Below are 57,450 nucleotides of genomic sequence, written 5' to 3'. Positions count from 1 at the left end.
GATGCGTCCGCTGACCAGGTGCAGACCGCCCGCGAACCGCAGGATCGACGAGACCTCCGACTTCCGGCAGCAGGTCCGGGTGACGGGGAGCCGGGAGATTTCATCCTTCACCGCTGCCGTCATCGCCATGGGCCGATCCTTCCATGCATCCGAAAAATACGGTCGTACGCGGCTGCCAGCAGCTCCGGGTCGTGCCGGTCGGGGGCTCCCCCGGCGCTCGACCGGGCGTCGTCTCCTTGTGCGGCGACCGCCGCCAGCTCGACCTCGCTGCCGACCAGCTGCTTGGCGGCAACCGTCAGACCTTCGATGTCGGGCACGGCGGCCTTGTCGGCCAGCACCACGTCGAAGGCGAGTTTAGGGGCGTGTCGGGCCAAAACCTCCAAATGACGCTGCGGGGAGAAGCCATCGGTTTCGCCCGGTTGGGGCGCAAGGTTGAGCGAAAGGACCTTTCGGGCCTTGGTCTCCTCCAGCGCCTCGCGCAGCTCCGGCACCAGCAGATGCGGGATCACGGAGGAGAACCAGGAGCCGGGGCCGAGCACCACCCAGTCGGCGTCGCGCACAGCGGCGACCGCCTCGGGGACGGCCGGCGGGTCCTCGGGGACCACATGGACGGACTGGACCTCGCCGCGGGTGAGCGCGACGGTGGCCTGGCCGCGGACCGTCGTGATCTCGTCCGGCCGGTCCTGGTCATGGCCCCTGACCTGGGCCTGGAGCTCCAGGGGCACCGCCGACATGGGCAGCACCCGGCCGTGCGCGCCGAGCAGCTTGCCGACCAGGTCGAGTGCCTGGACATGGTCGCCGAGCTGCTCCCACAGGGCGACGATCAGCAGATTGCCCACCGCGTGGTCATGCAGCTCGCCCTCGCTCTGGAAGCGGTGCTGGATCACCCGGGACCAGGTCTGGCCCCAGTCGTCGTCACCGCACAGCGCGGCCAGTGCCTTGCGCAGATCGCCGGGCGGCAGCACGCCGAGCTCGTCGCGGAGCCGGCCGCTGGAGCCGCCGTCGTCGGCGACCGTGACGACGGCGGTCAGATCACCGGTGATACGGCGCAGCGCGGTCAGCGAGGCGGACAGGCCCATACCGCCGCCCAGTGCCACCACCTTGGGGGTGGCACCCTTCGTCATACGGCCGCTGGGGACGAATCGGCGGACCCGGCGCAGCCGTGGTGTACGCCCGGTCACTCGCGCCCCATGTCCCGGTGGACGACGACGGTTTCCACTCCTTCGGACACCAGGCGGTGGGCGAGCTTCTCGGACATCGCGACGCTGCGGTGCTTACCGCCCGTGCAGCCCACGGCGATGGTCACATAGCGCTTGCCCTCACGGCGGTAGCCCTCGGCGACGATCCGCAGCAGCTCGGCGTAGCCGTCCAGGAACTCCTTGGAGCCGGGCTGGCTGAAGACGTAGCTGGAGACCTCGTCGTTGAGACCGGTGAAGGGGCGCAGCTCGGGGACCCAGTGCGGGTTGGGGATGAAGCGGCAGTCGATGACCATGTCGGCGTCGACCGGGAGGCCGTACTTGAAGCCGAAGGACATGACCGTGGCGCGCAGCTCGGGCACCTCCTCGCCGGCGAACTGGGCGTCCATCTTGGCGCGGAGTTCGTGGACGTTGAGACTGGAGGTGTCGATGACCAGGTCGGCGTCGCCGCGCAGCTCGCGCAGCAGATCGCGTTCGGCGGCGATGCCGTCGACGATCCGGCCGTCGCCCTGGAGGGGGTGCGGTCGGCGCACCGATTCGAAGCGGCGCACCAATGCCTCGTCGGAGGACTCCAGGAAGACGATGCGGCGCTTGACGTTCTGCGCGTCGAGGGTGGCCAGCGACTCCTTGAGGTTGGCGAAGAAGCGGCGGCCGCGGACGTCGACGACGACCGCGATCCGGGCGACATTGCCCTGCGAGCGGGCGCCCAGCTCGACCATCGGGGCGATCAGCTCGGGCGGGATGTTGTCGACCACGAACCAGCCGAGGTCCTCCAGGCACTTCGCGGCCGTGCTGCGGCCGGCGCCGGACATCCCGGAGATGATCACCAACTCGGGGATCGCGGCGCTCTCGCCCTGGTCGGTCGTGCCCGTACTCACCTGTGCACCGTCTCTCTCGGTTTCCTGCGCTTCGTGCGGTGTGCTCATCGGTCCTGCCCCCGTTCTGCTGACAACGCGGCCGGTGGGGCCCCGTCATCCTCAATGATCTCTCCTGTGGCGGTGTTCACCGCGGGGGCGGACGGTGCCGCCCCGGCCAGTGCGGCGGCGACCGTCTCCGCGGTCTTGCGGCCGACGCCCGGGACCTCGCAGATCTCGTCGACCGTCGCGGCCCGCAGCTTCTTCAGCGAGCCGAAGTGCTTGAGCAGGGCCTGGCGGCGGGTGTCGCCGAGCCCGGCGACGGCGTCGAGCGGCGAGGACTTCAGCCGCTTGCCGCGCTTGCTGCGCTGGTAGGTGATCGCGAAGCGGTGTGCTTCGTCGCGGACGCGCTGGAGGAGGTAGAGGCCCTCGCTGCTGCGCGGCAGCACCACCGGGTCGTCGTCCTCGGGCAGCCAGACCTCTTCGAGGCGCTTGGCCAGGCCGCAGACCGCGACATCGTCGATGCCGAGCTCGTCCAGGGCCCGGCGGGCGGCCGCGACTTGCGGAGCACCGCCGTCGACGACCACGAGCTGGGGCGGGTAGGCAAAGCGCTTGGGGCGGCCGTCCTCGTCGGTCGGGCGGCCGGCCATGGGGTCCGGCTCCGGATCCTCCGGGCTCGCGGAGACGGTGGCGGCCGTGGCGCCGTTGTCGTCGACGCGGGCGTCGCCGGGCGGCTCCTCCGTCCACTCGCCGGCCTTCTGCTTCTCCTGGAGATAGCGCTTGAAGCGGCGGCCGATGACCTCGTGCATGGACCGGACATCGTCCTGGCCCTGAAAGGTCTTGATCTGGAAGCGGCGGTATTCGCTCTTCCGGGCGAGACCGTCCTCGAACACCACCATCGAGGCGACGACGTCGTCGCCCTGGAGGTGGGAGATGTCGAAGCACTCGATACGCAGCGGCACCGAATCCAGGCCGAGGGCCTCGGCGATCTCCTCCAGGGCACGCGAGCGGGTGGTCAGGTCGGAGGCGCGCTTGGTCTTGTGCAGCCCCAGCGCCTGCTGGGCGTTGCGGGCGACCGTGGCCATCAGGTCCTTCTTGTCGCCGCGCTGCGGGATGCGCAGCGAGACCTGCGCGCCGCGGCGCCCGGAGAGCCACTCGGCGATCGGCTCGACGGGCTCGGGGAGCGCCGGGACCAGGACCTCCTTGGGCACGGCGTCGCCCTGCTCCTCGCCGTACAGCTGCTGGAGGGCGTGCTCGACGAGATCGCCGGTGGTGACCGCCTCGACCTTGTCGGTGACCCAGCCGCGCTGGCCGCGCACCCGGCCGCCGCGGACATGGAAGATCTGGACGGCGGCTTCCAGCTCGTCCTCGGCGACGGCGATCAGATCGGCGTCGGTGGCATCGGCGAGCACCACGGCGCTCTTCTCCATGGCCCGCCGGAGCGCCCCTATGTCGTCACGCAGCCGGGCGGCGCGCTCGTACTCCATCTCCTCTGCCGCTTCCTGCATCTGACGCTCCAGGCGGCGGATGTAGGCGCCGGTACGGCCGGCCATGAAGTCGCAGAACTCCTCGGCGAGTTCATGGTGTTCCCCTGCGGAGATCCGGCCGACGCAGGGGGCCGAGCACTTGCCGATGTAGCCGAGCAGACAAGGGCGGCCGATCTGGGCGGAGCGCTTGAAGACACCGGCGGAGCACGTCCGTACGGGGAAGACACGGAGCATCAGGTCGACGGTCTCGCGGATGGCCCAGGCATGGCCGTACGGACCGAAGTAGCGCACGCCCTTCTTCTTGGCACCGCGCATGACCTGGACACGCGGGAACTCCTCGTTGAGGGTCACCGCGAGATACGGATAGCTCTTGTCGTCGCGGTACTTGACGTTGAAGCGGGGGTCGAACTCCTTGATCCAGGTGTATTCGAGCTGGAGCGCCTCGACCTCGGTGGTGACGACGGTCCACTCCACGGAGGCGGCGGTGGTGACCATCGTGCGGGTACGCGGATGGAGGCCGGCCAGGTCCTGGAAGTAGTTGGCCAGCCGCTGGCGCAGGCTCTTGGCCTTGCCGACGTAGATGACCCGGCCGTGCTCGTCGCGGAACTTATAGACCCCCGGCGAGTCGGGGATCTGTCCCGGCTTGGGTCGATAGCTGCTGGGGTCTGCCATGCACACCACCCTACTGACCGCCACCGACAATCACGGTTCCCGGACGCCCGTTCCCGGCCGGGCTGCGGGTGGGGCGTGGCCGGTACTCGTCCGTCGCCGGGCATCGGGGCGGGGGCGGCCGGGGCACGGGGTGCCTGTCGGGGGCGGGGCGCGGTCGCCGTCGGCGTCGGGGCCGGGGCCGGGGCGCAGTGTCCGTCTGCGCGGACACGGCGGGCGGTGGGCGGCAGGCGGCAGGCGGCAGGCGGCAGGCGGATCGTGCCGGGTCGTGAGGGTGGTTCGCGCGGCGGCTGCTCCCCCCCCACCCCCGAACCCACCCCCGCCCCCTCCCCCGAAGGGGGAGAGGGGGAGGGGGCGGGGGAAGACCTGCCCGCCGCACGGACGGCATGCGATGGGCAGGCGCACCGGGTCAGCCGCTGCGTCGCCGGCGCAGGGCCGCCGAGAAGGACAGCCCCAGGGCCAGCAGGGCGGCGGCGCCCGCCACGGTCGTGGCCGCGGTCACCGGCAGGCTGTCGTCCGTGAACGCGCCCGCCGTGACGGGCTGCTGGGCCGGCGCCGGCTGGGCCTGCGGCTTCTCGGCGCCGGCGGCGGCCTCCGGCCCGTAGCCGCCGGCCTCGCCGCGCCGGTCGTACGCGGAGCCCGGCAGCTTGTCCCCGTAGGCCTTCGCCACCCGCTTCTGGTAGGCGGCGACGGTGGTGCCGTGTGCCCCGACGGCCTTGCGGGCGTCGACGTCCAGCGGCTCGATCCGGTCGCCGCGCTGCACGTACCAGGCGTCGATCTGCGGCTCGTGGAAGACCGTGCCGCCCTTCGCCCGCGCGGCCCCGGCCGCGGTGTAGCGGGTCTCGTCGTCGCCGGCGGCGATGTTGACGACCTTCCAGGCGGTGCCCTGCCGCACGGTCCATACGGAGGCCGTGCGGCCGTCGGCGGCGACGGCCTTGCTGGCGAGGAACTCCAGGCGGGCGACGGGTGCCGCGGTCCTGCCGCGTACGAAGTCCGGTGACAGGGCGTAGACGGGGACGGTGCCGCCCTCGATGTGCGGAACGGCCGGCGCGGTGCCGGGAGCCACGGCCGGCGCGCCGCCGCGCTTGCGGTCCGCGGCGAAGAATCGGGCCAGGGTGTCCAGCGTCGCGGGGGCGGTGGCCGCCTCGCGGGCGGCGGCGACGCTCGCGCGGGCGGGGGCCTGAGGCGTGGGGACGGGCGCGGCCAGTGCGGCAGGCGGGGCGAGCCCGATGAGGGTGGTCGCGAACGCTCCTGTGGCGACGGCGCGAAGGGTGGTGCGGACGGCGGTGCGCTTCGTCATGGCCTCAGGCTCCTATCCGGTAGAGGGAGTGCGTCCAGGAGAAGGAGCTACCGCTCACGTAGTAGTCGAAATCGCCCCAGTTGTAGCGGGAGTTGGTCGCCCAGGGATCACCCCAGTAAATCCAGTTTCGATCTGTGTCATAGCCATAGACCACGTGCATATGGCCGCCACCGGAGGACCACTGGATGCGGGTCTCGATGGGCCGGTTGGCGTCGATCTCGCTCTGCACGGTGCCGGGGCGCAGCCAACCGTTCACATAGGAGCCGGAGTTGATGCCCATCCAGTTGAGGGCGGTCTGCACATTGCCGAGGGTGGCCTGGTTGTTGGGGCAGTCGCTGCCCTGCTGGCGGTTGAAGGCGGCGTTGCAGAACTGGTTCTGGCTGTAGTTCCTGCCGTACCAGGTCGCGATGGTGTTGCCGGAGGCGGCCCAGCACCAGTTGGTGTTCTCCTGGGCCTGCATGGAGATGTTGAGGCGGTTGGCGGCGAAGCGCGGTGCGGCGGCCGCATCCCCGGTGGTGGCGGCGGTGGTGTGCGCCGGGGGTGTGAGGGGCGCGGCCGAGGCGACCGCCGGGCCGGTGAGCAGGGTCAGTGCGGCGGTGGTGAGCGCGGCGGCCGACAGCCATCTGCGGCGGGAACGGCGTGCGTGGGGTGCACGAGTCATGGCGTTCCTCCCGAACAGGGGGGTGAGGGGTGAGAGGAGCGCATCCGGATGCTGCTGAGGAGCATCAGGTGTTGTCGCAGGCAGGTCAACACGCTTCAATGCGGAAGGACATGGGGGTGTGGACGGACGGGCCCGGATGTGAACGGCCGGTGCCCGGCGTACCGCAGCGAACAGGAACGCAGAGTGTGCAGCGCGCGATCCGGTTGTGAACGTTCACCCGCGCGCCGGAGGAATGAGGCAATGGCACAGAACACTCCGCAGTCGGCCGAGCTGGCACAGCTGCTGCAGACCGGTCCGTTCCATCTCGCGCTGCGCTCCGCGCTCACCGAGCGCGGGCTCGCGCTCACCCGCGTCCAGCACAAGCTCGCCCAGCGTGGCATCACCATCGGTGTGACCAGTCTGAGCTACTGGCAGCAGGGCGCCCGGCGGCCGCAGCGCCCCGAGTCGCTGCGCGCGGTGCGCGCCCTGGAAGAGGTCCTGGAACTGCCCGCGCACTCGCTGCACCGGCTGCTGGTGCCGGAGGGCGCCGCCCGCCCGGAGGCCGAGCGGCCGGCCGCCCGCACGTACCGCTCCCTGGTGGCGCCCGCCGCCGCGCTGCAGCAGCTGTTCGCCGAGCTGGAGACGCCCGCGGACGGCGGACTGCACACCGTGGGCCATCACGAGCGGGTCGCCATCGGGCCCGGGCGTCAGCTCCTCAGTCGCGAATCGCTCCAGGTGGTCCGGGCCCACCGGGACGGCGTGGACCGCTATATCGCCATTCACCGGGGCGAGTCGGGCTGCGAGACGTCCCAGGTGCGGGTGCGGGCCGCGGAGAACTGCCGGCTGGGCCGGGTCCGCGGGCACGCCGAGACCGGGGTGGTGGTCGCCGAGCTGCTCTTCGACGTCCGGCTGCGGGCCGGTGACACCCATGTCTTCGGTTACGTCTTCGAGGACGGCAGCGGCGGTCCGAGCAGCGAGTATCTGCGCGGCTTCAGCTTCGCCGGCGGACAGTACGTCCTTCAGGTGCGCTTCGACGACGCGGCGCTGCCGGTGCGCTGCCGCCGCTTCGCCCAGACCTCCGCGGGCGCCCCGCGCACCGGCCAGCAGGATCTGACGCTCAGCGGCCGGCACCGCGCCGTGCACCTCGTGGAGCAGGGGGTACGGCCCGGGATACTGGGCATCGCCTGGGACTGGGGGTGAGTCCCCGCGGTGCCGGCGGGCCGGCGCCTCAGCCCGCGATCAGCTTGCCGCCCTTGGCCTTGACCGGGACCTCGGGCAGCGGCTCGGACGCCGGGCCCTGGAGGACCTCGCCGGTGGTGACGTCGAAGCGGCTGCCGTGGCAGGGGCAGCTGCCCTCCTTCTTCTCGACGTCGGTCAGGATGCAGCCGGCGTGGGTGCACTTGGCGCTGAAGCACTTGTAGGTGCCCTTGGCGGGCTGTGACACCACGAGCCGGTCCTCGCGGTAGAGCTTGGCACCGCCGACCGGCACCTCGGCGGCGGCCCCGAGGTCGACCGGCTCACCGGGCACCGCCGAGGCGTTCGCGCCCGAGTCCCCCGATGAGCAGGCGGCCAGCCCGAAGCCGCCGGCCCCGGCGAGCGCGGCCCCCCGCAGCACGGTTCGACGGTCGGGGGACTGGCTCATGGCTGCTCCAGAGGTCAGGGGTCGGAGGGGGTCGAGGCCGGCGGCTCCTGACGATACCGGCACAGATCGTTCCGCTTCCGCCCGGGCCGGGCACCCCGTCGACGGCCAGGCGTAAACGCTTACGCAAGCGTTTACGTTTGGGGTCGGATGCTCGTAGTGTGGTGGCCTTCGCGGGATGAGCCCCGGAAGGCCGGGGCACCGCCGGGGTGCCGCACACGCGGGAGGCAGAGCGGATGACGACGATGGTGGATGTGGCGCGGCGGGCCGGCGTCTCGGTCGCCACGGTCTCGCATGTGCTGAACGAGACCCGGCCGGTGCGCCCCGGCACCCGTGCCGCGGTGCTCGGCGCCATCGACGAGCTCGGCTACACCCACAACACCCTGGCCCGCTCCCTGGTCACCTCCCGCACCCGCTCGATCGGCCTCGCGGTCTCCGCGATCAGCAATCCGTACTTCACCGAGATCCTCCAGGGCGTCGAGGCCGGCGCCCTGGCGGCCGGCTACAGCCTGCTGATCGCGGATCCGCACGACGACCCGCGGCATGAGTGCGAGGTCGTCCGGCTGCTGCACGAGCGACGGGTGGACGGCATGATCGTCGCGCCGTCCGCGGAGCCCGCGGAGATGGTGGAGTATCTGGGCCGGCGCAAGGTGCCGACGGTCTTCCTGGACCGGCTGGTCGGCGACGGCCATGACCAGGTGTGCGCCGAGAGCACCGGCCCGATGCGTCAACTGGTGGAGCATCTGGCCGGCTTGGGGCACACCCGGATCGGCCTGGTGGCCGGCCTCCCCGGGCTGAGCACCACCACCGAGCGGGTCGAGGGCTTCCGCGAGGGGCTGCGCGCCCGCGGTCTGCCGTTCGTGCCCGCACTCCTCGCCGGAGGTAACTCCGAGGCGGCGGGCGCCCAGGACGCCACCCGGCAGCTGCTCGCCGCGGCCGAACCGCCCACCGCGATCATCACTGCGAACAACGCGATGACCATCGGCGCGCTACGTGCGCTGCGCGAACTGGGCCGGGAGGTGCCCCGCGATACCGCGCTGGCCTGCTTCGACGACTTCTCGTGGGCGGAGCTGTTCACGCCCCGGCTGACCGCGATCGCCCAGCCCAGCAAGGACCTCGGGGCGGCGGCGGTCCGGCTGCTGCTGGAGCGCCTGGAGGAGCCGGACCGGCCCCCGCGCACCCTCCGCCTCCCCTGCACCTTTGTGCACCGCACGTCGTGCGGCTGCGCCGAACCCGCCCCGCCCACGCGCCCGGCCGCACCCCAGGCCGCCCAGGAAAGGAACCGCACCCCGTGATCGTCGTCGCCGGCGAGGCACTGATCGACCTCGTCCCCAGCCCGCAGAATCCCCTCCCGGCCGCCCACGACGGGAGTCCCTCCGCCGCCCCGGACGGCCCGCTGCCGGCGTTGCTGCCGCGGCGCGGCGGCGGCCCGTACAACACCGCGGTCGCCTTGGGGCGGCTGGGCTCGCCCGCGGCGTTCTGCTCCCGGATCTCGACCGACGCCTTCGGCCAGGCGCTGCTGGACGGGCTGCACGGCGGTGGCGTGGACACCTCTCTGGTGCAGCGCGGCAGTGAGCCGACCACCCTTGCCGTGGCGGACATCAGCCCGGACGGGTCGGCGGGCTACGGCTTCTATGCCGACGGCACCGCCGACCGGCTCTTCACCCTGCCGCCGGTGCTGCCCGCCGCGGCCCGGGCGCTCTCCCTCGGCACCTGCTCGCTCGTGCTGGAGCCGGGCGCGAGTGCGTATGAGTCGCTGCTGCGCCGCGAGGCCCGGCGCGGGGTCTTCACGGCGCTCGACCCCAACATCCGGCCCGGTCTGATCCCCGACCCGGACGCCTACCGGGCGCGCTTCCGCTCCTGGCTCCCCGACATCGCCCTGCTGAAGCTCTCCGAGGAGGACGCCCTGTGGCTGGCGGGGTCCGGCGAGGGGCCGGGCGGTGCCATGGGCGGGGGCCGGGACGCGGTGCTCGCGGCGGCGAAGGAGTGGCTGGCCGCGGGGCCCGCGGCGATCGTTCTCACCCATGGCGGGGACGGTCTGACGGTGCTGACCCCGGGCGGCGGCGCGCTGACGGTGCCCGGCGAACCGGTCACCGTCGTCGACACCATCGGCGCCGGCGACACGGTCAATGCCGCGCTGCTGCACCGCCTGGACGCCCACGACGCCCTCTCGCGCACCGCCGTCGCCGCACTCGGCACCGAGGACTGGCAGGACATCCTGCGCTTCGCCGCCCGCGCGGCCGCCGTCACCTGTTCGCGGGCGGGCGCGGAGCCGCCGTTCGCGGCGGAGCTGGCGGCGTAGCCCGGAGCGGGCGCGGCGCGCAGGAGCGCGGCGCGGGGGCGCGGAGTGGGGGCGCGGAGTGGGCCGGCGGCAGGTGCAGTGCGGCGCGTTACGGCGCGGGGCGTACGGGCCGGCCGCCTCCGGCGCACCGTCAGGCCCGCCACCCCGTCACCACGACGGGCCGCCACCGCCCCCGTCGTACGGAGAGCAGTGACGGCCCGGCGGGAACGGCCCGTTGGGGTCAGGAGACCCTGCGGGGGCGCGCCGTGGTCTTCTTGGCCGCGGTCTTCTTCGCCGCGGCCTTCTTGGCCACCGGCTTCTTGGCGGACGCCTTCACCGGCGCGGCATCGCTGACGCGGTCGCCGAGGATCTCCCGCAGGAACTTGCCGGTGTGGCTGGCCGGGATGGACGCGATGTCCTCCGGGGTGCCTTCGGCGACGACCAGACCGCCGCCGTTGCCGCCCTCGGGGCCCATGTCGATGACCCAGTCGGCCGTCTTGATCACATCGAGGTTGTGCTCGATGACGATCACCGTGTTGCCCTTGTCGACCAGGCCGGACAGCACATTGATCAGCTTGCTGATGTCATCGAAGTGCAGACCGGTGGTCGGCTCGTCGAGGACATAGACCGTGCTGCCCGTCGAGCGCTTCTGCAGCTCGCTGGCCAGCTTGACGCGCTGCGCCTCACCACCGGAGAGCGTCGGCGCGGACTGCCCCAGCCGGACATAGCCGAGGCCGACCTCGTTGAGCGTCTTGAGATGCCGGGAGATCGTCGGCACCGCCTCGAAGAAGCTCAGCGCCTCCTCGATGGGCATGTCCAGCACCTCGGCGATGGACTTGCCCTTGTAGTGGACCTCCAGCGTCTCCCGGTTGTAGCGCGCCCCGTGGCAGACCTCGCACGGCACATACACATCCGGCAGGAAGTTCATCTCGATCTTGATGGTGCCGTCGCCGGAGCAGTTCTCGCAGCGGCCGCCCTTGACGTTGAAGGAGAAGCGTCCCGGCAGATAGCCGCGGACCTTGGCCTCCATCGTCTCCGCGAAGAGCTTGCGGACATGGTCGAAGACGCCGGTGTAGGTGGCCGGGTTGGAGCGGGGGGTGCGGCCGATCGGCGACTGGTCGACATGCACGACCTTGTCCACCAGATCATCGCCGGCGACCCGGGTGTGCCGGCCGGGCACCGACTTGGCGCCGTTCAGCTCGCGCGCGAGGTGGGTGTAGAGGATGTCGTTGACCAGCGTCGACTTGCCGGAGCCGGAGACTCCGGTGACGGCGGAGAAGACCCCGAGCGGGAAGGAGACGTCGATGTCGCGGAGGTTGTTCTCCTTCGCGCCGTGCACCGTCAGCTGCCGCGCCGGGTCGGCGGGCCGCCGGATGTCCGGTGTCGCGATGGCCTTCTTGCCGGCCAGATACTGACCTGTGATCGATTCCTTGTTGGTCAGCAGCTGCTTCATCGGGCCGCTGTGCACGACCCGGCCGCCGTGCTCACCGGCGCCCGGGCCGATGTCCACGACCCAGTCGGCGACCTTGATGGTGTCCTCGTCGTGCTCGACAACGATCAGGGTGTTGCCCATGTCGCGCAGCCGCACGAGGGTCTCGATCAGCCGGTGGTTGTCGCGCTGGTGCAGACCGATCGACGGTTCGTCCAGGACGTAGAGCACGCCCACCAGGCCGGAGCCGATCTGGGTGGCGAGGCGGATGCGCTGGGCCTCACCGCCGGAGAGGGTGCCGGCCGCGCGGTTCAGCGAGAGGTAATCGAGGCCGACGTCGACCAGGAACTTCAGCCGTTCGTTGACCTCCTTGAGGACCCGCTCGGCGATCTTCTTCTCGCGCACGGTGAGCTTCATGTCCCGCAGGAAGTCGGCGCAGTCGCTGATCGACATGGCCGCGACCTCGGCGATCGACCTCTGCTGGACCGTGACGGCGAGCACGATCGGCTTGAGCCGGGTGCCCTCACAGGTCGGGCAGGGGACCTCGCGCATATAGCCCTCGAAGCGCTCCCTGCTGCTGTCGCTCTCCGCTTCGGAGTGCCGCCGCTTGACGAACGGCACGGCTCCCTCGAAGGGGGTGGTGTAGGCCCGCTGGCGGCCGTACCGATTGCGGTAGCGCACCTCGATCTGGGTCTTGTGGCCCTGCAGCAGGGCCTTCTTGGCGCGGGCCGGCAGCCCGGCCCACGGGATGTCCGTACGGAATCCGAGGGCGTCCGCCAGCGCGCCGACCAGACGGCCGAAGTACTCCTTGGTGTGCCCGTGCGACCAGGGGTGGATCGCGCCCTCGTCGAGGGAACGGTCCTCGTCGGGGACGATCAGCTCGGGGTCGACCTCCATGCGCGTACCGATACCGGTGCAGTCCGGGCAGGCACCGAAGGGCGAGTTGAAGGAGAAGGAGCGGGGCTCCAGCTCCTCGAAGGAGAGATCGTCATAGGCGCAGTACAGATGCTCCGAGTACATCCGCTCGCGCTGCGGGTCGTCCGGGTCCAGGTCGACGAAGTCGAGGATGACCATGCCTCCGGAGAGCCCGAGGGCGGTCTCGACGGAGTCGGTCAGCCGCCGCTTGGCGGTCTCCTTGACCGTGAGGCGGTCGACGACCACCTCGATGGTGTGCTTCTCCTGCTTCTTCAGCTTGGGCGGCTCGGCGAGATGGATCGTCTCCCCGTCCACCCGCGCCCGGCTGTAGCCCTTGGTCTGGAGGTCGGAGAAGAGATCGACGAACTCGCCCTTGCGCTCGCGCACCAGCGGGGAGAGCACCTGGAAGCGGCTGCCCTCGGGCAGCTCCAGCACCTTGTCGACGATGGCCTGCGGCGACTGCCGGGCGATCGGCCGCCCGCACTCGGGACAGTGCGGCTTGCCGATACGGGCGAAGAGCAGACGGAGGTAGTCGTAGACCTCGGTGATCGTGCCGACCGTCGAGCGCGGGTTGCGCGAGGTTGACTTCTGGTCGATCGACACCGCGGGGGACAGGCCCTCGATGAAGTCCACATCGGGCTTGTCCATCTGCCCGAGGAACTGCCGGGCGTAGGAGGAGAGCGACTCGACATAGCGCCGCTGCCCCTCGGCGAAGATCGTGTCGAAGGCGAGCGAGGACTTGCCCGACCCGGAGAGCCCCGTGAAGACGATGAGGGAGTCGCGGGGGAGGTCGAGCGAGACGTTGCGGAGGTTGTGCTCGCGAGCGCCACGGACGATGAGACGGTCGGCCACGCCGGTCGGCACCTTTCTTGGAGGGGGCGGGGGCCGCGGCTCTGCGTCCGCCGCTCGGTGGTGAGCAGAGGCGGCGGAGCGGAGCGGAGCCCCGCCCCAGGGTATGGGGCCCGCCGCGGCACTGTCTTTGGGATGCCACACACGAGCTTATAGCACGCGCATTCGATTTAGCGGACTCGCAAGCCCTCTTCACCCGAACGTGTGGCGGCCCCACAATCTTCCCGCCCCGCCGCACGCCCGTACGCTGCGGGAACGTGCCCGTCAGGCAAATCCGGGCAGTGCCCGCTCCAGCGCCTCGAACGTGCGCCGCAGCACCTCCGGCTGCTCAACGGCCACCTCGTCCACCGGGTCACCCCCGAGCTGCCGGGCCACGGCTTCGAGGTACGCCACCCGGATCGCCGCGACGATCAGCCCCGCACCCAGCCGGGCCTCATGGCCGGGCCGGTCCGCATCACCCCCCGCGGCCTCGGCGAGCAGCGCGGCGAGGGTGCCCTCCATCTCCTCGACCGCCTCCCGCCCCCGCGCCCGCAGCGCCGGCGAGTCCAGCACCGTGCGCCAGAAGTGCTCGAACCCCTCCCCCACCCCGGCCAGCGGATGCCGCTCCGCCAGCAGGCCGAGCACGAGCCGGCGCAGCGCGGCGAGCGGCGACTCGTCCGCCCCGCGCTCCCGGACGGCGCGGACGATCAGCTCCCGGGCCTCGGGGATCCGGTCGAGGAAGAGGTCCTCCTTGCGCGGGAAGTAGTTGAAGACCGTCATCGTCGACACCTCGGCGGCGCGGGCCACCTCGGCGACGGTGACATGGTCGAAGCCGCGCCGGATGAACAGCAGCGTGGCCTCCCCGGAGATCCGCTGCCGGGTGCGCAGCTTCTTGCGCTCGCGGAGCGTCAGCCGCCCCTCCTCCACCCCGAAACCGGTCTCCGGCCGGCGGCCCTCCGGCCCCTCACCGTCCGCCGCCTCACCACTGCGCCGCTCCTCATCCGCCATGCCGGAATTTTACGCCACCTTTTATTCGCAACAAATTTTTAGTCACTACACTTACGTCCATGACGCATGACGCAGACGTAGTGGTGGCGGGGGGCGGCCCGGTGGGGCTGATGCTCGCCTGCGAACTCGCACTGGCAGAGGTCTCGGTGATCGTCCTGGAGCGGCTCACCGAAGTGGACACGACGATCAAGGCGGGGGCGATCAACTCCCCCAGTTCGGAGGCCTTTTACCGGCGCGGGATGCTGCCCGCCCTGGCGGAGGCGCAGCGCGAGGCCTTCGAGAGGTTCAGCTCGTTCCTGCGGCAGCGGCAGGCCGCCGGCGCCTCCGCGGTGCGGCAGCCCCCGAAGTTCGCCGGGCACTTCGCGGGCATCATGCTGCGCGGCGACCTGCTGGACGAGTCCGACCCGGACTTCGACGGCCACGGACCCGCCGCCGACGTCGGCCTCGTACCGCAGGAGGTGCTGGAACGGCTGCTCGGCGCCCGCGCCGCCGAACTGGGCGTCGACCTGCGCCGCGGGGTGACCCTGACCGGCTTCGACGCGGACGACGACGGCGTACACGTCCACACCTCGGACGGGTCGCTGCGCACCGGCTGGCTGGCCGGCTGCGACGGCGGCCGCAGTACGGTCCGCCGGCTTGCCGGCTTCCCGTTCCCCGGCACGGACCCCGAGATCACCGGCCGTCAGGCCCTGGTGGAGATGACCGGCTCCGAGGGGCTGGGGGCCGGCTGGAACTGGACCGAGACCGGGACGTATGTGCACGGGCCGATGCCCGGCCGGATCCTCACCGTGGAATTCGACGGGCCGCCCGCGGACCGCGAAGCACCCGTCACCGCCGAGGAGTTGGAGGAGTCCCTGCGCAAGGTGTCCGGGGTGCCGGGCGTCGAGATCCACAAGGTGCTCTCGGCGACCCGCTTCACGGACCATGCGCGCCAGGTGCCGGACTACCGCTCCGGACGGGTACTGCTGGCCGGCGACGCGGCCCATGTGCACTCGCCGTTCGGAGGCCAGGGGCTGAACCTCGGCATCGGGGACGCGATGAACCTCGGCTGGAAACTGGCCGCCACGGTACGCGGCTGGGCGCCCGAGGGACTTCTCGACACCTATACGGCCGAGCGGCACCCCCTGGGCGCGTGGGTGCTGGAGTGGTCCCGGGCCCAAGTGGCCCTGATGCGGCCGGAGTCGCACGCCCGGGCGCTGCGCGGGGTGATCTCGGAACTGACCGGAACCACCACCGCCACCACCTTCTTCGCCAAGAAGATCTCCGGTGTCGCGCAGCGCTACGACCTGCCCGGCGACCATCCGCTGACCGGCCGCAGCGCACCGGACCTGGAACTCTCCGACGGCACCCGGCTCGCCGGCCATCTCCACGACGGGCACGGGCTGTTGCTCGATCTCGCCGATGACGCCGGGGTGCGCGAGCGCGCCGCGGGATACGGCGACCGGGTGCGGATACGCAGCGCGGCCTGCCCCGGACGGCCCGGCCTGGCCGGTCTGCTGGTGCGGCCGGACGGCTGCACCGCCTGGGCTGCGGACTCGGGCGCCGCAGACGCCCGGGACGCTCTGGACGCGGCACTCCGGAGCTGGTTCGGCACGCCGGACGGCGTGGCGGCCTGACCACCACTGCGGGTGGCGCGGACCGGCCGGACCGGCCGGCTGATATGCGCCGCCCGCCCCGCCCGCGTACGCCCCGGCCGGTGCCGGCCGACTCCCGAACCCGCCCCGACGGCGCTAGCGTCGGACCATGACCCTCACCCCGCCTGACTTCCCGCACGATGTGGCAGCCGTCCGCGAGGCCACCGACCGGCTCCTGGTCTCGGTGAGCAAGCTCGACGACGCGGCGATCGGCGAGCCGTCGCTGCTCCCCGACTGGACCCGCGGCCATGTCCTCGCCCATCTGGCGCGCAACGCGGACGCGCTGGGCAACCTCCTCACCTGGGCGCGTACGGACGTGCGGACACCGATGTACGCCAGTGCCGAGGCGCGTGAGCGCGATATCGAGCGGGGGGCCGGCCGTCCACTGGCGGCACAGCTGGAGGATCTCCGGGAGAGCGCCGCGCGGTTCGACGCGGCGATGGAGGCGCTGCCGGAGGCACGCCGGTCCTTCGAGGTCGAGATGCGCAACGGCGTCGTCGAGCGGGCCGACCGGCTGCCGCTGCGCCGGCTGGCCGAGCTCGAACTGCACCATGTCGATCTCGGCGTCGGCCACACCGTCGACCAGCTGTCGTCCGCCTTCATCGACCGCGAGCTGGACTTTCTGACCGCGATCAAGTTCGCCGGGCACCCGGATGTGCCCCCGCTGGAGCTGCGGGCCGACGACGGCCGCCGGTGGCGCACCGGCCGCACGGTGACCGGGCCGGATGCCGGGGCCGCGCCGCTGGTGGTGACGGGCTCCGCGGCCGCGCTGACCGGCTGGCTCACCGGACGCGGCGACGGCAGCGAACTGGACAGCCACGGCTCCGTCCTGCCTGCCGTACCGCCGCTCTAGAGTGGTCCCATGGGCTACAGCGGAGCAGTGAAGGTCGGCGGACCGGCCGACGTGCACGAGCTGACCGACCTGATGATTTCCAAGGTCGCGGTCGGTCCGATGAACAACAACGCCTATGTGCTGCGGTGCCGGGCGACCGATGAGCAACTGCTGATCGACGCGGCCGCCGAGCCGCACACCCTTCTCTCGCTGATCGGCGACAGCGGTATCGCCTCCGTGGTCACCACCCACCGGCACGGTGACCACTGGGGCGCGCTGCGCGAGGTCGTCGACGCGACGGGCGCGCGGACCTACGCGGGGCGGTACGACGCCGAGGGCATCCCCGTCCCCACGGACGTGCCGGTCGAGGACGGCGACACCCTCACCGTCGGCCGTGTCGAACTGACCGCGCGCCACCTGGTCGGGCACACCCCAGGCAGCATCGCGCTGGTCTACGACGACCCGCACGGGGCGCCGCATCTGTTCACCGGGGACTGCCTGTTCCCCGGCGGCGTGGGCAACACCTTCGGCAGCGCCGAGAACTTCGCCCGTCTCATCGACGACGTGGAGGGCAAGCTCTTCGGCGAACTCCCCGACGAGACCTGGGTCTATCCGGGCCACGGCAACGACACCACGCTCGGCGCGGAGCGTCCGCACCTCGCCCAGTGGCGCGAGCGCGGCTGGTAGGACGGCGGACGCGGCGGGCCCGTGCGCCTCGGCCGGTCGACGGGGTGGCGCGGCGGATCACGGTGACGCTCTGACGGGCGCTTCCCGGTACACGGCGACGGCGCCCGGCCCCGCTCCGGGAGGAGCGGGAACCGGGCGCCGTCGATGCCGTTCCGGGGCCCTGGGCGCCGGCTCAGGCGTCTATGCGTTCCTTGGCCGTGGCCTCCGCCGCGGCCTGCTTCTTCGAGGCGCGCAGGCTGGTGATCGTCGTGACGACCAGCACGGCACAGATGACGCCCAGCGAGACCGGAATGTCGATCTCCGGTACGGGCACCCCGGACTCGTGGAGGGCGTGCAGCACCAGCTTCACCCCGATGAAGCCCAGGATGACCGACAGGCCGTACGAGAGGTGGACCAGCTTCTTGAGCAGTCCGCCGATCAGGAAGTACAGCTGCCGCAGACCCATCAGGGCGAAGGCGTTGGCGGTGAAGACGATGTACGGGTCCTGGGTGAGACCGAAGATCGCCGGGATGGAGTCCAGTGCGAAGAGGACGTCGGTGGTACCGATCGCCAGCATGACGATCAGCATCGGCGTCATCAGCCGCTTGCCGTTCTCGACGATGAACAGCTTGGTGCCGTGGTACTTGTCGGTCGACGGGAAGCGCTTCTCGACCATCTTCAGGAAGCGGTTCTCCTCGAACTCCTCGTCCTCCTCCTCGGCCCGTGCCTCCTTGATGAGCTTCCACGCGGTCCAGATGAGGAACGCGCCGAAGATGTAGAAGACCCAGGAGAAGTTGGCGATGATCGCGGCGCCCGCGCCGATGAAGCCGGCCCGCAGCACCAGCGCGATCAGCACACCCACCATCAGCACCCGCTGCTGGTAGATCGTCGGGACCGCGAACTTCGCCATGATCAGCACGAAGACGAAGAGGTTGTCGACACTCAGGGACTTCTCGGTGATGAAGCCGGCGAAGAACTCACCGGCCGGTGCTGCGCCGCCGAACAGCAGCAGCCCGAGGCCGAACAGCGCGGCGAGGGCGATCCAGACACCGGTCCAGATTCCGGCCTCCTTGAGGGAGACCTCGTGGGGTTTGCGGCCGCCGATGAAGAAATCGGCGGCGATCAGGGCGCACAGACCAAGGATGGTCAGGACCCACAGGTTCAGGGAAACGTCCACTGCTCCTCCGGCAGAGTCGTACGGCACTTACAGCGTCGTCGCTGCCGGAGGTCTCTTCCGCCCCGTCCGCCCGAAGGGGACGGGACCGACGCCCCGGGATCTCGTCACACTCGCAATCCGTGATGACGGGTACGTCGTAGTGGGAATACTCCCCTCCGCACCAAGAAGCGTAAAGGAAGCCCAATGAATAGTAAAGAAATAGGTAAAGTGCCTGCTCAGGGGGCTTTTCTGGCCGCCGCGAGCCGGCCCAGCACCTGACGCACCACCTGACTGCCCTTCGGGGCGAGGGGTGGCTCGTACGTCCAGGCATGGCCGACCCAGGGGTCGGCGAGGTGCGCATCGGGCACCGGGGTGATCCGCAGCAGGGAGCGCCACAGCGGATCCAGGACCGGGCCGTATTCCCGGCTCTGGGCGCGGTCGGCGACCAGCATCAGATGCACTCCGACCGCCGGCCCCTCGTCGGCCAGATAGCGGAGCCGGGTCAGGGCACGGTCGTCGAAGCCGTGCGGGAAGTCATGCACGATCAGCAGCTGCTCGGCGGTGTCGAGATCCGCCGGCAGGGCATCCGCGGCGCGGTGGCGCACGGCCATCTGGACGAGCTCCACCCGCCGGGTCAGCTCCTCCAGGACCGCGGTCACCCCCTTGGCGCCCGGCAGCGGGAAGGCGGGCAGCGCACCGCTCTCCACCAGCGGCGCCAGCGCCGGCGCGGCGGCCCCGCCCGGGTCGATGACCTGCACCGCGAAGTCACCGGCGGGGTGGATGGCGAGCAGCCGGGCGGCGATCGCCACGGCCGACTCCATGGCCAGGCGGCGCAGCTCGGGCTCGTCGGGCGGCCCGTCCGTGAGCGCGCCGGGCAGCTCCCGCCGGCCGATGTCGCGCTCGGGACCGGGACCGCCGTGGGCGTAGGAATCCGGCCCGCTGTCGATCCACAGCCCGCGCTCCAGCGGGAGCCGGACCAGCATGGGAATGCGCAGGTCCAGGACCTCCGGGAGGTGCAGATCTCCCAGGCGCAGCGCCATCGGACGCTCCGCCGGGACGTGGTAGCCCTGCCATACGGGGTTGTCCCAGCGGGCGAAGGCGGGCGGCAGCGCGGGCTCCACGACCTCCGATTCGGCCATGAGCTGCGCGAGGTCACGGTCGAGGGCGGCGCGGGCCTGGGTGACGAGGGTGGCGTGCTTGTCGCGGGCGGTGGCGCGCGCGTCCTCGCCCGCCGTGCCCAGGCGGTGGCGCGGATCGGCAAGGGCCCGGTCGAGCTCCTGCTCCAGACGGGACTCGGCGAAGTCGGCGGCGCTGCGGTAGGCGGCGACCGAACGCGCCAGGTCCTCGAACATGCCCCAGACCTGGTTGTAGAGCCGCTCGTCCATGCTCCAGCCGGCGGCGTCACCGGCCACCGGCAGCGGGGAGCCGTCCGGTGCGGTGGGGCCCGCGGCCGAGGGAGGCGTGCCGGCCCGGCGCGCGGCGGACGGGGCGGGGGCGGCCGGTGCGGGGGTGCTGCGCCGCCGGGGGTGCCGGTAGTCGATGGGGCCGCCGTCCGCCGGGGCGGGCGGCAGGTCTCCGGCCTTGGCGCCGGCGGCGGCCTTCGCCCCCGCTCCGGCCCCGGGCCCGGCCGTGCTCCCGGCTCCGGCTCCGGCTCCGGAAGGTGCCGGTCCGTCAGCTGCCGTGGCGGGCGCGGGGGACGGCCGGTCCTGGGCGGGCGCGGCGGCCGGACCGGCGCCAGGCCGTTCGGACCGGCCGGCCGCCAGGGGGGCGGGCGCCGGGACCGCCCGGGCCTGTCCCCGGCCGACCGCTTCCTCGATCTCCGCGGCCAGCTCCGCCGCCTGGGGCAGCCCTTGGTCACGCAGCATCGCCGGGAGGCCGTCGGCGTAGCCCTGGCCCACGGCCCGCACCTTCCAGGTGTCCTGCCTGCGGTAGAGCTCCACGGCGACGACGGCGGACTCGGCGCCCAGGCCGGTGATCGTGTAGCGGGCGATGCCGGTGCCGTCGAGGCCGGTGACCGTGACGGACGGCGCGGCGGCCGCACCGAAGGCGGTCAGCCCACCGATGCCGGTGGGCAGCGTCAGCAGCACACTCACCCGGTGGACGGCGGCGGACACCGCGTCGAGATCCACCGCGATGCGGTGCTCGGCGGCCGCCTGGCGGGGAACCTCGATGCCGGTACGGCGGGGCGCGCCCGGGTGGGCCACCGCCTCGGCGCCGGAGAGCCTGCCCTGCTCGTCGCCGAGGGTGACGCCGGCGACGACGGGACCGCCCGCCGCCACCCGGATCTCCACCCGTGTCCGGTCCAGTGGATGGTTCTGCCCCCGGACCAGCTCGGCCGTCATCGTTGTTCCCCCTGGTAGTCGTGGCGTTCCCCGGGCCGGACGCCGGGCGCGGGCCCGGAGCGGCGGCGGCGCGGCCCGGTGCGCGCTGCCGGACGGTGGTGGCTACAGGTGCGGGACGATCGCCGGCACGAGGTCCTGGAAGGTGCGGCCGACGGAGGGCTCGCCGATGGCGGTCATCTGCCAGCCGTTGCCCACCCGGTGCACCTTGGACATGACCTGTGCGGTGTAGTCGCCGCCGCCGGTGAGGGTGTAGCGGGCCAGCTCCTGGCCGGTGGTCTCGTCCACCAGACGGCAGAAGGCGTCCTGCACCTCGGCGAAGGTCTGGCCGGTGAAGGAGTTGACGGTGAACACGATCTGGTCGATGTGCACCGGCACCCGCGCCAGGTCGACCAGGATCGCCTCGTCGTCGCCGCCCTGGCCCGCACCGCCGACCAGGTTGTCGCCGGTGTGCCGGACCGCGCCGTCGTCGCTGACCAGGTGCTGGAAGAAGACGACGTCTATGGGCTTCTTGTCGGCGAACAGCACCGCCGAGGCGTCGAGGTCGATCTCGCTGGTCCGCCTCCCGAAGAGGCCACGGCGCGGCGCCGAGCGCCACCCCAGCCCCATCCGCACCGCGGTCAGGGCTCCTCCGTCGGACTTCTGCAGGCTGATGCCCTGCCCCTTGGACAAATTGACCGACACGCGCCGTCCCCTCTCTCGTACTGTCCCCGCCCAGCTTTCCGGCGGCCCTTCGACCCTACGCACGGTGGCGGGCCGGGGACGCACAAGGCCCCCGTTTTGTGGCGCTTCTGCAACACACCGGCCGCCGAGCAGGCCGCGCTCACGTGCGGCGATGCCCGCGGCGAGCCGGTGTGGCCGCGCCCGGACGGCGTACGGCCCCCGGACTCTCCCTCAGCTCCCGCCGGCCCCCTTACTTCACCCCGGCCTCCCTCATTTGCCGCAGCTCCTTCTTCAGTTCACCCACCTCGTCGCGCAGCCGGGCGGCGACCTCGAACTGCAGCTCCGCGGCGGCGGCGCGCATCCGCTCCGTCATCTCCTCGATGAGCTCGGCCAGTTCGGCGGCAGGACGGTCCGTCAGCTCCGCGCCCGCCTTGGCACCCTTGCCCTTCGCGCCCTTCGCGCCCTTGGCACCGGGCGCCGGGACCGCTGCCTTGCCCTTGGCGTCCTTGGCCTCGGCCCCCTTGCGGAATCCCGTGCCGAGCAGCTCCTGGGTGTCGATCTCCTCGCGGGCGATGGTGGCGACGATGTCGCCGATCTTCTTGCGGAGCGGCTGTGGGTCGATGCCGTTCTCCTTGTTGTACGCCAGCTGCTTCTCCCGGCGGCGGTTGGTCTCGTCGATGGCCTTCTCCATGGCCGGGGTGACCTTGTCGGCGTACATGTGCACCTGTCCGGAGACGTTGCGCGCGGCACGTCCGATGGTCTGGATGAGCGCCGAACCGGAGCGCAGGAAGCCCTCCTTGTCGGCGTCCAGAATGGCCACCAGGGAGACCTCGGGGAGGTCGAGGCCCTCCCGCAGCAGGTTGATGCCCACCAGGACGTCGTACTCACCCGATCGCAGCTCCCGCAGCAGCTCCACCCGGCGCAGGGTGTCCACGTCGCTGTGCAGATAGCGGACCTGAATGCCGAGCTCGAGGAAGTAGTCCGTGAGGTCCTCGGCCATCTTCTTGGTGAGGGTGGTGACCAGGATGCGTTCGTTCTTCTCCGTCCGCTGCCGGATCTCGTGCACCAGATCGTCGATCTGCCCGTCGGTGGGCTTGACCACCACCTCCGGGTCGACCAGCCCGGTCGGACGGATGATCTGCTCGACGAAACCGTCGCCGCGCGCGAGCTCGTACTTCCCTGGGGTCGCGGACAGGTAGACGGTCTGGCCGATGCGCTCCAGGAACTCTTCCCACTTCAGCGGCCGGTTGTCCAGGGCGGACGGCAGCCGGAAGCCGTGCTCGACCAGGGTCCGCTTACGCGAGGCGTCGCCCTCGTACATGGCGCCGATCTGCGGGACGGTCACATGCGACTCGTCGATGACCAGGAGGAAGTCGTCCGGGAAGTAGTCGATGAGGGTGTGGGGTGCGGAGCCGGGCTCACGGCCGTCCATGTGCATCGAATAGTTCTCGATGCCCGAGCAGGAGCCGATCTGCCGCATCATCTCGATGTCGTACGTGGTGCGCATCCGCAGCCGCTGGGCCTCCAGATGCTTGCCCTGCTTCTCCATCGTGGCGAGGCTGTCCGCCAGCTCGGCCTCGATCCCCGCGATGGCCCGCTCCATGCGCTCGGGGCCCGCGATGTAGTGGCTGGCCGGGAAGATGTACAGCTCCCGGTCGTCGCTGATCACCTCACCGGTGAGCGGGTGGAGGGTGGACAGCGCCTCGATCTCGTCGCCGAACATCTCGATCCGCACGGCCAGCTCTTCATAGACCGGGAAGATCTCGATGGTGTCGCCGCGCACCCGGAAGGTGCCGCGGGTGAAGGCCACGTCGTTGCGGGTGTACTGGATGTCGACGAAGCGGCGCAGCAGCTGGTCGCGGTCGATTTCGTCGCCGACCTTCAGAGGCACCATCCGGTCGACGTACTCCTGCGGGGTGCCCAGGCCGTAGATGCAGGACACCGAGGCGACCACGACGACATCACGCCGGGTGAGCAGGGAATTCGTCGCGGAGTGGCGCAGCCGTTCGACCTCCTCGTTGATGGAGGAGTCCTTCTCGATGTACGTATCGGACTGAGGGACGTACGCCTCGGGCTGGTAGTAGTCGTAATAGGAGACGAAGTACTCGACGGCGTTGTTCGGCAGCAGCTCGCGGAATTCGTTGGCGAGCTGGGCCGCAAGCGTCTTGTTGGGCGCCATCACAAGCGTCGGGCGCTGCAGCTTCTCGATCATCCACGCGGTGGTCGCCGACTTGCCGGTGCCGGTCGCGCCCAGCAGGACGACATCCTTTTCACCCCCGCGGATCCGCCGATCCAGCTCGGCGATGGCCGCCGGCTGGTCGCCATTGGGCTGGTAGGGGCTGACGACCTCGAAAGGCGCCACCGTGCGTTCGATCTTCGATACGGGCCGCATGGGATCCACCGTACGACCCAGCACTGACAACCGACGTGACCAATGCTCCGACCTGCGGTTTTGCCGCGGGGGCGACCCGCCGCCCGCGGAGCCCGGCGGGCGACGGGCGCGGGACGGCGGGGGTCGCGGGGCGCGGGCCGGCGGGCACGGGGGTGCAGTGGGACGGGCGGCGGTGCGGCCGCGCGCGGGACGGTGGGGTCGCGTCGCCCGGCGGGTACGGAACACCGCGGGGCCGGGGCGACCGCGGGACGCCGCGCAGGACATGGCCCCCGTCTGCCGGAAAGCTCCCCCGCTCCCGGCCGGAGCCCGTTCCCTGAGCGCGGCCGGCCGCACCCGGAACCGGCCGCCCCGGGCCACCCCGAGAGACGTTCAGTCAAAACCGGTCAGAAGCACGAGGGGTGACGCATCATCGGCCAAGATGCGCGGATGCCGCGGCTCCGGCAAGTTGGACGACGGCGGAGCGTACGTCTGTAGCACGGCTGACCCGGGCATCCTGCAACTGCGCGACGCTCCAGAACGGAACACCAGCCACGTCCCGTTCAGGTCCCGGACACCACACGACCGCCTCCCGCTACGGCCCGGCTGCGAGCCTCTGTCCGTCCGACCCGGTTCACGTCACTACACGTCAGCTCACGTCCACGACGTCACGAGGAGCCCGTATGCGTATTCGCCCCGTCGCCACCGTTGTCGCCGGTGGGCTCATGGGTCTGTCCACGCTCGCCCTCTCCCCGACCGCCGCCCAGGCCGCGGCGGCCGGACACACACCGCTGACGGTCGCCCACCGCGGTGCCTCGTCCTACGCGCCCGAGAACACCCTCGCCGCGATCGACGCGGCCGACCGGCTCGGAATCGAGTGGGTCGAGAACGACGTACAGCGCACGAAGGACGGCGAGCTGGTCATCCTCCATGACAACTCGCTCGCCCGGACGACGGACGTCGAGCAGGTCTTCCCCGGCCGCTCCCCGTGGAACGTCTCGGACTTCACGCTCAAGGAGATCGAGAAGCTGGACGCGGGCAGCTGGTTCGGACCGAAGTTCCGAGGGGAGCGGGTGCCGACCCTCGAGGACTACATGGACGAGGTCGAGCACAACGACCAGAGCCTGCTGATGGAGCTCAAGTCGCCGGAGCTCTACCCCGGCATCGAGCTGCAGACCCTCACGGAGCTGCGCCGCGCGGGCTGGCTGGACAAGGGGCACGTGAAGCACCGCCTGATCGTCCAGAGCTTCAACGCCGACGCCATCAAGACCGTGCACATGCTCCGGTCGGACATCAAGACGGGCTTCCTCGGCAATCCGTCCGTCGCCGACCTCCCGAAGTTCGCGAAGTACTGCGACCAGATCAACCCCGTCCACACGGCGGTCACCCGGGAGTACGTCGCCGCCGTGCACGGTCTGCGGGGCCCGCACGGCCGGGCGCTGGACCTGTACACCTGGACCGTCGACGACCCGGCGGTGGCGGTGAAGGTCGCCGGTCTGGGCGTCGACGGCATCATCACCAACAAGCCCGACGTGGTGCGTGACGCCCTGGAGGACCACGACGACGACTGAGCGTCCGGCGGCGACGGGGGACGGCAGGCGCGGGGCGCCGGTCCATTCCCCGTCGCTTTGTCAGTGCTGCGTCCTACCCTGATCAGGTGACGTATGCAGAGCACGATTCCGGGCCGGCGACACCGCCGGCCGCGGCTCCGGAGGCAGCGCGGCGTGACTGGGCCTGGAGGCGGCTGGCGACCCCCATCGGTCCGCTGCTCCTCGCCGCGACCCGGGAGGGCCTGGTCCGGGTCGTCTTCCATGCCGACGAGCGGACGGCCCGCCGGGAGCTGACCCGTCTGGAGCAGCTCTTCGGCGGCCCGCCGCTCACCGGGCTACCCCATCTGACGACGGCCACCACCGAGCTGACCGCCTATTTCGCCGGAGAGCTGCGGTCCTTCACCGTCCCCCTGGACTGGTCGCTGTCCTCCGGCTTCAACGCCCGGGTCCTGCATGCCCTGGCCGACGGTGTCCCCTATGGCAGCGTCGTCGGCTATCAGGACCTCGCCGACCGGGTCGGGGAGCCGGGCGCCGCCCGTGCGGTGGGTGCGGCGATGGGGTCCAATCCGCTGCCGGTCGTCGTCCCCTGCCACCGTGTCGTGGCCAGTGACGGCGGGATCGGCGGCTTCGGCAGCGGCCTGGAGACCAAGCGCCTGCTGCTGGCCCTGGAGGGTGTGCTGCCCGCTCCGCTCTTCTGACCCCGACCGTCTTGCGGCCCCGCCGGGCCGCCTCCCATGAAGGGCAGCGTCATGTCCCGTCAGATCGCTCTGCTCCGCGGCATCAACGTCGGCGGCCACAACTCCTTCCCCAAGGCGAAGCAGCGGGAGCTGGCCGAGTCACTGGGCTTCGAGGACGTCTCGGTCCTGCTGCAGACCGGCAATATCGTCTTCGCCGACCCGGGTACACCGCCGGAGGAGACGGCCCGGGTGATCCATGACCGGATCGCCGCGGACCTGGGCCTGACGGTGCCGGTCCTCGTCCGGACCGGTGACGAGCTGGCCGCCGCCGTCGCCGCGAATCCGTTTCCGCAGGCCGTGCCGGAGCCCAAGAGCCTCCATGTCACGTTCCTGTCGGCGGTGCCGGCCGACACCTCCCGGCTGGACGCGCTCGACCCGGCCGCGTTCGCGCCCGATCAGTACCGGCTGATCGGGCGCGAACTGTATCTGTGGTGCCCCGGCGGCATCGGTCGCTCCAAGCTCGCCGACGCGGTGAGCCGCGCCCCCCTCGGGGTCACGGCCACCGCCCGTAACTGGAACACCGTCACCAAGCTGCTGGCCCTGGCGACCGCCTGACTCCTCGTCAGCGCATTCGTCAGCGCCAGCCGTAGCGCTCGCGCAGCCGGTTGACGACCAGGTTGAAACGGCCCCGGTCCAGAGCGCAGGCCTCCCGGCGCATCCCGGCCGGGTGCACCCGCAGCACCCGGTCCACGGCCACCCATGAGTCGCGCCCCGCGCGGTCCCATGGGCCGGCCCCTATCGGGACCCACTCCCGGTCGTTGTTGTGCCGCTTACTGGACAGCTGCACGGCCAGCAGCGTGCCGCCCGCCTCCCGGGCGACGACCAGCACCGGACGGTCCTTGCCCCGGCCGTCGTTCTCCTCGAAGGGCACCCAGGTCCACACGATCTCGCCGGGGTCCGGGTCGCCGTCGTAGTCGGGCGCATAGGTCATGGTCACGGTGCCGACCGAGCGCGGCCGGGCCTCCACGGTGGCGGTGGGCCCCTGGCTGCCGGGCAGCGCGGCGGGCTCGTCGGATGCAGGGAATGAAGTGGTCACAGGGCCACGCTAACCGCCGTCGCACACGCGGCGGTCAGCGGTCCGCCCCGGCGTCTCCACGGTCGATTGTCAGTGGTCGGCCGTACGGTTTTTTGCAGCGGGGGACGGCCGTCGGGGCCGCCCGGGGAGGGGAGCGTTATGTCCGAGGCCACGACGTATCTGGAGCTGTCGCAGGAGGGCGGCGGCGCCCACAAGTTCTACGAGGTGACGGTCCGGGACACGGTCGTCTCGGTGCGCTACGGCCGCATCGGTGCCGACGGCCAGCAGCAGAACTCGACGTTCCCCACCCGGGAGAAGGCGCAGGCCGCGGCGGCCAGGAAGATCGGCGAGAAGGTCCGCAAGGGCTATGCGCCGGCGGTCTTGGGGCAGCGCGCCGCCCGGCCGGTGACACGACGCCAGGTCTCCTCCGCGCCGTCGACGGCGCGCGCGGTCGCACCGGTGCTGTGGCGTTTCCGTACGGGCGCGGCGGCGTTCGGGATCCACATCGCGGAGGACCGCTGCTGGGTCGGAAACCAGAACGGTGACGTCTACACCCTCGGCCACGACGGCGAGGTGCTGGCGCGCTATCAGCTCCCCGACGGCGTCAAGTGCCTGGTGGCGGACGACTTCTGGATCTATGCGGGCTGCGACGACGGCACGGTCTACGACCTCTCCTCGAAGCTCCCCTTCGCCGCCTACGGCATCGCCCCCGATGTCGACATCTTCTGGCTGGACATCCGCGAAGGCATCCTCAACGTCGCCGACCGCGACGGCGGTCTGACGGTGATCGACCACGAGGACGAGTACCAGTGGTCGCGGCGCAGCGCGGGCCGGCACGCCTGGATGGTGCGACGGGACGAGCACGCCGTCTACCACGGCCATCACCGCGGTGTGACCGCCTACCGCGCCGACGGCAGTGGGGAGTTGTGGCACACCCCGACCAAGGGCGCGGTGCTGTTCGGCTGGCAGGAGGACCACTCGGTGTACGCCGGTACCGACCGGCGGGTCGTCCAGCGGCTCAGGAAGGACAGCGGCGCGCTGGAAGCCACCTACCAGTGCGACACGGTCGTCTACTCCTGTGCGACGGCCCCGGGCGGCCGCTATGTCTTCGCCGGTGACTCGGCCTCCTCGGTGTACTGCTTCGCCGCCGACGGCACCCGTCTGTGGAAGCTGGGCACCGGCGGCGGATCGGCGCTGTCGATGCAGTATCTGGACGAGAAGCTGTACATGGTCACCACCGACGGGTCCCTGGTGTGTGTGGACGCGAGTGACGCGGCCGTCGCCGCCGCCCGGTCGGGCACGGTCCCGGTGGCCCGGGATGTGAAGTCGGCCGCCGCGCTGCCCACGTACACCCCGTCGGCCAGGGTGCGCACGGTGGCGTCCGCCGCCGCGTCGGAGATCGTGGTGGAGTGCGTCCAGGAGGGCGGCCGACTGCGGGTCCATGTCGTCTCCGACGGCTATGAGCCGTCCTGGAACGTGCAGTTCCCGCGCCATATACGCCGGGCCGGGGCGCGGTATGTCGTCGATGACCTGGCGGCGTCGTCGGGCGGCTTCTACCGCGTCCGGGGCGAGATCCGGCAGCTCGTCTGAGGCCGGGCCCTCGGGCGGCAACGGACGCCCGGGCCGGGACGGACGCTGCGACCGGGCCGGGCGCTCAGAGCGGTCCGCTCCAGGCCGGCCGGCGGGGGTCGTCGGCCCGTACGACGAGATCCGCCGCCTCCTCGGGCCGGGTCTCCGCCTCGTAGCGCGCGAAGGCGGGCAGCGTCCAGCGCTCGCCCTCCGGGGTGCGGCGGGCGAGCGCGGCCGGCGACAGCTTCAGGTGGACGGAGAGATCGAAGGGAAACCAGTGACCGAGCAGCAGGGGACCGTGCAGCAGCAGGACGCCGCCGAGCGGCAGCTGCACGTACGCGCTGCGGGTCGCCCGGTCCGCCACCGGGTCCCACAGATCCGGGAGCACCCGTCCGGTGCCGCCCGGCTCCAGCGGCTGGAACACCTCGCGCCACAGCGCCTGCCGGTCGAACCACTCGTCGTGGTAGGCGTCGGGGTCCTCGCGGCCGTATTCGAGCCGCAGCGAGGCGGGGCGCAGAAAGCCGAAGGTGCCGGCCTTGTGCACCGCCCGGCCCCGCAGCCGCAGCGCCTCGGCGAGCCGGGCGGCCAGATCACCGGGCGAGGCGGCGGGAGCTCCGTCGAGGGCCACCCGCAGCCAGGGGCTCCCGTCCTTCGCCGGCATCGCGGCAAGGCGCTCGGCGAGCGCGTCGGTGAGCCGTTCCCAGGTGATCGCTTCGAGCCGCACCCCGCCATTCTGCACGGCCGCCCGGGGGCCGCCCCGACCGGCTTCCTGAGCGGGCGGCCGGCCGGGGGCCGCGTGTCAGGCCTGGTCCGCGGCCGGCCGGGCCGCCCCGTGGCGGCTGAGTTCGGCCGCCGCCTCCTTCGTCGCCTCGATGACGCCGTCGGAGGCCACCGGCATCACCGACTTGAGCTTGAGGAGCAGGACCGCTCCCATGATGGAGCCGTCCCACATGATCGGCGCCGCGCAGGAGTTCCAGCCTGCCATGCACTCCTCGTACCCGAGCGCGTAGCCGAGGTCGCGCACCTCCGCGAGGGACTCCACGAGCGCGTCGTTGTCGCGGAAGACACCGGGTCCCGCCTGGTCGGGTACGGGCTCGGCCAGCACCCGCTGCTGGAGCACCTCCGGCAGGTAGGCGAGGATCGTCCGCCCGGAGGCGCCGGTGCGCAGGGAACGCGTCACGGACAGCACATCGCGCGGCGTCATTCCCAGCTCCGCGAGGTCGGAGTCGCCGACCGCCATGTCGACGCACTGCCGTTGGGCGCCGGAGAACGGCGCCACCATGTAGAGGAACGCCAGCCCGCTGTCGGTGGCCTCCCGCAGTTCGCTGAGCACCGTCTGCGAGATCCCGCCGTCGAGCCGGTGGTCGAGGGCGGTGAAGGCGAGCTGCGCGGCCGAGGTCCGCAGCCGGTAGAGGCCGCGGTCCACCCGCTCGAAGATGCGCTGGTAGATACCGGACTGCAGGATGCGGTAGACGACGGAGTCGTCCAGGCCGGTGAACTCGGCGATCTCCCCGGGACCATGGGCGGATCCGCCCAGCTCGGCGAAGGCCGTCTGCACGAGGAAGACCCGCTCGGCATGGCCGGATCCCGACGCCCGGGAGCCCGCGGCCGACGCGCCCTTGAGTGTCTGGCGCGCCTTCTTGGAGTGGCCCGCGGTACGCGGCGCCACGCCGGTGGCGGGCGCGTCGGCCGAGGCCGGCGATCCCGTGGCTGTGGTGCTGTGACCCATCGTGTGCTCTCTCCCCTGGCAGTGATCCGCGCCCGAAGGCGCGCGGCATGTGCGGTACGGGCCGCCCCCTTTGCCCGCTGCTCCCTATGGACGGCCAAGGACTGTGCCCCCACCCCCCTTGTGCCCGTCCGGCCCCCCGGGCCACCCGCATTATCGGGTGACGTCCAGCGCCAGCTTCCCCGTCCCGGTACGGGCGGCCAGGTCGTGGTGCGCCCGCGCCGCCTCCCCGAGCCCGTACACGGCGCCGGTCAGCGGCTTGAGGGTGCCCTCCGCGACCGCGTCGAACAGCGCCCGCATGGACGTCGGCAGCGCCGTACGGTCCGCGTAGAGCTGCGGCAGCCAGAAGCCCGAGACGGTGATGCTCCGCTCCATCAGCTCCCGGGTGGGCACGCTCGCCAGCTCGCCGCCGGCGAACCCGTACACCGCGAGCCGGCCACGCGGCGCGACGGCGGCGAGGGTCCGCTCGAAGGTGACTCCACCGGTCATCTCCAGCGCCGCCGCCACGGGGCCGCCCGCCGCCTCCAGGATGCGCTCCGTCAGGTCCTCGGCGGTCGAGTCGACCACCGCGTGGGCGCCCAGTTCCCCGGCCAGTTCGCGCTTTTCCGGGGAGCCCGCGAGAGCGATGACCTTGGCGCCGGCGCGCGCGGCGAGCTGGACGGCCAGCGAACCGACGCCGCCCGCCGCGGCCGGTACGACAACGGTCTCGCCCTCCGTGAGGCGCAGCGAGGTGAACAGCAGATGCCAGGCGCTGTTGCCCTGCAGCGCCAGTGCGACGGCCTGTTCGTCGCTGATGGCGTCGGGGACGTCCCAGGTGACGCGGCGGTGAAGCAGCGTCCGTTCCGCGTATCCGCCGCCGCGGCACAGTCCGACGACGCGCCGCCCGCCGTCCACCGTCCCCACGACCTCGTTCCCGGGTACGTACGGCAGCTCGACGGGCGCAAGATAGGAGTCCCCCCGTACGTGCACATCCGCGTAGTTGATGCCGGCCAGGGCCACATCGACCAGCGAGTGGCCGCCGCGCGGTGCCGGCTCGGGCACGTCCTCGAGCCGCAGCACGTCCGGGCCGCCGAATTCTCGCATCACAATCGCGCGCACGACTCTCCCTCGGGTTCTCCAGTGCGGTGCCCGCACAGGGTAGGCACGGCAGCTCCATGGCCGTGGGTACCCGATCATTTCGCGCCAACCATGCGCCGCTCCGGGCGCCACCGTCCCTCTCCTGAGGGGGATTTCCCGCCCGTTTTCTCGCGTCGCGAGAAAGCGTCACGGCGGTTTCCGCCCATTGCGCCGTTTTGCTGTGGATCTACCCATGGGTATCCCGGGGGTGGCTACCTCGTGCCTCTCGCTCAAACCCGGCTGTCGGAAGTGATCGCCGCCGCCTACGATCCCGAAATGTGTCCGCCGTTGACCAGATGTGACGGCCGCGTCCCCCGGGGCGGAGCACGCTCCGCGAGGCAGTTGTGCCCGCCCGCCGCACCCGGTGATACGGGCGGGTGGCGGTGGAGGACGTGGCTGTGCGCAGGGCGGGGCGGGCACGGCCTGAGGGGGAATCATGATGGGGAAATCGGGGGGCGGCAGGCCGGCGTTCGCGCCGGCCTGCCGGGACCCACAACGGGCACAGCCGCTTGCACCGGCGGCGCTGCGCTTTCTGCGGACCGCTTCCGCGTCCCTGCCGTCCTCGTTGGCGGCTTCCTTCACGGCCTCCTTCACGGCCGCCACCGACGCCGTCATCGCCGCCGCTCGCCGCCGTTCCCGACCGTATGCGGCACCGCCCTTCCTGGACGTGTCCCGCTCCCGCCGGGGAACGGCCCGCCGCCGAGAAAGGGACTGCCCATGAACGCGTCGAGCACCTCGAGCAACAACGGGCTCGAGTTCACCCACCCTTACCTCGCCGTGGTGCTCGGCGGCGGCTTCACGGGCATGCTCGCCGCCGCGGCACTGTCCGGACACGCCGATGTCATCGTCGTCGAGCGGGACCGGCTGCCGCGGACCCCCGCCCGCCCCACGGACCTCCCGCAGGCCCGGCACGCGCATCTGCTGACGGCGGACGGCGCCCGGCTGATCGACACCCTGCTGCCCGGAAGTGCCGCGCGCTGGCCGGCCGAGGGAGCCCGCCTGCTGCCGTTACCGGCGGAGTTCACCGGCCGCGCCCCGAAGGGCCGGCCGGGCCGCCGGGCGCCTTCGCGGTATCTGCTCGCCTGCTCCCGCGATCTGCTCGACCACGTCATCCGCCGGCAGGTGCCGGCCCTCCCCGGGGTGACCGTCCTCGACGGAACCGAAGCGACGGAGCTGACCGGCACCGCGGAACACATCACCGGGGTGCGCGTCCGGGACACCACCAGCGGCGCCACCCACCTTCTGGATGCCGACCTCGTCGTCGACGCCACCGGCCGGCACTCCACCACCCGGGAGTGGCTGACCGCGCTGGGGCTGCCCTCCGCCCACGAGGACGTCGTGGACTCCGGGATCGTCTCGGCGACCCGTATCTTCCGCGCCCCCGAGGGCGCGGAGAACTGCCCGGTGCTCACCGCCCGTTCGGGGCTCGGCGGCCCGTCCCCCTCTCCTGGTGCACCGCACCGCCCGGTTCCCGGGAGGACGGCGACGCTGGTGCCGATCGAAGGCGGACGATGGCTGGTCACACTCACCGGCACCGGGGAGGACCGGCCCTCCGAACACGCGGACCGGTTCGTGGCGTTCGCCCGCCGCACGGGCCACTCCGTCATCGGTGACCTCATCGGCGCCGCCGAGCCGCTGAGCGAGGTACGGCTGACCCGCGACACCTCGGACCGGCGGCGGCGCTATGAGCAACTGTCCTCCTGGCCGACGGGGTTCATCGCCCTGGGCGGCGCCGTGGTCTCGCTCGCCCACGACTGCGGTCAGGGCCTGTCCCTCGCCGCCCACGGTGCCGCCGCGCTGCGCGGGGCACTGCGCCGGCACGGAATGGACGAGCCGTCACTCGCCCGGAAGGTGCAGCGGACCATCGGGCGCCTCGTCCAGGAACCGTGGTCGGTGGCCACCGGCGAACTGCTCCCCTCCCCCACGACCGGCCGGGGCGTCCGCGGCTCCTATGTCGACGTCCTCGCACCTGCCGCCCCCACGGCTCCGTTCCTGCGCCCCGCTGCCGCATTCGGTCTGCTCCGGGGGAAGGCTCGGATCCGTCTCGCGGCCGGCAGTGCAACGGGCCGGCAGGCGTCGCCCGGGCCGGTCCCGGCACCGCTGACGGCGGCGCCCGGGAACCCGGCGGCCGCCGGTCCGCATCCTCCGGCAGCGGCCGGTGCCGCCGCGACCCGGTCGGTGAGGCCCACCGCCGCGCTCTCGGCCGCACCGCCCGCGCCGGGGCAGCCCCCGGCCCCGCCCCACCACTCCGGCGCCGCGCCCACCCCCAGACGCCTCCCCCGCCCGCTCAGCTTCGGGCCGACGGCGCTCCGCCGGATCAGCGGGGCGACCCGACGCAAACCGGCCGACGACTGAGGGCATGACCGCGGGCCCCGCCCGTACGGTGGCCGCCCTCGCTCCTCGGCGGCACGCACAGCACGGCCGCGGGTCGGCCCCTGACGCGCGGCTGCCGCCGAGGACGTCCACCGGAACCACCGCCCTCGCCGCGGCCGTGGGCCAGCCTCTCGGTCAACGGGTCACGCCCCGCCGGTCGTTGTGGCCTCCTGGGATGCTGCCGGGACCCCCAGGAGGCGGTGGGCGAGGGCGAGCGGCGCCCGGTGGTCACGGGTGGGGGCGGGTGCCGTGGCGCGGTGGGCGGGGAGCCGTTCGACGGTCGTGGTGCCGGTGTCGGATTCCAGGGCCGGTGCGTAGCCCGCGGAGCGCAGCGCGTCCAGGGTGGCGGCCGGCGGCCGGGCGCTGACCAGGACGGTCGGGGCGATGGCGCGCAGGCCGAGGTCGTGCAGGGCGCGGTGGGCGGCGAGTTCCTTGACGAGGGCTTCGTCGTCGGAGCGGATACAGCAGGCGGCGGGCAGGACGCGCATCCGGCCGTGGGCGCGGGCGGCGTCCCGGACGAGGTAGCCGAGCGGCTGCGGCAGGGCGCCGGTCGCCGAGGCTCGGGTGAGGTCCTCCAGGAGGGTGTCGGCGGTGTGGCCGGTGTCCAGTGCGCGGCGTACGGAGTGCGGCGTGAAGCGCCAGGTCACGGCGTGGCCCTCGGATTCGCGGTCGGCCGCGGAGGCGAGCAGTGCGGCGAGCCCGGCGGCGGGGCGGCCGGGTACGACAGCCGTCAGATCGGCCTGGAAATGGGCCTGTTCGAGGAGCGGCGGCAGCAGATCGGCGAGCGGCCGGTCCAGCGACTGCGGGTCGGTGAGCAGTGCGCGGCCGAGCGGGGTGAGGGTGCCGTGGGCGGCCAGGCCCAGGTAGGCGGCTTCGTGGAGGGTGTGGGCGGCGCGTTCCCCGGCCATCGGCTGGTGGGTGACGGCGAGGGGGCGGTGCCAGTCCGCTGCCCGGAGGAGTTCCGTCCAGGGGGTCTGGCCGCCGGTGTCGTCTTCCAGGGGTTCGGTGAACGGCAGTGGCGGGAGGGGGGCTCCCGCGCCGTCGGGGACGGTGGCCAGGGCGGCGAGGAGGGCGTGCCGGAGGGCGGGCGCGTGCCGGTCGTGGCCGCGGACCAGTGCGGTCGGGGTCTCGCCGAACGGGGTGTGGGTGGGGATGTCCCACAGCCCTGACCAGGCGGCCAGGACGGGGGCGAGGCGGGCGCCGGGCGGGCGGGCGAGCCAGTCGTCGTAGGCGCCGGTGGGCAGCGCGGTGATGCCGGACGGGGTGCGGGTCAGCGCGATCAGGTCGGCGGCGAGCGCCAGGTCGAGGAGGAGGCGGGTGTGCGGTTCGGTGGCGCCGGCGGCCTTGGCCAGCCGTTTGATCTCCCGTACGGCCAGCCCGCCCGACTTGCGCAGCGCGGCGGGCTGCGTCGCCAGGGCGGCCAGCAGGCGGTCCAGGGTGGCGGCGAGGGTCGCCGCGGCGGCCCTCGATTCGTCGTGCGGCGAGGTCGGCGGGACGGATGCGGCGGGCGTCGCGGGGCCGTCGGGGCCATCCGGGGCGGGCCTCGGGGCGTCGGCGAGGAACGGACCGGGGTCGTGGGCGGCCAGGAGTTGCGGGGTGCGCGGCGGGACGACGATCGCCCCGTCCTCCGTCGGCGCGGCGAGTCCGTCGTCGTAGAGGGCGCTCAGGGCGGTTTCGGCGGCGGTGCGGGTGCGGCCCGGGGCGGTGGCGCCGAGGGCGGCGAGGACGTCCTCGGGCGGGACCGGTTCGGTGGCCAGGTGGGCGAAGGACAGCCGGTGCGCCATCAGGGACTGGTAGTCGGCGCCCGGGGCGGGGGCGGCGGGGCCGGGGGCGGCACGCCGTGCGCGCTCCTGGCTGATGCGGGCGGTGGCGGTGAGCACCTGGAGCCGGGGGTGGTCGAGGTGCAGTATCAGTTGGTGGAGGGTCTCGTAGGACCACAAGGCGCTTGCCAGGCCGCGGAGTTCGGTGGGGGCGGGCCGGCGGGCGAGCGGCTCGGCATGGCGGGTGAGGAGTGCGGCGAGCTGTTCGGGGGTGCGCTGGGCGAGGGACCGGGTGAGTGCGTCGAGACCTTCCACGGCGTTGAGGTTAGTCATCGCGCGAGCAGGGCGGTGAGGGCGCCCACGGGGTCGGGGTCGGCCGGGCCGGTGGGCCACCAGTCCTCGGTGCCGGGCTCGGATTCGTACGGGTACCAGCGGTGGTCACGGCCGAAGCGGAGCTGGATGCCGCGGCCGGGGTCGGTGAGGTGGTTGTGGCGCGGGCGCAGGGACGGGAGGTCCGCGGCGAGGAGGGCGCTGCGGGCCCGGTCGAAGTCGCCGGCCGGGGGGTTCCAGGTGGTGTCGAGGAGGGCGAGGCCTTCGGGTCCGCCCTGCCGCCAGGCGGCGACGGAGCGGGCCACGTCCGTGGTCGTACGGCCGGTCGCCGCGGCGAGGTCGCGGTAGAGGGCCCGGGTGGTGGAGGTCAGGCCGGCGGTGGGGTGGGCGGTGGCCGTCAGTCGGATGGCGTCCTCCCATGGGGGCAGCGACGGGAACGGGCTGTGGACGGCCGGGCGCCCGCCGCCGGGGCCCGGGGATCCGGCGGCGGACACGCAGGCGTGGGCGCGGGCGGCGGCGTCGGCCGCCAGGAATTCGAGGGCGGCGGGGTCGAAGGGCAGGCCGTCGCCGTCCGGCAGGGCCGGCGGGCGACCGGGCTGTGGGGGTGCCGGCAGCGGCGGCGGGAGCGGCGGGCGGGGGCGGTCGGCGAGCGCCACTCTGGCCAGGACACCGTGACCGGTGGACGTCCCCGGGGCCGCACGCTCGCCGGGGGCCACCTCAACGGCTGGCCCGCAGGCGGCAGTTGGCGTCGCCTCGCGGGCCTCGGGCCCCGGGCCGGGCAGGGGCGGCGGGGTGGCGGCGACGGGGTGGACACGGGCTTCACGGGCGGTGAGGGCGGCGTTGCGGCGGGAGAGTTCGTCGAGGAGTTCGCGTTCACCGCGGCCGCGCATCAGCAGCAGGACGAACGGGTCCGCGTCCAGGAGGCGGGCGACCTGGAAGCAGAGTGCGGCGGCGTGCTTGCAGGGCCTGCCGTTGTCGGGGCACGAGCACCGGGGGACGAGGTCGCCCGGCCCGGGGAGCAGGCGTGTCTCGCCGTCGGCCAGCGCCCGGGGCAGTTTCTTGGCCAGCAGCGCGGTCAGGTGGTCGGGCTCCGCGGCGATGGTGTCCAGGAGGCCGTCCCACTCCTGGTCACTGAGGGTCCGGAGGCGGATGTCGGCGCTGTAGGGCCGTGGTCTGCTGCCGCGTACGGTGGCGACGATGCGGCCCGGGGTGATGTTGATGGTGTCGACATGGCCGTCGCGGGCGTAGGTCCGGCCGCGAGCGAGCCGGGCGCTGTCCAGGGCGGTGGTCTCCAGTGCGTCCAGCCAGGCGCTGCCCCACCAGGATTCGGCGAACAGCCCCCGGGCACCGGTACGGACCGGCAGGGGCGGGAAGGTACGGGAGCGGTCCGCGCGGGCTAGCCGGTCCGCGGCGACGCGCCCGGAGGTGCGGCGAGGGTTCATCCGGGCCTCCTGAGGGAGACGAGGTCGGCCAGTTCGGCATCGGAGAGCTCGGTGAGCGCGGTCTCGCCGCCGGAGAGCACCGCGTCGGCGAGCGCCCGTTTGGCGCTGAGGAGTTGGGCGATGTTGTCCTCGACCGTGCCCTCGGCGATCAGCCGGTGGACCTGGACGGGCTGGGTCTGGCCGATGCGGTAGGCGCGGTCGGTGGCCTGCTCCTCCACGGCCGGATTCCACCAGCGGTCGTAGTGGATCACATGTCCCGCGCGGGTCAGATTCAGGCCGGTGCCCGCCGCCTTCAGGGACAGCAGGAAGACCGGGGCGTGCCCCGACTGGAAGCGGTCGACCATCTTCTCCCGTTCGGCGACGGGGGTGCCGCCGTGCAGGAGCTGCGCCGGGATACCGCGGGTGGCCAGATGCCGTTCGAGCAGCCGCGCCATCCCCACGTACTGGGTGAAGACCAAGGTGGCGCCGCCCTCGGCGAGGATGGTGTCCAGGAGTTCGTCGAGGAGTTCGAGCTTCCCGGAGCGGGCGGCGAGACCGGGTGCGGCCTCCTTGAGGTACTGCGCGGGGTGGTTGCAGATCTGCTTGAGGGCGGTGAGCAGCTTCATGACCAGGCCGCGGCGGGCGATGCCCTCGGCGGTCTCGATCCGGGTGAGGGTCTCACGGACGACGGCCTGGTAGAGCGCGGCCTGCTCGCGCCCCAGTGCCACCGGGTGGTCCGTCTCGGTCTTGGGCGGCAGTTCGGGCGCGATCCCCGGGTCGGACTTCTTACGGCGCAGGATGAACGGGCGCACCAGCCTGGCCAGCCGCTCGGCCGCCGCCGGGTCCTCACCGCCCTCGACCTCACGGGCATGCAGGGCACGGAACGTCTTGAGGGACCCGAGCAGCCCGGGGGTCGTCCAGTCGAGGAGGGCCCACAACTCGGAGAGGTTGTTCTCCACGGGCGTGCCGGTGAGGGCGATCCGCGCGGGGGCTTTGATGCTGCGCAGTGCCTTGGCCGTCGAGGAGCGCGGGTTCTTCACGTGCTGGGCCTCATCGGCGACGACCCAGGCCCATGACCGCCCGGCCAGTTGGGCGGCGCTGCTGCGCATCGTCCCGTAGGTCGTCAGCACGAAGCCGCCTTCCAGGCCGTCGAGGCTGCGGCCGGCGCCGTGGAAGCGGCGTACGGGTGTGCCGGGGGCGAAGCGCTCGATCTCGCGCTGCCAGTTGCCCAGCAGGGAGGCCGGGCAGACGACGAGGACCGGTGCGCTCGGCCGCCGGTGCAGGTGGAGCGCGATGACGGTGATGGTCTTGCCCAGGCCCATGTCGTCGGCGAGGCATCCGCCGAGACCGAGGGAGGTCATGGTGTCGAGCCAGGCCATGCCCCGTAGTTGGTAGTCACGGAGGGTTGTCCTCAGTCCGGGCGGCTGGGGCAGGGGGCGTGCCTCGGCGGTGAGGCGGCCGCGCAGTGCGGCGAGGGTGCCCTGGGGCACCACCTCGACCTCCTCGCCGTCCACGTCGGCGGTGCCGTTGAGCGTCGCGGCGAGGGCATCGGCCGGCTCCAGATAGCCCAGCTCGCGTTTACGGGCCTTGCGGACGAGCCCCGGGTCGACCAGGACCCACTGGTCACGCAGCCGGACGACGGGGCGGTGCGCCTCGGCGAGGGCGTCCATTTCCGCCTCGGTCAGCGGCACCCCGTCCATCGCCATCTGCCAGCGGAACTGCAGCAGTTCACGGGTGTCGAAGAAGCCGAAGCCGTCCGCGGCCGAGCCCGGCGCCGGGCGCAGCACCGCGGCCGCGGTCAGGCCGCGGGCGAGCTCCTTGGGCCAGTGGACGGCCACTCCCGCGGCACCCAAACGTGGCGCGGCCTCCCCCAGCAGTTCGTACAACTCGTCCTCGCCGAGCGGCAGTACGTCGGGGACCGGCCGCTCCAGGAGGCGGCCGAGCGGGGCCCAGATGCGGGCGGCGCGGCGCAGGGCGAGGAGGGTGTCGACACGGGAGCGCGGCCCGAAGTGGTCGGGGCCTTCGCCTTCCCACAGGTCGCGGGCGTCGGCGACCAGGGTGGGGTCGGTGAGGCTGTGCACCTGGAGGACGGCGGCCGCCGCGCTGCGCTCTTCGGTACCGCCCGCCCCGCTCTCCTCCGCCGCGTCGAAGAGCTTGTGCGGGGCGAGGTCGAGGCGCAGGGAGAGCCGTACGCCCGCGTCGACACCGGCCGCGACCTCGGCGGCCCATTCCCGGGCGCCGGGAAGGTGTTGGGGCGCGCTCGCGGCGTACGGGGCACCGGCGACCATCCCGGCGGCGGGGGTGCGGGGCAGCGCATCGACGACCGCGTCCACATAGAGCCGCACCAGGACGGTGGGGTCGGTCACCTGAAGGGGGCGGCTGCCGGGGATCGGTACGGCGTAGGCGTCGCCGGGCATGGCGGCGGCGATGGCCCGGAGGTGCGCGATGTCCTCGGGGTCGAGCGGGCCTGCGCGCCAGGCGTCGGTGTCCTCAAGGGTCAGCCCGGGCAGCAGCCTGCCCCGGGCGGCGAGGTGCAGCGCATGAAGGGTGGCCGCGCCCCAGCAGGCGGCGGCCGGGTGAGCCGTCGGGTCGTGCCGGGCACGGACCAGCGTGGGGACGGCCGCGGCCATCGGGAGCAGAAGGGCTGGGACCGTACGGCTGCGGGCGCCGTTCCCATGGCGTCGGGCGACGGTCAGCCGTCCCGGCTCGGCGGCCCGGTCCTTGTCAGACGCCCCTTCGCCTCCCCCGGTGGCGAGATCCGGGAGCGGGCCGCCGTCCGGGCGCCAGAAAGCGATCCTCCCGGCACGTGCCGGCCGGGCGGGCAGGAAGACCGCGGCACAGCCGGTCAGAGCGGCCTCGCCGGCCCCGCCGCCCTCCCCCACCCCTTCGGGCATGGCCGTGGCCGGGCCGTCCGACGGCCAGGTCTCCCCTGCCGCCGCCTCCCACCGCCTTGCCATGCCATCCCCTACCGCTTGGTCGTTTCGCCCCGGTCCCGACATCCGCCGAACCTGCCGCGCCCGTCCTGCTCCTACGCCCCCGACCTGCGAGTCTACGGTCGTACCCACTGCGTCTCCTGCGCCCCTCTCCCGCGTCTGCGCCTCCCTCCGAGGGCGCCGGGCAATCCATCACCGGCCCCTCCCGGCCCTCGGCGCCGCCCCCGCCGCCATACCCTCCCCACGCCATGGCGGAGAGAGCGAACACACCCCCCGCCTGCTGCCGCCGGTCGTCCCGCAGCAGCCGCACAGCCCGGCCCACCGACAATCTCCCGACCGCCGCTGCCTGAGTCCGATGGAAGCAGACAGCACTGACAACGCCTCCCACCTGCGCCTTTCGCGCACCGGGCAGAGTTATCCACAGGTCGCGACAATCTCCTCGCCCGCACCCCGAAATCCGCTACGGTGAGCGACATCATCACTCTCAGTGATCGTCCAGTCGACATTGGTGAGGAGCTCTCATGCACACACCCACGCACGAACAAGCCGCCGCGACGGAGGCCTTTCCGACCGGCGCCCATCTCGTGATCCAGGCCGGCGCCGGGACCGGCAAGACGACGACCCTCGCCCTGCTCGCCCGCACCGCGCGGCGGCAGGGCAGGCGGGGCCGGTATCTCGCCTTCAACAAGGCGGTCGCGCGCCACGCCGCCCGGGCCTTCCCCACCGAGGTGGCCTGCGGCACCGCCCATGCCCTCGCCTACACCTCCGTGGGCAGGGCCTACCAGGCGCGGATGCACGCCCCGCGGCAGGCGGGCTGGCGCACGGGCGCGGCCCTGGGCATCGACGAGGAGATGTCCGTACGCCTCGGCGCGCGCAAGGTCACCAACAGGGCTCTCTCCCACACGGCCCTGCGCACCGTCACCCGCTTCTGCCAGTCGGCCGACAAGGAGATCGCACCGCACCATGTCCCGCCCCTGCGCGGAGCCGAATCCGAGCCGCTGCAGGCGCAGCTCACCGAGCTCACCCTCCCCTACGCACGCAAGGCCTGGGCCGACCTGCAGCACCCCGGTCACGGCGTGGTCCGCTTCGAGCACGACCACTACCTCAAGATGTGGGCACTGCGCGAACCCGTCATCCCGGCGGACTTCCTGCTCCTTGACGAGGCACAGGACACCAACCCCGTGGTCGAGCAGGTCTTCACGGCCCAGCGCGACCACGCTCAGCTGGTGCTGGTCGGAGACTCCGCCCAGGCCATCTACGGCTGGCGCGGTGCACGCGACGTCATGACCGGTTTCGACGGCAGACAGCTCAGCCTCTCCCGCTCGTTCCGCTTCGGGCCGCCGCTCGCGGCCGAGGCCAACCGCTGGCTCACGATCATCGGCGCACCGATCCGGCTCACGGGTTCGCCCGGTCTGGAGACGGTGTTGGGCACGGCCCGTGCGCCGGACGTGATCCTGTGCCGGACCAATGTGGGGGCGATGGTGGAGGTGATACGGCAGCTCGACGCGGGCCGCCGGGTCGCGCTGGCGGGCGGCGGCGGGACGCTCAGCGCCCTTGCCCGCGCCGCACACGACCTCGAGTCCGGGCGCCGTACGGCCCACCCCGAGCTGATGCTCTTCGAGACCTGGGGAGAACTGCGCGAGTACGCGGAATTCGACCCGGCCGGACGGGACCTGCTGCCCCTGGTGGAGCTCGTCGACGAGCACGGCACGGAGGCCTTGCTGTGCGCTCTGGACCGGCTCTCCCCCGAGGACTCCGCCGAGGTGACGGTGTCCACGGCCCATCGCGCCAAGGGCCGGGAGTGGGCGCGCGTGCGCATCGCGGACGATTTCACCGGCCCCGATGATCTCGACGAGCGCGACGAGGACGGAGCCCCGGTCCCCGGTCCGATCGACCTCGACGAGGCGCGCTTGGCCTACGTCGCCGTGACCCGCGCCCGGTCACTGCTCGACCTCGGCGGGCTCTCATGGATCAACAGCCACCCCGCCGGCGACCCACGCACCCTCGCGCAGAAACCCGTGGAGGAAGGGGTCAAAGGTGTGGAAAGAGGTGCCAGGGACAGGTGACTGGCTGTTCGATCGGGAGGATCCTGGAGGTGGGAGATGGGTTCCGATGCGTACAGGAAATGAGCCCCTTCAGGCACGCAGCCCGCTGAAAATCCGCTGCGGGCTGGCGCTGTGGGGGGTGCTGTGCACGATCGCCGGAGCCGTGGCTTTCGTCGATGCCGGCAGGCCGGAATGGGCTGCCGCGTGTGCCGCACTGGCGATGGTGGCGGCCACGGACCTGGTCATGGTGATCCGCCACATCCGCCAGGGACCGCACTACCAGCCGGGCAAGGACATACCCCCCTACGCCCCTGACCGAGGCCGGAACGACGCGTTCGGCATACGCAACGGCACGGGCGGCCGGAGACGGGACACCAGGCCATAGGGCTGCGGCGTAGCGGGCCGGGTGGCTCGTACCGCGTATCGGCCTGATGACGCTCGGTCGGGCTCGGAGCGAGGCGAGGGGCCCGGAAGGATTCCACTCGACCACACGCCAGGGCAGGGCCAGCCGGGCGCCCATACCCACGCCGTCGTTGGCTGGTCACGCTCCCAGCAGGGAGGCGGGTGGCGCGGGATCGGGGCTGCCGGTCGCCGATTCCCGGGGCGTAGGGCCGAAGCGGGACTGCCGCGTCACCGCTTCCGCGGGCGGAATCGAGGCTGCCAGGTCGCCACTTCCAGGGACGCGGGGACGCACATTGGACACGGGCCGTCTCGGGAAGGCGGCACGGGCCTAGCCACTGCGGCGCTTGGCGTCATGCCCCCGGTGGTGTGCACAACGCACACTGAAGGGAGGGACATTCACCCGGAACGGCCGCGGCGCGGCTACTCCGGATCGCGGTTCGGGGGGCCGGGGTCACGTTCGCCGTCGCCGTCACCATCGGCGGTGTCACGTGCGAAGCGGGCGGCTTCGATGAACTCCGGGCTCGGCTCGAGAGCCGCGGCAAGTCGGAAGTGGCGCAGCGCCTCCTCGGACCGGCCGGCGCGTTCCAAGGTGCGGCCGAGCGCGAAATGCGCGAAGGCGTTGTCCGGTTCCCGTTCCAGCACGATCTGGAACTCAAGTTCCGCAGGACGCAGTTGAGCGGCGAGAAAGAAGGCACGGGCGCGCAACAGTCGGGCCGCGGTGTTCTCCGGGTGCGCTGTGATGACCGAGTCCAGCAGCCGGATCGCACCACGCGGGTCGCGGGCCGCCAACAGCTGCTCCGCGGCGCGGAAGTCGATGACATGCGTCTCGGGGCTGCTCTCGGGCACGACCTTCTCCTCTCCGTCGCCGTCGGGACATCCATCAGCTCGGGACATCCATCAGCTGCGGACCGTACGGCGTTGCCTGCGGCACAACAATCCCATCGGTCCCGGCATTCCCCCGCCGGCACAGCCTCAACCGGCCCTACCGGCGCGCCCTCGTGAGACTCTCACCTGCGGCTCTCACCACGTGCCAGAGGGGACACCGGGGGACGAAACCGTCGTACTGCGGGCCCGTGGTGCCGTACGAGCCGTCCGGCGGCTTCTTCGGGGACGCGGCCCGGGAGCCGGCGTACACGGCGGGGGCGGCGGCCGCACCAGCACCTCCTCCGCTGCCAGCGCTGTGGCAGCGCGACGCGTGGCGCCACGGCGTGCCAGGAGAAGGCGACGGGATACGTCAGGGAACAGACCAGAGGGATGGTGCAGGCACGGGGAGGCGGTGGTGGCGGCGGGGGGGGCGGGGGCGGGAGGGACGGTAGTGGAGGAGGCGGGGGGCGGGAGGGGCGGGGAGGGAGGAGGGAGGGGCGGGGAGGGGCCCCAGAGGCAGGTTGCCTCACCCCCCGCCCGCTACAGGCTGATGTGGTACGCCTTGCGCAGCGTCTCGTGGACGGTCCACCGCGTGCGGTCGCCCTCGCGAAGGACACAGGCGTCGCCGGGGCCGACCTCCAGCACCGGGCCGCCCTCGACCTCGATGGTGGCGCGTCCGCTGACGACCACGAACAGCTCATTGGCCTCGGTGTCCGTCACCACCCCCGGAGTGATCTGCCAGATTCCCCGGATCTGTTGGCCGGCGGGGGCCTCCCACAGCACCTTGCCCGTCACCACTGGTTCGCCGGAGACGATCTGGGAGGGGTCCAGGGGTTCCGGCTCCAGATCGTCGTCCGCGATACCGGGGATGTTGACCACGAACGAGGCCGGCGCCGCGTCCCCGGCGGAGGGGGAATCGGCGGCGGAGGTGGAGCCGGACTCCGCGGCGAGGGCGGGCTCGATGTCAGGGGTGTTGGCGTCAACGCCGGAAGCAGCAGCAGTCATGGCGGCGAGGGTATCGTCCGGCCTCAGGCGGTCCGCAGCCGCTCCCATACTGCGCGGACCTGGGGTTCCAGCGCCTCCAGCGGTCCGTCGTTGTCGATGACCAGATCCGCGATCGCCAGCCGCTGTTCGCGGGTCGCCTGGGCCGCCATCCGGGACTTCGCCTCGTCCTCCGTCATGCCGCGCAGCCGTACCAAGCGGTCCAGCTGGGTCTGGGGTGCGGCATCGACGACCACCACCAGGTCGTACAGCGGTGCCAGCCCGTTCTCCGTCAGCAGCGGGACGTCGTGCACCACCACCGCGTCCGGGCCTGCCGATGCTTCGAGTTCGGCCGACCGTGCCCCGACCAGCGGATGCACGATCGCGTTCAGCGCCTTGAGCCTCTCCGGGTCGGAGAACACGATCCCGCCCAGCTTCGGCCGGTCCAGCGTGCCGTCCGGCGCGAGTACGTCGTCGCCGAACTCCTGGGCCACTGCCGCCAGTCCGGGCGTACCCGGCTCGACGACCTCGCGTGCGATCTTGTCCGCGTCCACGATCACCGCGCCGTACGACGCCAGCAAACGCGAAACCTCGCTCTTGCCCGCGCCGATTCCGCCGGTCAGCCCCACCTTCACCATGGGCCCACGCTATACGCTGCGCCCGGACGGCAGGAGGCTCTGGCCGGTTCAGGCTCCGCCCGCACCCCCGTCGCGCGCCCGCGCCGCCGTTCACCCGCCCACGCCGCCGTCGCCCGCCCGCGCGGCCGTCACCCGCCCGCGCCGCCCTCGCCCTCCCGCTCTGCCAGGAAGCGCTCGAAGTCCCTGCCGATCTCGTCGGCCGACGGCAGTTCCACCGGCTCGGCCACCAGATTGCCCCGGCTCTCCGCCCCGGCCACCGCGTCGTACTGATGCTCCAGCCCGCTGACCAGCGCGACCAGCTCCTCGTCCCCCTCCGAGATCTGCCGCTCGATCTCCTCCTGCGTCCGCAGCGCCTCCGTACGCAGCGAATGCGCGGCGCCCGGAAGCACCAGACCGGTCGCGGCCGTCACGGCCTCCAGAGCGGTCAGGGCGGCGTCCGGGTACGCGGACCGGGCGATGTAGTGCGGTACGTGCGCCGCCACCCCCAGGACATCGTGTCCCGCCTCCGCCAGCCGGAATTCGATCAGCGCTTCCGCACTGCCGGGCACCTGCGCCTGATCGAAGAAGCCGCCGTGGCCGGGCATCAGATCGGTGCGGTTGCCGTGCGGGGTGATGCCTACGGGGCGGGTGTGCGGGACGCCCATGGGGATGCCGTGGAAGTTCACCGAGAGGCGCACGCCGAGCCGCTCCACGATCTCCTTCACGGCGCCCGCGAAGCGCTCCCACTCGACGTCCGGTTCGGGTCCGGACAGCAGCAGGAACGGCGCATCGGTGGTGTCCCGTACGAGCCGCAGCTCGATGCTCGGGGTCTCGTAGGCGGTCCAGCGGCTGCGCTCGAAGGTGAGCAGGGGGCGGCGGGCGCGGTAGTCGACGAGGCGGTCGTGGTCGAAGCGGGCCACGACCTCGTTCGGCAGGCCGTCCAGCAGCCGTTCCACGATCTGGTCGCCGGTCTCGCCGGCGTCGATGTACCCGTCGAAGTGGTACAGCAGCACCAGTCCGGCGGAGTCCCTGGAGGCAAGCGCCTCGACCTCCGCGAGCCCGCTCGGCTCCCATTCGTACAAACCCTGGGGATCCAACACAGTGACTGCTCCTCCTCGTTCTCATGAGCGGCAACACACGACCCGGCGCAGTCATTCCCGACCACGGAGATGACCCGCCCTCCCGTGCACACCGCCCAGCCCCACACCAGAGCCAGTCCCCCACCGCACCGGTCCCACACACCGAACCCCGCCCCGCCCGTCCGAAACCGGCCGCATCCGGCCCACATGACCGAGTCCGCCATGCCGCATCCCCCCGACGCCGCATCCCCACGGGAGCCCCAAGAGCCTTCGCCCACGACGAGCACCGCCGCCTCGATCTGCCGACCGCCCTGACCCGGGCTCACCCCTCCCCCACATCCAGCGGCAGCAACTCCGAAATCCCCTGCAAAGAAGCCGCGTTCCCCCTCAGCCCCCAACCCCCAACCCCCAAGCCGTCACGCACTCCAGCGGCGGCCGCCCATCCCCGGCACTCGCCGCCACCAAGCCGGGACGCCACGCGGCCACGAGCCAGCCCAACCGCGTCGCCGCCGCCCCAGGCACGCAGGCCGCCCCCGAGGCGCCGCACACCCCGATGCCCCGGCCGTCCGGTACCCTGCCCCCGAACACGACGAAGGCCCGCTCCCCCTTGGGGGAACGGGCCTTCGCCTATCGGCTAGTGCCTATCGGCGAGAGCTCAGCTCTGGCCGCCGGCCAGCTTCTCGCGGAGCGCGGCGAGCGCCTCGTCCGACGCCAGGGCGCCGGAGTTGTCCGCCGACTCCGAGGAGTACGAGCCGCCGCCACCGGCGTTGCCGCCGCCGGCCTGGCCGCCACCCTGCGCCGCCGGTGCCGCAGCACCCTCGGCCGCAGCCTGCTCGTCGGCCTCGCGGGACTTGATGACCTGAGCCTGGTGCTGCTCGAAGCGCTGCTGCGCCTCGGCGTACTGGTTCTCCCACGCCTCGCGCTGGGCCTCGTAGCCCTCGAGCCAGTCGTTGGTCTCCGGGTCGAAGCCCTCGGGGTAGATGTAGTTGCCCTGGTCGTCGTAGGACGCGGCCATGCCGTACAGGGTCGGGTCGAACTCGACCGCCGACGGGTCGGCACCGAAGGACTCGTTGGCCTGCTTCAGCGAGAGGCTGATGCGACGACGCTCGAGGTCGATGTCGATGACCTTGACGAAGATCTCGTCGTTGACCTGGACGACCTGCTCCGGGATCTCCACGTGGCGCTCGGCCAGCTCGGAGATGTGGACCAGGCCCTCGATGCCCTCGTCGACGCGCACGAACGCACCGAAGGGAACGAGCTTGGTGACCTTACCCGGGACGACCTGACCGATCTGGTGGGTCCGGGCGAACTGCTGCCACGGGTCTTCCTGGGTCGCCTTGAGCGACAGGGACACGCGCTCGCGGTCCATGTCGACGTCCAGGACCTCGACCGTGACCTCCTGGCCGACCTCGACGACCTCGGACGGGTGGTCGATGTGCTTCCAGGACAGCTCGGAGACGTGGACGAGACCGTCGACGCCGCCCAGGTCCACGAAGGCACCGAAGTTGACGATGGAGGAGACGACGCCGGAGCGCACCTGGCCCTTCTGGAGGGTGGTGAGGAAGGTCTGGCGAACCTCGCTCTGGGTCTGCTCCAGCCAGGCACGGCGGGACAGGACCACGTTGTTGCGGTTCTTGTCCAGCTCGATGATCTTGGCCTCGAGCTCCTTGCCCACGTAGGGCTGAAGGTCGCGGACGCGGCGCATCTCGACCAGGGAGGCCGGGAGGAAGCCACGGAGGCCGATGTCGAGGATGAGACCACCCTTGACGACCTCGATGACGGTACCGGTGACGATCCCGTCCTCTTCCTTGATCTTCTCGATGGTGCCCCAGGCGCGCTCGTACTGGGCACGCTTCTTCGAGAGGATCAGGCGGCCTTCCTTGTCCTCCTTCTGGAGGACCAGGGCCTCGATCTCGTCACCGACGGCAACGACCTCATTGGGGTCGACGTCGTGCTTGATCGAGAGCTCGCGGCTCGGGATGACGCCTTCGGTCTTGTAACCGATGTCGAGCAGGACCTCGTCCCGGTCGACCTTCACGATGACGCCGTCGACGATGTCGCCGTCGTTGAAGTACTTGATCGTCTCGTCGATCGCGGCGAGGAAAGCTTCCTCGTTACCGATGTCGTTGACCGCAACCTGCGGGGTGGTGGCGGTGGTCTCGGTGCTGCTCGTCATGTGGGAAAGGGCTCCGGTACGGACATTGAAGTCGTAGGTACTGCTACGCCGAGAGCCCGTATCGCCTCTGCATAAGCCGGACAGTGTGAAAGGCGAATCTTGGGGAAGCCCGCAAATGCAGAGCATCCGGAACGACCCGAAACGCCTCAAAACCGAGGGGACATACATACAGATGCGAGCGCGGCCTGCTCCGTCTGAGGCGCGCAAGCCCGCAGCGCAACTTGTAGCATACGGGGGCAGCCGGACCCGGTCAATGCGCGAACGCGCACACCCGGGGCAGAACGCCCCATAACCGGCACACGCGATGTTCCGCGAGGTCGAACGGCCTCACAGTCCCTGCAGCGACAAGCAGAGCAAAGACTACGACGACGGGCGGCATGAACCAAGACCACGAGCCCGAGGCGACCCGCCGTGAGGCCTCGGACACCGAAAGCAGCCGGGCCAGCCGTGGGTGGTGGGACCGCAACGCCGACGAGTACCAGAGCGAGCACGGCGCGTTCCTGGGGGACGACCGGTTCATCTGGGGCCCCGAGGGGCTGGACGAGGCGGAGGCCGCGCTGCTCGGGCCGGCCGCCGAGCTGAAGGGGCGGCGGATTCTGGAGATCGGGGCCGGCGCGGCACAGTGTTCCCGCTGGCTGGCGGCCCAGGGCGCGCTCCCGGTGGCGCTGGACCTCTCCCACCGGCAGCTGCAGCACGCGCTGCGGATCGCCGGCGGGTCGGCGGACGATGCAACCGAGCTGGTGGAGGCGGACGCCGGGGCGCTGCCGTTCCGCGACCACAGCTTCGACCTCGCCTGCTCCGCCTATGGGGCGCTGCCGTTCGTCGCCGATCCGGTGCGGGTGCTGCGTGAGGTGCGCCGGGTGCTGCGGCCTGGGGGCCGGTTCGTCTTCTCCGTCTCCCATCCCCTCCGGTGGGCCTTCCCCGACGAGCCGGGGCCCGAGGGGCTGTCGGTGTCGGCCTCCTATTTCGACCGCACGCCGTATGTGGAGCAGGACGAGTCCGGCCGGGCCGTATATGTCGAGCACCACCGGACGCTGGGTGACCGGGTGCGGGACGTGGTGGCCGCCGGGTTCCGGCTGGAGGATCTCGTCGAACCGGAGTGGCCCGGGTGGAACACCCAGGAGTGGGGCGGCTGGTCCCCCCTGCGCGGGCATCTGATCCCGGGGACGGCGATCTTCGTGTGCACGGCGGAGGCGTAAGGGCCTGCCGGGTCGGGCGCACCCCGCGGTGCAGCCCGGGGCAGCGGGCCGGGGTACGGGGCCGGGGCGGCAGACTGGGGGCGTGATCCGCCGTGACGCCCTCGACCAGCTGCCCGTCCGTACCGCGCTGCCCGCGCTGCGCGCCGCCCTCGACGGGCCCGGCAGCGCGGTGCTGTGTGCTCCGCCGGGTACCGGCAAGACGACGTCGGTGCCGCTGGATCTGGCGGGCCTGACCGGCGCGGGGCCGGTGCGGCGGGTGCTGGTCGCCGAGCCGCGCCGGATGGCGGCCCGTGCGGCCGCGCGGCGGATGGCCTGGCTGCTGGGCGAGGAGGTCGGCACGGGGGCGGCCCCGGCGCAGGGATGGGGGCCGGTGGGATTCACGGTGCGGGGTGAGCGCCGGGCCGGGCCGCGTACCACCGTGGAAGTGGTGACCACCGGAGTGCTGCTGCAGCGGCTGCAGCGCGATCCTGAGCTGGCCGGGGTCGATGTGGTGGTGCTCGACGAGTGCCATGAGCGGCATCTCGACGCCGATACCTCCGCGGCGTTCCTCCTGGACGTACGGGAGACGCTGCGGCCCGAGCTGCGGCTGGTGGCGGCGTCCGCCACGACGGACGCGGAGGGCTGGGCGCGGCTGCTGGGCGGTGCGCAGGGTGCCGCGCCGGTGGTCGAGGCGGCGGGCGTGTCGCATCCCGTGGAAGTGGTGTGGGCGCCGCCGGAGCGGCCGGTGCGGCCGGCGCACGGGACGCGGGTGGATCCGGCGCTGCTGACGCATGTGGCGGGGGTGGTGCGCCGGGCGCTGCGCGAGCGGACGGGCGATGTGCTGTGTTTCCTTCCCGGAGTCGGGGAGATCGGGCGGGTCGCCGGGGAGCTGGCCGGGGTGGACGCCGAGGTGCTGCAGGTGCACGGGCGGGCGCCGGCCGAGGTGCAGGACGCCGTACTGGCGGGCGGGAACGGCGTACGGAGAGTGGTGCTGGCGACGTCGGTGGCGGAGTCCAGCCTGACCGTGCCGGGCGTGCGGGTGGTGGTGGACAGCGGGCTGGCGCGGGTGCCGCGGACGGATCATGCGCGCGGGCTCAGTGCGCTCACCACGGTGCGGGCCTCCCGTGCGGCGGCCCGGCAGCGGGCCGGCCGGGCGGGGCGCGAGGCACCGGGTGCGGTGTACCGCTGCTGGTCGGAGGGTGAGGACGGGCGGCTGCCGGCCTTCCCCGATCCGGAGATCAAGGTCGCCGATCTGACGGCGTTCGCCCTGCAGGCGGCCTGCTGGGGCGATCCGGCGGCCGACGGTCTCGCGCTGCTCGACGCGCCGCCGGCCGGGGCGCTGGCCGCGGCGCGGGAGGTGCTGACGGCTATCGGTGCGGTGGACGGGGCCGGCCGGGCGACGGAACGGGGCGTGCGCATGGCGCGGCTCGGGCTGCATCCGCGGTTGGCGCGTGCCCTGCTGGACGGGGCGCCCGAGGCCGGTGTGCGGCGCGCGGCGGAGGTGGTCGCCCTGCTGAGCGAGGAGCCGCCGCGGGCCTACGGGGACGATCTGGCGGCGGCGTGGCGCACCGCTCGGCGGGGCGGCGATGCGTACGGAGCCAGGTGGCGGCAGGAGGCGCGGCGGCTGGCGTCGGCGGCCGGGGAGCCGCGGGGCGGTTCGGGTGCGGGCGGCGACGGCGGGCGTTCCGCGGGCGCACCGCTCACCGACGATGCCGTGGCCGGTCTCGTTGCCGCGCTGGCGTTCCCGGAGCGGGTGGCCCGGGCCCGCCGTAAGGGCAGTTACCTGATGGCGTCCGGCACCGGGGCCGAGCTGGCGGGGGCGCAGGCAGGAGGGGGGCACCGACCGGGCGCTTCGGGGCCGGGGGACGGTTCGGGGCTGCGGGATGCGGAGTGGCTGGCGGTCGCGGTGGCGGACCGGCCGGTGGCGGCCGCGTCGGCGCGGGTGCGGCTCGCGGCGGTGATCGACGAGGAGACGGCGTGTGCGGCGGCGCCGGCGTTGTACGCGTCGGGTGAGGAGGTCGGCTGGTCGGAGGGGGACGTGGTGGCCCGGCGGGTGACCCGGCTGGGGGCGATCGAGCTCGCGGCCCGGCCGCTGACCGCCCCGGACCCGGGGCTGCTGCGGGAGGCGGTGGTGTCGGGCCTGCGGCGGGAGGGGCTCGGGCTGCTGCGGTGGCCGACTGCCGCGGTGTCGTTGCGGCAGCGGATGGCGTTCGTGCACCGGGAGCTGGGCGCGCCCTGGCCCGATGTCTCGGATGCGGCGCTGCTGGAGTGCGTCGAGGAGTGGCTGGGGGTGGAGCTCGGACGGGCGCGGCGGCGGGCCGATCTGGAGCGGGTCGATGCGGGGCAGGCGCTGGCCCGGCTGCTGCCGTGGGCGACGGGCGAGGCGGCCCGCTTCGATGAGCTGGCGCCGGAGCGTATCGAGGTGCCGAGCGGTTCACGGGTGCGGGTGGATTACGGCGGTGCGCAGCCGGTGCTGGCGGTCAAACTGCAGGAGTTGTTCGGCTGGCAGGAGTCGCCCCGGGTGGCCGGCGGGCGGGTGCCGGTGCTGGTGCATCTGCTCTCCCCCGCGGGGCGCCCGGCCGCCGTCACGGCCGATCTCGCCTCGTTCTGGCGGGACGGATACCGGGCCGTACGCGCGGAGTTGCGCGGCCGCTACCCGAAGCATCCCTGGCCGGAGGATCCTTCGGCGGCGGAGCCGACCCGGCACACCTCGGCGCGGCTCAAGCGGGGCTGAACGGCGTCACGGGCCGCCGCCCGCGCCGTCGTCGGCCGTCGCCGTGGGGGCGGGCGGCCGGACCGGTGCGGTGGCGGGGCGGCGGCCGCGGGCTTCGAGGTGCAGGCTCAGGGCGAGCAGCGCGGCGCCGAGGAGCAGGAAGCCCCAGGGGAGGTGGCGGGCGAGCAGCAGGACGAGGGTGCGCTGTGAGCTCACCAGGGCCACGGTGGAGTCGACGTAGTCGGCGCGCATCTTCACATGGCCGGCGAAGGCAGTGACCTTGCCGCCGCCGGGCAGCAGATCGCCGCCGCGCAGCTCCTCCTTGTGGATCTCCTGCCCGTTGACGGGGGCGCCGGTGACCGGCTCGACCCAGAACATCCGCTTGGTGGTGTACCAGCGGGTGGTGCCCATCTTCTCGACGGACTGCGGGGTGATGCCCTTGACCGGCATCTTCTTGGGGAGGGCGACCTTGGTCCAGGGGATGGTCTGCTCGAAGTAGTAGACCTCCAGGCCGCGGAAGGTGCGGGTCCCCTTGTAGTGGATGGGGGCCGAGGTGCGGGTCTGGGCGTCGAAGTAGGTGTAGTCGCGCCGTTCGGTGAGGAACGGCCACTTGTACTCGATGCCCTCGCGGCGCACCGGGTCGCCGTCGACCATCTCGCCGGTGGCGTGCACGGGTTCCTGGGAGTGCGCGTCGAAGAGGTAGCGCTCGGGGATCGCGGAGACCATCTTGCCGTCGGGCCCGGCGACGTAGGACAGCGTGTCCCAGACGACGAGGTCTCGGCCCGCGGACTTCTCGATCCGGTCGGAGGCGGCGACGTCGCCCTTGAGGGTCTGCACGATGGTGACCTTCGGGACGCGTTCGGCCTTCATCGTCCCGTAGTTGAGGAGGGTGGCGGGCCGGGCCTCCAGGACCATGGTCTGGTACTGGCCGGGCGGGATCTTGGCGAGCCGGGGGAAGGCGTACCACCGCATCAGCGGGGACAGGGCGGTGAAGAAGACGGCGCAGGCGAGCAGCACCAGGCTCGCCCTGCGGCGCATACCGCGCACCGGCCGGCGCCGGCCGGGTGCGGCCGGCGGCCCGGAAGGGGTCCTCGGGGTGGGCACAGTACGGCGCATGGCGGTCGCGTCCCTCCCTCAGGGGTGCTTGGGGACGGTGGTCAGCAGCGGCTTGGGCGAGGTCGTACCGCTGGGTGCGCCGGCCGCGGTGAGGGTGAGGACGAGGGCGAGCGCCGCGGCCAGTCCGACCGCGGCTGCTGTCAGGGCGCGCATGGTCGGCCTCCCGGGAGCTGATGCGGCGTCAGGGCGGGGGCACCGTAGCAACGGGCGGCAGAGATGAGAACACGTTGCACCGCCGTCCTGCCCGGGACGGCGGGCAGGACGGCGGAGACATACGGGCGCGGATACCGGCCCGGGTGGGGAACCGGCCGCGCGGGCGGGCCGGGTGGCTCGGTCAGGAGCCGGTCGCCGCGGCGACCTTCAGCTTGACGGTGAGTACGGCGCCGTCGGCGGTGGTCAGCCTCAGCAGGAAGGTGCCCGCGTGTGCGTCGGTGTAGATCTTCGGGAGTTTCAGCAGGCCGTCGGCGTCCGTGGTGAGCCCGGTGAGCGTGCGGACCGGCTTGTGCTTGGCGGCGCCGGTGGCCTCGGGGTCCTTGAAGTAGGGGCCCTTGTCGTTCTCCACGGGCTGCTTCGGGTCGTCGGTGACCATGGTGGCGGTGACCGCCACACCCGCCGCGATCTTGTCCTGGTAGGTCGCCTTGATCTCGACCGCGTCCTCCGCGAAGGCCTTCCCGGCGGTCGCCGTCAGCTCCTTGTCCGAGGTGCGGGCGAGCTTGTCGGCCTTCGGGGCGGGCCTGGCCTTGACGGTGGCGCCGACCTCGATGGCGGGCGCGGTGTGCGCCACGGTGGTGACCCGGATGCGGAAGGCTCCGGTCCGGTCGCCCGCGCGCAGGGTGGGGGCGGTGGCCAGGCCGTTCTTGTCCGTCTTGACGGTGACGGCGGTCGCGTCACCGGGGAAGCGGGCGTCGGTGGCCGCGGGGAGGGTGAAGCGGACGCGGGCGCCGGCCACGGCCTTGCCCTCGGCGTCCTGGGCGCGGACCTGCGGCGGGGTCGCGAACTCGGTGCCCGCGGTGGCGCTCAGGTCCTTGTCGCCGACCCGGACGAGGGTGGTGGGGCGCGTGGGCCCGGTGGGCGGCTCGGGGGTGGGGGTGGGCTTCTGGCCGGGCGGCTCCGTGCCGCCCGGTGTGGGGCCGGTGCCGTCCGGGCGCCCGGGCTTGCCGGGGTGGTGCTGCTGCCCCTTGCCTGGCTTGTGTTCCTTGCCGGGCTTGCCGGGGCGCGGGCTGTTGTCCGGCTTGCCGCCGTGGCCTTGGTGCCGGCGGTCTTCGGACCGGCCGTCGCTGTCGTCGTGCCGGCCGGCGTCGTGGTGGACCGGCAGTACGCCCTTGCCGTCCGGTACCTCGTGGGTGCCGTTGCGGTAGAACGCGTACCAGGACAGCACCGTGCGCAGATATTCCTCGGAGTGGTTGTAGCCGAGGATCGCCCGGTCCAGGTCGTCCTGGGCCGTCAGATCGCGGCCGCCGGCGCAGAGATAGCCGCCCGCGGCGAGCGCCGCGTCGAAGACGTTGTGGGGGTCCTTCTTGCCGTCGCCGTTGCCGTCGGCGCCCCAACCCGTGCCGTCGGGGCCGCCGCTGGACCAGGTGGACGGGATGAACTGCATCGGGCCCACGGCACGGTCGTGGGTGAGGTCGCCGTCATAGCGGCCGTTGTCGGTGTCGGTGATACGCGCGAAGCCGCGGCCGTTGAGCTGCGGGCCGAGTATCGGCTGGAGGGTGGTGCCTTCGGCGTCGACCGCTCCGCCGCGCGCCTGTCCGGATTCGACCTTGCCGATCCCGGCGAGCAGCTGCCAGGGCAGCCGGCAGCCCGGGTCGGCGGTGCCGATGGTGGAGGCGGCCTTCTTGTACGCGGCCAGCACGGTGGCGGGCAGACCGGCCTCGGCGGGTCCCCTGCCGGAGGCGGGGCCCTGGCCCTTGTGGTCCGAACCGTGCGGCGGTACCGGGCTGTTGAGGGGCGGCAGGTCGGTGTAGTACGCCGAACCGCCGTCGATCGGGATGTCGGCGGGGGGCGGGGCCGGCTGCCGCTTGGCGGCCGCTCCGCCGGTGGCGCCCGGCGCCTGAGAGGCGGTCAGTGCGGCGAGCACCAGGGCCGCCACGGCCGTCGAGGCCGCTCCCCTTTGGAGCCGCCGTCGGAATGTGGCTGCCATACGTGGTGTCCCCTCCGCATTGCCCTACCGCGCTCCTGACGCGGTATCGCGCTCCCCAGCGCTCCAACTCAGGCGACACTACGACAAGTCGGGCCCGGCATCTACCACCCACATCAGACACATAATGATCTGAATCGATCGAGGAGAGGTATATGCCGTTCACGCTCAGCCATGCCGCCGCCGTACTCCCGGCCGTCCGGCGGACCGGTGCGGCCCGCGGTCCGCTGGTCGCCTCGGCCCTCGTGGCCGGAACGTTCGCACCCGATATGACGTACTACGCGGACACCCTGGTTCCGGGCGGTATGGCCTTCGGCGAGTTCACCCACTCGCTGACCGGTGTGCTGACGGTGGATGTGCTGGTCACCGTGGTGCTCGTCGGCGGCTGGCTGCTGGTGCGCGAGCCGTTGACCGCGCTGCTGCCCCGGGCGTGGCGCGGTCCGGTCCACACCTTCCTCCGCGGCCGGCCCTGGCGGCCCCGGGGACCCCGTGAAGTCGCCGCCCTGGTGGGCTGGTTCCTGGTCTCGGCGGTACTCGGGGCGGCAACCCATGTGGTCTGGGACGCGTTCACCCACCCGGGGCGCTGGGGCACCCGGCTGGTTCCCGGTCTGGACCGGGTGGTGGGCGGTCTGCCCGTCTACACCTACGTGCAGTACGGCACCTCTGCGCTCGCGCTGGCGGCGATGGGCGCGTTTCTGTGGCCGGTGCTGCGGGGGCGGGGCGGCGGCAGTACGGCGGCCGGGTCGTCCGCGCCGGTCGCGGTGCCGGTCGCGGTGCCGGTGCTGACCGTACGGCTGCGACTGCTGCTGACCGCCCCGCTCGCGCTGTGTGTGGCGGCCGGTGCCGTGCACCGTGTCCTGCGGGCGCGCGCCGTATACGGTCCCTCGGCGGCCTGGCTCGACTACCTCCCGACCGTGCTCTTCGGCGCCGGAGCCGGCCTCGTCCTCGGGCTGCCGCTCTTCGCGGTGGCCGTACGGCTGCTGCACCGCCGCAGCCGGGCAGTTGACGCCATGGACCGGCTGCCGGCGCCCGCGGCACGGACCGCACCCCGGGCGGTGTCGCCGTCGGGTGCCGCCGCCGGGTCACGGAACATCTCGCCCCACGACGAGTGACGCAGCCCGGCGCACCTGCTGGGCGTCCGTGCCCGCCGCACCCCGTCGGGCTACTCGACGAGAGCCGGGGCGGGCTGCGGCACGGGGGCCGGGGCGGCGCGCCGGGCGGCCCGCAGAAGACAGGCGCCGCAGCCGAAGCCGATGGTGGCCGCCAGCAGATGTCCGACGGTGGTGAAGTCGGGCAGCACCCCGCTCCAGTCGCCGCCGAGCACCGGCCAGGCGACGACACCGGCAGCGGCGAGCCACCGGGCCCGGCGCAGCAGGAGCGCCCCCGTCGCGAGCACCGTCTCGGCCCCGTAACTGATACCGAAGTCGGCGGCGTGCCGGACGCTGTCCGGATACCAGCCGTGGGCGAGGGCCACAAGGATCAGCGGCACGGTGAGCAGCGTGGCCGCGAGATGGCCGAGGACGAAGATGCCGTAGGCCCGCCCCGCTCCGTACCGTCGCTCCAGCCACGCCAGGCACACGAGGACACCGAGACCGAGGGTGATCAGCGTGCCGGCGAAGGCCTCCGAGGTGATGTCGGTCAGCGTGCCGTCGAAGAACAGCATGCTGCCCGCCAGCACACGGACCGGACGGTCCTGGAGATTGTCCAG

The 57,450-nt window shown here is 72.6% G+C and carries 45 protein-coding genes (2 of these 45 cut by a window edge); 16 read left to right on the top strand and 29 right to left on the bottom strand.

The annotated features are described in order from the left end of the window. The 6 genes from whiA to SLV14N_RS30055 form a co-directional block, all read right to left on the bottom strand. On the bottom strand, positions 1–129 hold the 5' portion of the coding sequence (whiA, locus tag SLV14N_RS30080) for a DNA-binding protein WhiA (RefSeq protein WP_018091880.1). It extends 861 nt beyond the left edge of the window; the window shows 129 of its 990 coding nt (coding positions 1–129); its start codon is at positions 127–129; its stop codon lies off the left edge, out of view. Next, positions 120–1,181, bottom strand: coding sequence for a uridine diphosphate-N-acetylglucosamine-binding protein YvcK (gene yvcK / locus SLV14N_RS30075; protein ID WP_208685182.1), 1,062 nt, complete (start codon positions 1,179–1,181; stop codon positions 120–122). The genes whiA and yvcK overlap by 10 nt, the downstream gene beginning before the upstream one ends. Further along, on the bottom strand, positions 1,178–2,122 hold the full coding sequence (gene rapZ, locus SLV14N_RS30070; protein WP_208685181.1) for an RNase adapter RapZ: 945 nt from the start codon (positions 2,120–2,122) through the stop codon (positions 1,178–1,180). Before rapZ ends, yvcK begins: the two co-directional genes overlap by 4 nt. Further along, positions 2,119–4,209 (bottom strand): excinuclease ABC subunit UvrC, encoded by a 2,091-nt coding sequence (uvrC, locus tag SLV14N_RS30065; RefSeq protein ID WP_263271801.1) that lies wholly within the window; start codon positions 4,207–4,209, stop codon positions 2,119–2,121. The genes rapZ and uvrC overlap by 4 nt, the downstream gene beginning before the upstream one ends. 406 nt (positions 4,210–4,615) lie before the next feature. After that, a complete protein-coding gene (locus SLV14N_RS30060) occupies positions 4,616–5,506 on the bottom strand; it encodes a hypothetical protein (protein ID WP_263271800.1) in 891 nt (296 codons plus the stop codon). Positions 5,507–5,510: 4 nt separating this feature from the next. After that, complete coding sequence (locus SLV14N_RS30055) at positions 5,511–6,167, bottom strand: papain-like cysteine protease family protein (protein ID WP_263271799.1); 657 nt, start codon at positions 6,165–6,167, stop codon at positions 5,511–5,513. Between the two features lie 240 nt (positions 6,168–6,407). Between SLV14N_RS30055 and SLV14N_RS30050 the strand changes: the two genes are divergently transcribed. Next, positions 6,408–7,346, top strand: coding sequence for a hypothetical protein (locus SLV14N_RS30050; RefSeq protein ID WP_263271798.1), 939 nt, complete (start codon positions 6,408–6,410; stop codon positions 7,344–7,346). A gap of 28 nt (positions 7,347–7,374) precedes the next feature. Here SLV14N_RS30050 and SLV14N_RS30045 read toward each other — a convergent pair whose 3' ends face one another. Next, positions 7,375–7,788: a Rieske (2Fe-2S) protein gene (locus SLV14N_RS30045; RefSeq protein ID WP_263271796.1), complete on the bottom strand. Its 414-nt coding sequence runs from the start codon at positions 7,786–7,788 to the stop codon at positions 7,375–7,377. Between the two features lie 233 nt (positions 7,789–8,021). On the opposite strand from SLV14N_RS30045, the gene SLV14N_RS30040 reads away from it, so the two are divergent. Next, the gene (locus tag SLV14N_RS30040; RefSeq protein ID WP_263271795.1) at positions 8,022–9,080 is read left to right on the top strand and encodes a LacI family DNA-binding transcriptional regulator; all 1,059 of its coding nucleotides are present in this window, start codon (positions 8,022–8,024) and stop codon (positions 9,078–9,080) included. Next, the gene (locus SLV14N_RS30035) at positions 9,077–10,087 is read left to right on the top strand and encodes a carbohydrate kinase (protein WP_263271793.1); all 1,011 of its coding nucleotides are present in this window, start codon (positions 9,077–9,079) and stop codon (positions 10,085–10,087) included. The genes SLV14N_RS30040 and SLV14N_RS30035 overlap by 4 nt, the downstream gene beginning before the upstream one ends. Positions 10,088–10,307: 220 nt before the next feature. Here the strand turns inward: SLV14N_RS30035 and uvrA are convergent, their stop codons facing one another. Both uvrA and SLV14N_RS30025 read right to left on the bottom strand, forming a co-directional pair. After that, positions 10,308–13,262, bottom strand: coding sequence for an excinuclease ABC subunit UvrA (uvrA, locus tag SLV14N_RS30030; protein WP_208685166.1), 2,955 nt, complete (start codon positions 13,260–13,262; stop codon positions 10,308–10,310). A 261-nt stretch (positions 13,263–13,523) separates the two neighbouring features. Further along, positions 13,524–14,246 (bottom strand): TetR/AcrR family transcriptional regulator, encoded by a 723-nt coding sequence (locus tag SLV14N_RS30025; RefSeq protein ID WP_208685164.1) that lies wholly within the window; start codon positions 14,244–14,246, stop codon positions 13,524–13,526. Positions 14,247–14,305: 59 nt separating this feature from the next. Here SLV14N_RS30025 and SLV14N_RS30020 point away from each other — a divergent pair, with 59 nt between their 5' ends. The 3 genes from SLV14N_RS30020 to SLV14N_RS30010 all read left to right on the top strand — a co-directional run bounded on the left by SLV14N_RS30020 (position 14,306) and on the right by SLV14N_RS30010 (position 17,399). Further along, complete coding sequence (locus SLV14N_RS30020; RefSeq protein ID WP_263271792.1) at positions 14,306–15,862, top strand: FAD-dependent monooxygenase; 1,557 nt, start codon at positions 14,306–14,308, stop codon at positions 15,860–15,862. A 127-nt stretch (positions 15,863–15,989) separates the two neighbouring features. Next, positions 15,990–16,733 carry a maleylpyruvate isomerase family mycothiol-dependent enzyme gene (locus SLV14N_RS30015; RefSeq protein ID WP_208685160.1) on the top strand — a complete coding sequence of 248 codons (744 nt, stop codon included), beginning with the start codon at positions 15,990–15,992 and terminating at the stop codon, positions 16,731–16,733. Positions 16,734–16,742: 9 nt separating this feature from the next. Then, complete coding sequence (locus tag SLV14N_RS30010) at positions 16,743–17,399, top strand: MBL fold metallo-hydrolase (protein ID WP_093645277.1); 657 nt, start codon at positions 16,743–16,745, stop codon at positions 17,397–17,399. Between the two features lie 172 nt (positions 17,400–17,571). Here SLV14N_RS30010 and SLV14N_RS30005 read toward each other — a convergent pair whose 3' ends face one another. The 4 genes from SLV14N_RS30005 to uvrB all read right to left on the bottom strand — a co-directional run bounded on the left by SLV14N_RS30005 (position 17,572) and on the right by uvrB (position 23,928). Further along, on the bottom strand, positions 17,572–18,555 hold the full coding sequence (locus SLV14N_RS30005) for a TerC family protein (RefSeq protein WP_208685158.1): 984 nt from the start codon (positions 18,553–18,555) through the stop codon (positions 17,572–17,574). A 215-nt stretch (positions 18,556–18,770) separates the two neighbouring features. Next, positions 18,771–20,876 (bottom strand): TerD family protein, encoded by a 2,106-nt coding sequence (locus SLV14N_RS30000; RefSeq protein WP_263271791.1) that lies wholly within the window; start codon positions 20,874–20,876, stop codon positions 18,771–18,773. A 102-nt stretch (positions 20,877–20,978) separates the two neighbouring features. Further along, positions 20,979–21,557, bottom strand: coding sequence for a TerD family protein (locus SLV14N_RS29995; RefSeq protein WP_208685154.1), 579 nt, complete (start codon positions 21,555–21,557; stop codon positions 20,979–20,981). A 229-nt stretch (positions 21,558–21,786) separates the two neighbouring features. Continuing rightward, positions 21,787–23,928 (bottom strand): excinuclease ABC subunit UvrB, encoded by a 2,142-nt coding sequence (uvrB, locus tag SLV14N_RS29990; protein WP_208685152.1) that lies wholly within the window; start codon positions 23,926–23,928, stop codon positions 21,787–21,789. Between the two features lie 659 nt (positions 23,929–24,587). Between uvrB and SLV14N_RS29985 the strand changes: the two genes are divergently transcribed. The 3 genes from SLV14N_RS29985 (at position 24,588) to SLV14N_RS29975 (ending at position 26,746) form a co-directional block, all read left to right on the top strand. Continuing rightward, positions 24,588–25,475 carry a glycerophosphodiester phosphodiesterase family protein gene (locus SLV14N_RS29985; protein ID WP_208685150.1) on the top strand — a complete coding sequence of 296 codons (888 nt, stop codon included), beginning with the start codon at positions 24,588–24,590 and terminating at the stop codon, positions 25,473–25,475. A gap of 86 nt (positions 25,476–25,561) precedes the next feature. Then, complete coding sequence (locus SLV14N_RS29980) at positions 25,562–26,152, top strand: methylated-DNA--[protein]-cysteine S-methyltransferase (RefSeq protein ID WP_208685148.1); 591 nt, start codon at positions 25,562–25,564, stop codon at positions 26,150–26,152. A gap of 51 nt (positions 26,153–26,203) precedes the next feature. Continuing rightward, positions 26,204–26,746, top strand: a complete 543-nt coding sequence (locus tag SLV14N_RS29975) for a DUF1697 domain-containing protein (protein ID WP_208685146.1) — start codon at positions 26,204–26,206, stop codon at positions 26,744–26,746. A 19-nt stretch (positions 26,747–26,765) separates the two neighbouring features. On the opposite strand, the gene SLV14N_RS29970 is transcribed toward SLV14N_RS29975, so the two are convergent. Continuing rightward, positions 26,766–27,227, bottom strand: coding sequence for a type II toxin-antitoxin system PemK/MazF family toxin (locus tag SLV14N_RS29970; protein ID WP_208685144.1), 462 nt, complete (start codon positions 27,225–27,227; stop codon positions 26,766–26,768). 138 nt (positions 27,228–27,365) lie between these two features. Between SLV14N_RS29970 and SLV14N_RS29965 the strand changes: the two genes are divergently transcribed. Then, positions 27,366–28,796: a WGR domain-containing protein gene (locus tag SLV14N_RS29965; protein ID WP_208685142.1), complete on the top strand. Its 1,431-nt coding sequence runs from the start codon at positions 27,366–27,368 to the stop codon at positions 28,794–28,796. Positions 28,797–28,860: 64 nt separating this feature from the next. Here SLV14N_RS29965 and SLV14N_RS29960 read toward each other — a convergent pair whose 3' ends face one another. The 3 genes from SLV14N_RS29960 to SLV14N_RS29950 form a co-directional block, all read right to left on the bottom strand. After that, a complete protein-coding gene (locus SLV14N_RS29960) occupies positions 28,861–29,499 on the bottom strand; it encodes a uridine kinase (RefSeq protein ID WP_208685140.1) in 639 nt (212 codons plus the stop codon). A gap of 75 nt (positions 29,500–29,574) precedes the next feature. Further along, on the bottom strand, positions 29,575–30,504 hold the full coding sequence (locus tag SLV14N_RS29955; RefSeq protein ID WP_208685138.1) for an IclR family transcriptional regulator C-terminal domain-containing protein: 930 nt from the start codon (positions 30,502–30,504) through the stop codon (positions 29,575–29,577). 150 nt (positions 30,505–30,654) lie between these two features. Beyond that, complete coding sequence (locus SLV14N_RS29950; protein WP_208685135.1) at positions 30,655–31,599, bottom strand: zinc-binding dehydrogenase; 945 nt, start codon at positions 31,597–31,599, stop codon at positions 30,655–30,657. 735 nt (positions 31,600–32,334) lie between these two features. Between SLV14N_RS29950 and SLV14N_RS29945 the strand changes: the two genes are divergently transcribed. Continuing rightward, a complete protein-coding gene (locus SLV14N_RS29945; protein ID WP_263271790.1) occupies positions 32,335–33,972 on the top strand; it encodes an FAD-dependent monooxygenase in 1,638 nt (545 codons plus the stop codon). 161 nt (positions 33,973–34,133) lie between these two features. Here SLV14N_RS29945 and SLV14N_RS29940 read toward each other — a convergent pair whose 3' ends face one another. The 3 genes from SLV14N_RS29940 to SLV14N_RS29930 are packed head-to-tail and all read right to left on the bottom strand — an operon-like array spanning position 34,134 to position 40,395. Beyond that, positions 34,134–36,065, bottom strand: coding sequence for a helicase-associated domain-containing protein (locus SLV14N_RS29940; protein WP_263271789.1), 1,932 nt, complete (start codon positions 36,063–36,065; stop codon positions 34,134–34,136). Positions 36,066–36,079: 14 nt separating this feature from the next. Then, positions 36,080–37,522, bottom strand: a complete 1,443-nt coding sequence (locus SLV14N_RS29935) for an SWIM zinc finger family protein (RefSeq protein WP_263271788.1) — start codon at positions 37,520–37,522, stop codon at positions 36,080–36,082. Continuing rightward, positions 37,519–40,395 (bottom strand): DEAD/DEAH box helicase, encoded by a 2,877-nt coding sequence (locus SLV14N_RS29930; protein WP_263273325.1) that lies wholly within the window; start codon positions 40,393–40,395, stop codon positions 37,519–37,521. Before SLV14N_RS29930 ends, SLV14N_RS29935 begins: the two co-directional genes overlap by 4 nt. A gap of 560 nt (positions 40,396–40,955) precedes the next feature. On the opposite strand from SLV14N_RS29930, the gene SLV14N_RS29925 reads away from it, so the two are divergent. Both SLV14N_RS29925 and SLV14N_RS29920 read left to right on the top strand, forming a co-directional pair. Further along, a complete protein-coding gene (locus SLV14N_RS29925) occupies positions 40,956–42,500 on the top strand; it encodes a UvrD-helicase domain-containing protein (RefSeq protein WP_263271787.1) in 1,545 nt (514 codons plus the stop codon). 46 nt (positions 42,501–42,546) lie between these two features. Further along, entirely contained in the window at positions 42,547–42,864 is a 318-nt protein-coding gene (locus SLV14N_RS29920) for a DUF6343 family protein (protein WP_208685127.1), read from the top strand. 437 nt (positions 42,865–43,301) lie between these two features. On the opposite strand, the gene SLV14N_RS29915 is transcribed toward SLV14N_RS29920, so the two are convergent. From SLV14N_RS29915 to rpsA, 5 genes are all read right to left on the bottom strand, one after another. Then, positions 43,302–43,727 carry a tetratricopeptide repeat protein gene (locus SLV14N_RS29915; protein ID WP_208685125.1) on the bottom strand — a complete coding sequence of 142 codons (426 nt, stop codon included), beginning with the start codon at positions 43,725–43,727 and terminating at the stop codon, positions 43,302–43,304. A 558-nt stretch (positions 43,728–44,285) separates the two neighbouring features. After that, complete coding sequence (locus tag SLV14N_RS29910) at positions 44,286–44,750, bottom strand: cupin domain-containing protein (RefSeq protein WP_259670559.1); 465 nt, start codon at positions 44,748–44,750, stop codon at positions 44,286–44,288. 23 nt (positions 44,751–44,773) lie between these two features. Next, positions 44,774–45,364 (bottom strand): dephospho-CoA kinase, encoded by a 591-nt coding sequence (gene coaE / locus SLV14N_RS29905; RefSeq protein ID WP_208685123.1) that lies wholly within the window; start codon positions 45,362–45,364, stop codon positions 44,774–44,776. 128 nt (positions 45,365–45,492) lie between these two features. Further along, positions 45,493–46,443: a PAC2 family protein gene (locus SLV14N_RS29900; RefSeq protein WP_208685121.1), complete on the bottom strand. Its 951-nt coding sequence runs from the start codon at positions 46,441–46,443 to the stop codon at positions 45,493–45,495. 634 nt (positions 46,444–47,077) lie between these two features. Beyond that, positions 47,078–48,598 (bottom strand): 30S ribosomal protein S1, encoded by a 1,521-nt coding sequence (gene rpsA / locus SLV14N_RS29895; protein WP_018090357.1) that lies wholly within the window; start codon positions 48,596–48,598, stop codon positions 47,078–47,080. Between the two features lie 377 nt (positions 48,599–48,975). Here rpsA and SLV14N_RS29890 point away from each other — a divergent pair, with 377 nt between their 5' ends. Continuing rightward, a complete protein-coding gene (locus tag SLV14N_RS29890; RefSeq protein WP_208685119.1) occupies positions 48,976–49,797 on the top strand; it encodes a class I SAM-dependent methyltransferase in 822 nt (273 codons plus the stop codon). Between the two features lie 82 nt (positions 49,798–49,879). Next, positions 49,880–52,510 carry an ATP-dependent helicase HrpB gene (gene hrpB / locus SLV14N_RS29885; protein ID WP_208685117.1) on the top strand — a complete coding sequence of 877 codons (2,631 nt, stop codon included), beginning with the start codon at positions 49,880–49,882 and terminating at the stop codon, positions 52,508–52,510. A gap of 6 nt (positions 52,511–52,516) precedes the next feature. Here the strand turns inward: hrpB and SLV14N_RS29880 are convergent, their stop codons facing one another. The 3 genes from SLV14N_RS29880 to SLV14N_RS29870 all read right to left on the bottom strand — a co-directional run bounded on the left by SLV14N_RS29880 (position 52,517) and on the right by SLV14N_RS29870 (position 55,745). Continuing rightward, a complete protein-coding gene (locus SLV14N_RS29880; RefSeq protein ID WP_208685115.1) occupies positions 52,517–53,527 on the bottom strand; it encodes a DUF3068 domain-containing protein in 1,011 nt (336 codons plus the stop codon). A gap of 96 nt (positions 53,528–53,623) precedes the next feature. Next, complete coding sequence (locus SLV14N_RS29875; protein ID WP_018090353.1) at positions 53,624–53,758, bottom strand: SPW_0924 family protein; 135 nt, start codon at positions 53,756–53,758, stop codon at positions 53,624–53,626. A gap of 181 nt (positions 53,759–53,939) precedes the next feature. Then, entirely contained in the window at positions 53,940–55,745 is a 1,806-nt protein-coding gene (locus SLV14N_RS29870; protein WP_263271786.1) for a lytic transglycosylase, read from the bottom strand. A gap of 152 nt (positions 55,746–55,897) precedes the next feature. On the opposite strand from SLV14N_RS29870, the gene SLV14N_RS29865 reads away from it, so the two are divergent. Further along, complete coding sequence (locus tag SLV14N_RS29865) at positions 55,898–56,854, top strand: DUF4184 family protein (protein ID WP_208685111.1); 957 nt, start codon at positions 55,898–55,900, stop codon at positions 56,852–56,854. A gap of 50 nt (positions 56,855–56,904) precedes the next feature. Here the strand turns inward: SLV14N_RS29865 and SLV14N_RS29860 are convergent, their stop codons facing one another. Further along, a protein-coding gene (locus SLV14N_RS29860) for a rhomboid-like protein (protein ID WP_263273324.1) crosses the window boundary here: on the bottom strand, positions 56,905–57,450 show its 3' portion. The gene runs 153 nt beyond the window's last position; 546 of the gene's 699 nt are visible here — the last part of the coding sequence; its start codon lies off the right edge, out of view; the stop codon is at positions 56,905–56,907.

Source organism: Streptomyces sp. Je 1-4 4N24 (genome assembly GCF_026239515.1).
GTDB lineage: Bacteria > Actinomycetota > Actinomycetes > Streptomycetales > Streptomycetaceae > Streptomyces > Streptomyces nigrescens.
The sequence above is the reverse complement of the archived record's forward strand: the minus strand, read 5'-3'. Positions and strand labels throughout refer to the sequence as shown.

Excerpts from the sequence above, each read along its gene's own strand:
- rapZ (WP_208685181.1), bottom strand. The coding sequence starts at position 2,122 with ATGAGCACACCGCACGAAGCGCAGGAAACCGAGAGAGACGGTGCACAG.
- uvrC (WP_263271801.1), bottom strand. The coding sequence starts at position 4,209 with ATGGCAGACCCCAGCAGCTATCGACCCAAGCCGGGACAGATCCCCGAC.
- SLV14N_RS30060 (WP_263271800.1), bottom strand. The coding sequence starts at position 5,506 with ATGACGAAGCGCACCGCCGTCCGCACCACCCTTCGCGCCGTCGCCACA.
- SLV14N_RS30055 (WP_263271799.1), bottom strand. The coding sequence starts at position 6,167 with ATGACTCGTGCACCCCACGCACGCCGTTCCCGCCGCAGATGGCTGTCG.
- SLV14N_RS30050 (WP_263271798.1), top strand. The coding sequence starts at position 6,408 with ATGGCACAGAACACTCCGCAGTCGGCCGAGCTGGCACAGCTGCTGCAG.
- SLV14N_RS30045 (WP_263271796.1), bottom strand. The coding sequence starts at position 7,788 with ATGAGCCAGTCCCCCGACCGTCGAACCGTGCTGCGGGGGGCCGCGCTC.
- SLV14N_RS30040 (WP_263271795.1), top strand. The coding sequence starts at position 8,022 with ATGACGACGATGGTGGATGTGGCGCGGCGGGCCGGCGTCTCGGTCGCC.
- SLV14N_RS30025 (WP_208685164.1), bottom strand. The coding sequence starts at position 14,246 with ATGGCGGATGAGGAGCGGCGCAGTGGTGAGGCGGCGGACGGTGAGGGG.
- SLV14N_RS30020 (WP_263271792.1), top strand. The coding sequence starts at position 14,306 with ATGACGCATGACGCAGACGTAGTGGTGGCGGGGGGCGGCCCGGTGGGG.
- SLV14N_RS30015 (WP_208685160.1), top strand. The coding sequence starts at position 15,990 with ATGACCCTCACCCCGCCTGACTTCCCGCACGATGTGGCAGCCGTCCGC.
- SLV14N_RS30010 (WP_093645277.1), top strand. The coding sequence starts at position 16,743 with ATGGGCTACAGCGGAGCAGTGAAGGTCGGCGGACCGGCCGACGTGCAC.
- SLV14N_RS30000 (WP_263271791.1), bottom strand. The coding sequence starts at position 20,876 with ATGACGGCCGAGCTGGTCCGGGGGCAGAACCATCCACTGGACCGGACA.
- uvrB (WP_208685152.1), bottom strand. The coding sequence starts at position 23,928 with ATGCGGCCCGTATCGAAGATCGAACGCACGGTGGCGCCTTTCGAGGTC.
- SLV14N_RS29985 (WP_208685150.1), top strand. The coding sequence starts at position 24,588 with ATGCGTATTCGCCCCGTCGCCACCGTTGTCGCCGGTGGGCTCATGGGT.
- SLV14N_RS29975 (WP_208685146.1), top strand. The coding sequence starts at position 26,204 with ATGTCCCGTCAGATCGCTCTGCTCCGCGGCATCAACGTCGGCGGCCAC.
- SLV14N_RS29965 (WP_208685142.1), top strand. The coding sequence starts at position 27,366 with ATGTCCGAGGCCACGACGTATCTGGAGCTGTCGCAGGAGGGCGGCGGC.
- SLV14N_RS29955 (WP_208685138.1), bottom strand. The coding sequence starts at position 30,504 with ATGGGTCACAGCACCACAGCCACGGGATCGCCGGCCTCGGCCGACGCG.
- SLV14N_RS29945 (WP_263271790.1), top strand. The coding sequence starts at position 32,335 with ATGAACGCGTCGAGCACCTCGAGCAACAACGGGCTCGAGTTCACCCAC.
- SLV14N_RS29935 (WP_263271788.1), bottom strand. The coding sequence starts at position 37,522 with ATGAACCCTCGCCGCACCTCCGGGCGCGTCGCCGCGGACCGGCTAGCC.
- SLV14N_RS29930 (WP_263273325.1), bottom strand. The coding sequence starts at position 40,395 with ATGCCCGAAGGGGTGGGGGAGGGCGGCGGGGCCGGCGAGGCCGCTCTG.
- SLV14N_RS29925 (WP_263271787.1), top strand. The coding sequence starts at position 40,956 with ATGCACACACCCACGCACGAACAAGCCGCCGCGACGGAGGCCTTTCCG.
- SLV14N_RS29920 (WP_208685127.1), top strand. The coding sequence starts at position 42,547 with ATGCGTACAGGAAATGAGCCCCTTCAGGCACGCAGCCCGCTGAAAATC.
- SLV14N_RS29910 (WP_259670559.1), bottom strand. The coding sequence starts at position 44,750 with ATGACTGCTGCTGCTTCCGGCGTTGACGCCAACACCCCTGACATCGAG.
- coaE (WP_208685123.1), bottom strand. The coding sequence starts at position 45,364 with ATGGTGAAGGTGGGGCTGACCGGCGGAATCGGCGCGGGCAAGAGCGAG.
- rpsA (WP_018090357.1), bottom strand. The coding sequence starts at position 48,598 with ATGACGAGCAGCACCGAGACCACCGCCACCACCCCGCAGGTTGCGGTC.
- SLV14N_RS29890 (WP_208685119.1), top strand. The coding sequence starts at position 48,976 with ATGAACCAAGACCACGAGCCCGAGGCGACCCGCCGTGAGGCCTCGGAC.
- SLV14N_RS29880 (WP_208685115.1), bottom strand. The coding sequence starts at position 53,527 with ATGCGCCGCAGGGCGAGCCTGGTGCTGCTCGCCTGCGCCGTCTTCTTC.
- SLV14N_RS29875 (WP_018090353.1), bottom strand. The coding sequence starts at position 53,758 with ATGCGCGCCCTGACAGCAGCCGCGGTCGGACTGGCCGCGGCGCTCGCC.
- SLV14N_RS29870 (WP_263271786.1), bottom strand. The coding sequence starts at position 55,745 with ATGGCAGCCACATTCCGACGGCGGCTCCAAAGGGGAGCGGCCTCGACG.
- SLV14N_RS29865 (WP_208685111.1), top strand. The coding sequence starts at position 55,898 with ATGCCGTTCACGCTCAGCCATGCCGCCGCCGTACTCCCGGCCGTCCGG.